Consider the following 57,671-nt stretch of genomic DNA (forward strand, 5'->3'; position numbering starts at 1 on the left):
CCCGACTGCAGCAGCGAGTAGGCGTCCTTCACGTAGTACGTCTCGTCGAACACGAGGGAGCCGGGGTCGCCGAGGCGGACGAAGCGCAGGATCCCGCCGAGCAGGGCCACCGCCAGGGGGAGGACCCAGCGCAGGGCACCGCCGGGGGACGCAGCGCCGAGGAGGCGGGCCAGCAGGGCGTCGCGCGTGAAGGCGAGGGAGGGAGCGAGGACCCAGGATCCGGCCTGCTGGGGGCTGTCCCGTCGGGGTCGGACGGCGGTGGGGCTCACCCTGCCATGCTACCGGCGGCGGCGGCGTGGGCTCCGCACCCGGCCGCGTGCCCGGCCGCGCGGAGCGCTAGGCTGGTGCGGTGAACCAGCCACTCGACGACGACGCCCCCGACTCCGACCGGGAGGACCCCTCGGCGCCCGAGGCGGACCGGCCCGAGGACGCGCCCGACGACGCGCCCGAGGACGCCGTCCGGGCCCCCCTCACGGCCTACCGCGGCACCGCGGGCGACGACAGCGGCCGGGGGCGGATCGTCCTCGCGGCGACGCCCATCGGCAACATGGGGGACGCGACCGAACGGCTGATCGGCCTCCTCCACACCGCCGACGTCGTCGCGGCCGAGGACACGCGGCGGCTCCACCGCCTGGTGCAGGCGCTCGGCGTCACGGTCACGGGTCGGGTCATCAGCTACCACGAGCACAACGAGGCCGAGCGCACGCCCGAGCTGCTGGACCTCGTCCGGGACGGCGCGACCCTGCTGATGGTGACCGACGCCGGTATGCCCTCGGTCTCGGATCCCGGTTACCGCCTGGTCGAGGCCGCGGTCGCCGAGGGCCTCGACCTGACGGCGGTGCCCGGCGCGTCCGCGGTGCTCGCGGCGCTCGCGCTGTCCGGGCTGCCCACCGACAGGTTCTGCTTCGAGGGGTTCCTGCCCCGCAAGCCGGGCGTGCGGGCAGGACGCCTCGCCGACCTCGCCGCGGAGCGCCGCACCATGGTGTTCTTCGAGGCCCCGCACCGCCTCGAGGCGATGCTGCGCTCGCTGCAGCAGGCGTTCGGCTCGGACCGGCAGGCGGCCGTGGCCCGCGAACTGACCAAGGTGCACGAGCAGGTCATCCGCGGCTCCGTCCTCGAACTCCTCCAGTGGGCGCAGGAGAACGAGGTGCGCGGCGAGATCGCCGTGGTCCTCGCCGGCGCCCCGGAGGCTCCGCCCTCCCGGCCCGAGGACCACGTGGCGGAGGTCAACGCCCTCATGGACGGCGGGATGCGGCTCAAGGACGCCGTGGCGGCGGTCGCCGCAGAGGCCCGCGTCAGCAAGCGCGAACTGTATGCCGCGGTGATCGCCGCGCGCTGACCGGAGCACCGGTGGCTGTGCACTCGTCCAAGGGGAAGCCCGTTCCGTGGTGCAGCCTCTACTGGACACCCGTTCATCGCCCGGTCTAGCGTGAGCGGGAATGCCCCGTCGGGGCGCGCCCCGAATCTTCGCGAAGGAGCTCACAATGGCTGTCACCGCCGACCAGGAGAAGGCAGTACTCGACAAGGTGCCCACCGGGCTCCTGATCGGTGGTCAGTGGCGGGCGTCGTCGTCCGGTGCCACCTTCGACGTCGAGGACCCGGCGACCGGCCGCACCCTGCTCACGCTGGCGGACGCGACCCCCGAGGACGGCATGGCCGCGCTCGACGCCGCCGTCGCCGCGCAGGCCGACTGGGCGCGCACCGCCCCGCGCGAGCGGGGGGAGATCCTGCGGCGTGCCTTCGACCTCGTCACCGCGCGCGCCGACGAGTTCGCCCTCCTGATGACGCTCGAGATGGGCAAGCCGCTGGCCGAGGCGCGCGGCGAGGTCACCTACGGCGCGGAGTTCCTGCGCTGGTTCTCCGAGGAGGCCGTGCGGACCTCGGGCCGGTACTCCGTCTCGCCCGACGGGAAGTCCCGCCTGCTCGTGAGCAAGAAGCCCGTGGGGCCGTGCCTGCTCATCACGCCGTGGAACTTCCCGCTGGCCATGGCGACGCGGAAGATCGCGCCCGCCATCGCCGCAGGCTGCACCATGGTGCTCAAGCCCGCGAACCTGACCCCGCTCACGTCCTCGCTGTTCGCCACCGTCCTGCAGGAGGCAGGCCTCCCCGCCGGCGTGCTGAACATCGTCAACACCACCACCGCCGGGGACGTCACCGGCCCGCTCATCGAGGATGCGCGCCTGCGCAAGCTCTCCTTCACCGGATCCACCCCCGTGGGCCGCAGCCTCCTTGCGGCCGCGTCGAAGAACGTCCTGCGGACCTCCATGGAGCTCGGCGGCAATGCGCCGTTCGTCGTGTTCGAGGACGCCGACCTCGACGCCGCGGTGACCGGCGCGATGCTGGCGAAGCTCCGGAACATGGGCGAGGCCTGCACGGCCGCCAACCGCTTCATCGTCCACGAATCGGTGGCCGACCGCTTCGCTGCCGCCCTGGCCGAGCGCATGGAGGGCATGACCCCGGCGCGCGGCACGGAGGACGCCTCGAAGCTGGGTCCGCTGATCGACCGGAAGAGCCGCGACAAGGTCCACGAGCTCGTGACCGCGGCCGTCGGTGACGGCGCGGTCACCGTCACCGGTGGCGCCCCCGTGGCCGGCGACGGCTACTTCTACCAGGCCACCGTGCTGAAGGACGTGCCCCGATCCTCGCGCATCATGCGGGAGGAGATCTTCGGCCCCGTGGCGCCGATCATCACGTTCAGCACCGAGGACGAAGCGGTGGAACTGGCGAACGACACCGAGTACGGCCTCGTCGCCTACGTCTTCACGCGCGACCTCAACCGCGGCCTGCGCATGGGCGAGCGGCTGGACACCGGCATGCTGGGCCTCAACGCCGGCGTGGTGTCCAACGCCGCAGCACCGTTCGGTGGGGTCAAGCAGTCGGGCCTCGGCCGCGAGGGCGGCGCGGAGGGCATCGAGGAGTACCTGTACACGCAGTACGTGGGCATCGCGGACCCCTACGCCTCCTAGGACCCCCGGGACGTCCCGGACGGCGCAGGGAGGCCGGCACCCGAGGGTGCCGGCCTCCGTGCGTCAGGGGGCCTCCGCCTCAGCGGCGCCCGCCGCCCCGGAACCGGTTGAGCAGTGACTGCGGGAACATCCGCGCCCTGACCCGGGTGGACCACGTGCTGCCCGCCCGCAGCGCCTGCGTGACGGTGTCGACGTCGTCCCAGCGCGGTGCGGCGACCGCTCGCGCACGGGTCGACGCCGGCGCGGGCCCGGAGCCGGAGCCGTGGTCCGCGTACTCCTCGAACTCGTAGGCCGCGCGCAGGCGGGAGAGGGACGTGGCGGGGTCGCCCTCGAACCCGGCGTCGCGGGCGAGCCGCCCGGCGAAGGTGCGGGGCGTGTCGGTGGGCTCCAGCCGGTGGCCGTAGTCACCGGCGATCTCCGTCGTCTCGGCCCAGGCCGCGGTCGCCGCCCCGTCGAGGTCCCTGCCGTTCGTGTCCTCCGTGCCTCCTGCGGCCTCGCGGACGACGACGGTGCGGCGTCGGGCGCGGGTCCTCGCCGTCCGCAGCAGGAACGGCAGCAGTGCGAGCAGCACGACGCCGAGGCCCACCAGGGTGCCGGTCACGGACCGGGCCTCGTCCTCGGCCGCCCCGCCTCCGGCCTGCCCCTCGTCCTGCGCGGGGTCCGTCGCGGACGCCGACCCGTCCGGGACGGGCGGATTGCCGCCCGGGTTGAGCGCGTCGGAATCGTCCGCCCGCGGACCCACCGGCGAGAACGCCTGCTGCGCGTAGGCGGGCACCACGCCGCGGGACGGCGTGGGCTCGAACTGGACCCAGCCCACGCCCTCGAAGTACAGCTCGGGCCACGCGTGCGCGTTGCGGGAATCGACCACGAACTCGCGGAGTTCCGTGCCCTCGGGGCCCTCATCGGTGTCGCCCGTGGGGCTGCCCGGGGTGTAGCCGATCGCCACGCGGCTGGGAATGCCCGCCGCCCGGGCCATGACCGCCATGGTGCCGGCGTAGTGCACGCAGTACCCGGACTTCGCCTCGAGGAAGCGGGCCATCACATCCATGCCGCTGCCGTCGTACCCGCCGTCCACGGGGGCCTCCACCGAATAGGAGAAGTCGGGACCGCGCAGGTAGCTCTGGATGGCGATGGCCTTGTCGTAGGGGTTCACGAACTCGTCGGTGACCTCCGCGGTCCTCGTCCTGACGATCTCCGGGGTGTCCTCCGGCAGCGCCGTGAAGACCTCGGCGACGGCGTCCGGGTCCGAGGGCCCGATCACGCCGAGCCCCTCGCGTGTCAGGTCCGCCGCGCGGCTCTGCACCAGGTATTCCTGGCGTGCGGTCGATCCGCCGTCGGTGGACAGGATGGAGAGGTTCGCCGGGTCCCAGGCCCACGCCCCGGCGAGGTTCGTGACGCCCGTGGGCGCATAGGGGGCCACGAGCCAGGGGCTCGCGTAGCTCTGCGTGGTGACCCGGGTGGACACGGGGCTGCTCCGGGGCAGGTCCTCCGGCGTGCCGTCCTCGGCCCCGATGTCGGCCACGCCCGTCTCGCGGTCGTTGATCCGCTGGTCCGGCTCCCAGCGCCGGCCGCTGAAGTCCTCGAGGGTGACCGCGCGGAGGTACAGGGGCACGTCCGAGTTGGTGGAGTAGGTGATGCGGCCGAAGCCGGTGGGGTTACGGAGGTCGTTGCCGAGGGTCACCGCAGGGTTCAGCCCGGTGGCGGTGCCCCACACGTTGAGCCGCGCGCCCTGCGGGAAGGTACCGGAGGTGAACCCCGGGATGGTCGTCGGCAGGGCCACCGTCACGGCGAGTGCCGCCGCGCCGATGATCGCGCTCCGGCCCGCGAAGCCGGTGGAGGCGCGCGCGCCGCCCGAGGCGAGGCGGTCCTCCCGCCGCTGCGCGAGCGCCAGGAGGAACAGGAACGCCAGCACGGTGGCCACGAACGCGGGCATCCCCACGCCGTCGGGCTTCACGACGGCGGGGGTCACCAGGATGGTGAAGAGCCCGAGGCCGCTCGCCGCCGGCATGCTGAGGGTCGTGGAGACGAGGTCGATGATGATGGCGATGAGCCCCAGGGCCGCGCACAGGACCAGGACGAGGCCGGCTCCCGGGAGCACGGGCGCCACCTGGGAGACGACGGTCTCCTCCGCCTGGTCGAGGAGGCGCTGCAGTTGCAGTGCGGTCCCCGGACCGGGGATGACGCCGAGGATGCTCTGCCGCGGGAAGAACCCCGCCGTCAGCGCCCCGACGAGCGCGAGCACGCCGACCAGCGCCGTGACGGCGCCGTTCAGGCGCAGGGTCCGGGTCAGCGCCATGGCGAGGAGCACGGGGACGAGCGTCCGGAGCACGGGACCGAGCCACGTCCACGGCTCGACGACGCCGTTGAGGCTGGTGGAGGCGGCGAGCACGGCGAGCAGCACGGCACCCGTGACGGCCCAGTGCCAGGGGTCGCCCGGAGGCGCCGGCGGCGGCGCCGGGGGAGCCTGGGTCGGCGCGGGGCGCGAGAGGGTGGCGGTCATTCCCGCCCCCCGGGGACGGCGCCGTGGGCGGACCGCCCGCGCGGCGTCGAGCCCGCGCTCGAGGAGGCGTGTGCGGATGCCCGGCCCACGGCGTGCTCGAGGCCGGCCCAGACGACGGGCAGCCTCGCCGAGGGCGAGGCCGCCGTGGCATGCCAGCCCGCCTCGCGCAGGATGTCCAGCTGGGGCTGCGACTCGGCGGGGCGGTCGGTGACGAGGATGGCGTAGGCCGGTGAGCCGTAGTCGGACGCCGAGGCCAGGGCCCGTGCATCCTCCGCGGTGATCAGGCCGAGGACGGCGATCAGCGGCCCGCGGTGCCCGGTCGCGGCGAGGCGGTCCAGCAGGTGGTCGCCGAAGGCGGCGTGCAGGGCCCTGGTGTGCGGGCCCTTCGCGGGTGCCTCGGCCGCCCGCCGGCGCACGCGGCGCATTCCGCTGCGTGCCGCCTCGCCCGCCTGCACGGCGGTACTGCCCGCGTGGTCGGTGTGGCCGTGCGAGCGGTGCCCGGCCTCGGGTGCGAGTTCGAGGGCCGCGAGTCCCTCGGCGATGCCCTCGATGGCGCCCTGCCCGTGGTGCTCCTCCTCGGACGGGAACGGCGCCGAGGGTGAGTGCAGGAGGGCGGGCACCCCCTGCTGGTCGAGGAACCGCAGGGCGTAGCCGCGTTCGAGCAGGTGCGCGCTGATCGACATGGCGGCGGTGACGGCCCACTCGAAGGTCGGCGACGTGGACAGCCCGTTGTCGGCGGACCCGTCACCGCCGAAGACCGCGCCGAACCCGGTACTGAAGCTGTGGTGCCGCTGGTCCAGCAGCAGGGTGGCCTGCGGTGTGGTGACCGATTCCTCCTGGCGCACCATGAGCTCGCTGTGGCGTGCCGTCGCGGCCCAGTGCACGCGCCGCAGGGAGTCGCCGTGCCGGTACTCGCGCGTCATGACGTCGTCGTCGCTCGGGTTGGCCTGGCGTCGTGTCGCGGCCATGCCGTCGTTCCCGCGGGACCCGGCGAGCGCGGAGACGAGCAGCTCGACCGGCGCGGGGGTGACGACCAGCGGGTCCGCCGTGCCGAGGACGTGGCGGGACCTCGCGAGGCCGAACGGGTCCGTGAACTCGGCCGTGACGGGCCCGATCTCGTAGACGCCGCGCGAGGCGGAGCGGATCCGGTACTCGTAGAGGGAGACGCCGTCGCGGGTGGGGTTGCGCGAGGGGTAGCTGAACCGGGGCGCCTGGCCGAACCGCGCAGGGAGCTGCTCCTCCATGGCGATGCTCGCCCCGCCCGCGACGCTCGCCGTCAGGGAGAGCGTGACGGTGGTCGTGGATCCGATCTCCATGGTCTGCGGCTGGAACCGGCGGCCCACCGTGAACCGCGGTTTGACGAGCCGGAGGACGATGACGGAGGCCAGCGGCAGGGCGAGCAGCAGGATCCCCACGTAGAGGAGGTCCCGGCGGCCGAGGACCTGCGCGGAGAGCAGCGCCACCACGGCGCTGAGGACGAACCCCCAGCCGCGCACGGTGAGGACATCCGAGGGGAGCTTCTCGATGAGGTTCATCAGGGGCCGCCGGACGCTAGGAGGTGGGGGTGCCGGGACGGGGGAGCGTCATCGCCGGGGCGCCTCCCGGGCCACGGGCACGCGGGAGAGCACGTCCGCCACGATGCTCGACGCCGTCTCCCCGGCGCTCGTGGCCTTGCGGTCGAGCAGCAGCCGGTGGGCGAGGACGGCGTCGGCGATGGCCGCGATGTCGTCGGGGAGCACGAAGTCGCGGCCCTCCAGGGCAGCGCCGGCCTTCGCGGCCCGCAGCAGCTGCAGCAGCGACCGCGGGCTCGCGCCGAGCCGCAGCCGCGGGTGCTCCCGGGTGGCCCGGCCGATGGCCACCGTGTAGTCCTTGACGGCCGGCGAGACGTACACCTCGCGGACCTGGCGCATCATCCCGGCGATGTCCTTCACGTCGGCCACCGGGCGGATGGCCGCGAGCGGTGACACGGACTGGTGGGTCTCCAGCATGTCGGCCTCCGCGCGGGCGTCCGGGTAGCCCATCGAGATCCGGGCCATGAAGCGGTCGCGCTGCGCCTCCGGGAGAGGGTAGGTGCCCTCCATCTCGATCGGGTTCTGCGTCGCGACCACCATGAACGGGTCACCCAGCGGGTGCGTGTGCCCGTCAACGGTCACCTGGTGCTCCTCCATGCATTCGAGCAGGGACGACTGCGTCTTGGCCGAGGCGCGGTTGATCTCGTCGCCGATGACGATGTTCGCGAAGACCGGGCCGGGCCGGAACTCGAACCGCCGGGAGTCCTGGTTGTAGATGGAGACCCCGGTGACGTCGGAGGGCAGCAGGTCCGGGGTGAACTGGATGCGGTTCACGGTGCAGTCGATCGTCCGGGCGAGGGTCTTCGCGAGCAGGGTCTTCCCGACCCCCGGCACGTCCTCGAGGAGCAGGTGGCCCTGGGCCAGGAGGACCGTCAGGGCGAGCCGCGCGGCTTCGGGCTTGCCGTCGATCACCGTCTGGATGGAGTCGAGGATGCGCGTGGCGATGTCGTAGAAGCCGGCGTCCGGATCCGGCGCCGTCACGAGCCGCGGGTCCGCAGCCACCTCGGCGATGTTGTGCTGGACGTCCATGGGTACCCTCCATGCGTGCGGCTGCCGCGCCGAGCGGCGCCGGAGGGCCGGGATCGCTCGACACGCAGGGAACGGCAGCGGCCGTTCCGGCGCGGGGCAGGACAGACCGAGCTGAATGATTCAACAGGTTACTAGCTCAACTTGCTTCCCGGGCGATTAGTTCCGTACCACAACTAGGCTGGGAACCATGTGTACCAGCACCCTGCCCGTCCGTCACCCCTACGCCGTGGGGGAGACACCGCCCGCCTACCGCGAACCGGAGCAGGCGGGGATGCCCGACGGCGGTGACGGCGCCGGGGACGACACCCCGGCTGCCCGACGGCGCCGCAAGGGGGCGTACCTGCCGCTGCCGGAGCCGTTGCCGGTGCCCGTCATCGACAACCACACACACTTCGACTTCCAGGAGGGGGCGGTGGAGGTGTCGATCGGCGGGGCCCTCGATGCCGCCGGGGCCGCCGGGGTGCGGGGCGCGGTGCAGGTCGGCACGGACCTGGCGTCCTCGCGCTTCACGGCCGCCGTCGTCGAGCAGGACCGCCGGCTCCTCGGGGCGGTGGCACTGCATCCCAACGAGGCGCCGCTGCTGGCCGCGGCGGGAACGCTCGACGACGCCCTCTCGGAGATCGAGCAGCTCGCGGCCGGCCCGCGCATCCGCGCCCTCGGCGAGACGGGCCTGGACTACTTCCGCACGGGCGAGGACGGCCGGGGCAGCCAGCTGGCATCCTTCCGCAGCCACATCGACATCGCCCGCCGCCTGGGCAGGGCGCTGCAGATCCACGACCGCGAGGCGCACGACGACGTCGTGGCGACGCTGCTCTCCGACACCGCGCCGGACCGCGTGGTGCTGCACTGCTTCTCGGGCGACGCCGATCTCGCACGGACCTGCAACGAGCACGGCTGGTACATGTCCTTCGCCGGCACCGTGACGTTCAAGAACGCCGCGAACCTGCGCGAGGCCCTCCTCGTGGCCGATCCCGCGCTCGTGCTGACCGAGACCGACGCCCCGTTCCTCACCCCGCACCCGTACCGCGGCCGGCCCAACGCCTCCTACGCCGTGCCGTACACCGTGCGGGCCATGGCAGGGATCCTCGACACCGACCTCGACGCCCTGTGCGCTCGGCTGACGGCGAACACCGAAGCCGTCTACGGCAGCTGGGACTGACCCGGCGGGCAGGACCGTACCGGGACGCCCGGAAAACGGGTGGCCCACGGACACCACCCGAGTGTCCGTCCGGACCACTCGGGTGGTCGGCACGCGTGCCGGGCCTCGGGCACCTCCGTAATGTTCAGGGAGGCAGAGCTGCCCGCCGCGTCGCACCGGCGCAGGCGATGCCCTCCCGCCGCCCTTCTCCTGAGACCGGAAGCCGGCGGCAGGCCGGTGGTCTCCCTCCCCAGCCGGGAGACCACCCAGCGGGTCGGCGGCGCCCGGAGTCCCCCTTGAGACCAGGGGCTCCACCAGGCGTCGCCGACCCCGGCACGGACGGACCGATACGATGGCAGGGTGACCACGCCCCCCGCCGCCGGCCCGCCCGCACCCCTCTTCGGAGCAGCGGACATCCGCCGCCTGGCAGCCGAGGTGGACATCCGCCCCACCAAGACCCTCGGCCAGAACTTCGTGATCGACGGCAACACCATCCGCCGGATCGTCGCCGCCGCGAACCTCGGCCCCGCCGAGACCGTCCTCGAGGTGGGGCCCGGCCTCGGGTCCCTCACCCTCGGCCTGCTCGACGCCGCGGAGCGCGTCGTCGCCGTCGAGATCGATCCCGTCCTCGCCGGGAAGCTGCCGGAGACCATCGCCCGGTGGCGGCCCGATCGCGCCGCGGCCCTCGACGTGGTCCTCGAGGACGCCCTGCGCGTGACCACCCTGCCGCACGCCCCCACCTCGCTCGTGGCCAACCTGCCTTACAACGTCGCGGTCCCCGTGGTCCTGAACCTGCTCGAGCGCTTCCCGTCCCTCGGCCACGGGCTCGTCATGGTGCAGGACGAGGTGGCGGACCGGCTGGCCGCGCCTCCCGGATCGAGGACCTACGGCGTCCCGTCCGTGAAGGCCGCCTGGTACTCGACCATGGCCAAGGCCGGGGTGATCGGCATGAACGTGTTCTGGCCGGCGCCGAAGATCGCCTCGGGCCTCGTCCGCTTCACCCGCCGGGACCCGCCCGTGACCACCGCGACCCGCGAGGAGGTCTTCGCCGTCATCGACGCCGCCTTCGCCCAGCGCCGGAAGACGCTCCGCGCGGCCCTCGCGGGCTGGGCCGGCAGCCCGGTCCTGGCGGAGCAGGCCCTCCGGGCGGCCGGGGTGGACCCGACCGCCCGCGGCGAGGTCCTCGACATCACGGCGTTCGCGCGCATCGCGGAGGCCCGCGCGGACGCCGCGGGCGCCGCCCCCACGCACTGACGCCGCAGGCCGGTCGCAGGGCAGGGACGGGAGAAGTCACAGGAGGATCCGCGGAACACGGGTGCGTTAGGTTGGTGGGTATGGCCTCGGGCAGAACCTTCGACATGCGCTCCGGCGCCCGGTCCGTGCGCGTCAGGGCGCCGGGGAAGATCAACGTGTCCCTCACGGTGGGCCCGCCCCGGGAGGACGGCTACCACGGGATCGCCAGTGTCTTCCTCGCGGTGTCCCTGTACGAGGAGGTCACGGCCACGGAGACGGCCGGGGACGCCATCAGCGTGGGCGTCAACGGCGAGGGCACTTTCAACCTCCCCGCCGCGTCCATCCCGCTGGACCGCACCAACCTCGCGGTGCGCGCCGCGGAACTCCTCGCCGAGGTCAGCCCCCGGCGCACCGGCGTGCACCTCGACATCACCAAGCGCGTGCCGATCGCCGGCGGCATGGGCGGCGGGTCGGCCGACGCCGCCGCGGCCCTGCTCGCCTGCGACGCCCTGTGGGGCAGCGGCTTCACCCGCGACGAGCTGGCGAGGATCGCCGTGGACCTCGGCGCCGACGTGCCGTTCGCGCTCGTCGGCGGGACCGCCGTCGGGCTCGGCGTGGGGGACCGGCTGACCCCCGCCATCTCGAAGACACCCCTGCACTGGGTGCTCGTGACCTCCGACTACGGACTCTCCACGCCCGAGGTGTACCGCACGCTGGACGCGATTCGCCTCCGCGAGGGCATCGAGCCGGACCCGCAGCCGGCCATCGATCCCGCGATCCTCGGCGCCATGCGGGCGGGCGACGCCCTCACACTGGCCCCGCTGCTGCACAACGACCTCCAGCGCGCCTCGATCGAGCTCGCCCCCGGGCTGGGCGATATCCTTGAGACGGGGGAGGCCGCTGGTGCGCTCGCCGGGATCGTGTCCGGATCGGGTCCCACCATCGCCTTCCTCACCCAGAGCTCGGGCCACGCGGCCGAACTGGAGTCGCTCCTCGGGGCCGAGGGGCTGCAGGCGATGACCGTCCACGGTCCGGCCCACGGGGCGCGGATCGCCACAGAATCCGCGGCCTGACCGCGCACCACCGTTCCAACCGAAAGCAGTATCTCCTTGGCACACCTTCTCGGCGCCGAAAGCCTCAGCGTCGCCTTCGTCACCCGCACCATCCTGGACAACGTGTCCCTCGGCCTCGAAGCCGGCGACCGCATCGGGGTGGTGGGCCGCAACGGTGACGGCAAGTCCACCCTCATGCGGCTCCTCGCGCAGCGCAGCACCCCGGACTCCGGGAGGGTGACCAAGCGGCGCGACGTCTCCGTGGGCTACCTCGACCAGTCGGACGTGCTCGACGGCGACCTCGAGGTGGGGCGCGCCATCGTCGGCGACCAGGCGGACCACGAGTGGGCGTCCAACCCGAAGATCCGCGACGTCATGGGAGGGCTCGTCTCCGAGGTGGACTGGCACGCGAAGGTGTCCTCCCTCTCCGGTGGGCAGAAGCGCCGCGTGGCCCTCGCGAAGCTGCTGATCGCGGACGACGACGTCATCATGCTCGACGAGCCCACCAACCACCTCGACGTCGAGGGCGTCGCCTGGCTGGCGCGGCACCTCCAGCAGCGCTGGCGCCCCACCGAGGGCGGCATGCTCGTGGTCACCCACGACCGCTGGTTCCTCGACGAGGTCTGCAACCACACGTGGGAGGTCCACGACGCCGTCGTCGACGACTTCGACGGCGGTTACGCGGCCTACGTCCTGGCACGCGCCGAGCGGGACCGCATGGAGTCCGTGATCGAATCCAAGCGCGTGCAGCTCGTGAAGAAGGAACTCGCGTGGCTGCGCCGCGGCGCCCCCGCCCGCACCGCGAAGCCGAAGTTCCGGATCGAGGCCGCGAACGAGCTCATCGCCGATGTCCCCGAGCCCCGCGACTCCCTGGCCCTCAGCAAGATGGCCATGTCACGGCTCGGCAAGGACGTCCTCGACCTCGAGGACGTCAGCCTGACCATCGACGACGGCGAGGGCGCCGAGCGCACACTGTTCGACAAGGTCACGCTGCGGCTCGCTCCCGGTCAGCGGCTCGGGCTCGTGGGCGTCAACGGTTCCGGCAAGACGACCCTGCTGCGGCTCCTGAACGGTGAGATCCAGCCCACCGCGGGCAAGCTCAAGCGGGGCAAGACGGTCCAGACCGCCGTGCTCTCGCAGGAGGTCAGGGAGCTCGACGACGTCAGCGACAGCCGCGTCATCGAGGTCATCGAGGCGGAGAAGCGCGTCTTCGCCGTCGGCGGCAAGGAGGTCTCGGCGAGCCAGCTCGTGGAGCAGCTCGGCTTCACCAACGAGAAGCAGTGGACGAGGGTCAGCGAGCTCTCCGGTGGCGAGCGACGTCGCCTCCAGCTCCTCCGGCTGCTCGTGGGGGAGCCCAACGTGCTGATGCTCGACGAGCCCACCAACGACCTCGACACGGACACCCTGTCCGCCATCGAGGACGTCCTGGACGGCTGGCCGGGCACCCTCGTGGTGGTCTCCCACGACCGCTACCTCCTGGAGCGCGTCACCGACACCCAGATGGCGCTGCTCGGCGACGGGAAACTGCGCGACCTGCCCGGCGGCGTGGACCAGTACCTCGAGCTGCGGAACGCCGCCGGCCCGCTCACGGCCACCGGGAGTGCCGCGTCCCCGGCCATCAGCGGCGGGTCCGCCGGCAGCACGTCCGAGGCCGAGCTGCGGCAGGCCCGCAAGGACCTCACGCGCATCGAGCGGCAGATCACCAAGGTGGACGCGCAGAAGGACAAGACGCAGAAGCAGATGAACGACGCCGGTGCACGGCCCGACGCCGACTTCGAGCACATCGCGGGCCTGAACGCCCGGCTGCAGGAGCTCCAGGCGGAGATCGGGGACCTCGAGGTGCAGTGGATGGAGACCGCAGAGATCCTCGGCGAATAGTCCAGCACGGATCGTCGGGGTTTTTCCCGGTGACGTTTCCCACGTCGCGGAACGCCCGGAGGAGCGTCCCGGGCCTGCCGGGCAGGGGTGATCCCCGCAGAAGCAGGTAGTGGCGCGTAACAGCCACGTAACCGCACCGTCGCCGGCCGGCAATACGGCGACGTGTCGAACGAGTAGGGCCGTGCGTCCTTTCCCGCCCCGTCGTGGCGCAGGAAGGGCGCACGGCCCTTTTTGCTGCGTGGAGACGATCGCCAGGAACGGGCGACGGGTGCGCCTGCGGCGCCACCTCCTTCCCCTCGCAGCCGAGTAGCCGTGCGTCTCATCACAGGTGGTCGGGCGGAGATAGACGAGTGTTCAGCTTCCTTACAGCCTGCCCTAGTGTCGGATCAGAAGGTGGCTGATGATCATTCAGCCGTCCCCGCCCGCCGCACCGCAGCCCGACTGCGAAGCTGCCTGGCGATCCAAGCCCGCTGATGTGCATCCCACCCAGCCGCTCCAGCCTGCCCAAGGACTCCCTTGCCTCCTCTTCCCCTTGCCGCCACCTCCGGCACGCCCGTCGACGTCGGCCCGGCCGGCCTCGGCTCCCAGTGGTCCGCCTGGACCGCCGGCCTCGACCAGGCGGATCTCAGCGCCTTCTGGGCGGAGGTCTCGCCGTACTTCCCCGTGGCCGTCGCGGGCACGATCGTCTGGGCCCTGTGGCTGTACCGGTTCATCCTGTCGCACCGGGCGCAGCCGATCGTCACCGACCATCGCACCACCACGTCCGTGGTGGTCCCGTCCTTCCACGAGGATCCGGAGATCCTGATGAGCGCGCTCGAGTCCTGGCGCGCCCAGGGTCCGGACGAGATCATCATCGTCCTCGACGTCAAGGACCTCGACGCCTACGCCCGGATCGAGGCCCTCAACGACCCGACGATCAAACCGATCCTCTTCCACCACGTGGGCAAGCGGTCCGCGCTCGGCGTCGGGATCCGCCTCGCGCAGTACGAGGTCCTGGTCCTCACGGACTCGGACACCTGGTGGCAGCCCGAGCTGCTGCGCAACGTCCAGATGCCCTTCATCGATCCGCTCGTCGGCGCGGTGGGGACACACCAGACCGTCTACATGCGGGAGACGAGCGTCTGGCGGCGCGTCGCCGACTGGCTCGTCAACCTGCGGTACCTCGACTACGTCCCGGCGATGGGTGCCGCCGGCGCCGTGCCGTGCATCTCCGGCAGGACCGCGGTCTACCGCCGGTCCGCCGTCCTGCCCGTCCTCGAGCACCTCGAGAACGAGTACTTCCTCGGCAAGCGCTGCATCTCCGGTGACGACGGCCGCCTGACCTGGCTCGTCCTGGCCTCCGGCTACAAGACCGTCCACCAGTCCACGGCCCGCGCCCTGTCCATGTTCCCCGCGAGCTTCAGCGCCTTCGTCAAGCAGCGCGTGCGGTGGAGCCGCAACTCCTACCGCTGCTACCTCACGGCCATCGGTACCGGCTGGCTCTGGCGCACGCCCTTCATCACGAAGGTCACCGTGCTGCAGATCCTGCTCACCCCCGTGACCATGGGCCTGACCATGTTCTACCTCATCTTCAACCGGCTGGACTTCACCGCGCTCGGCATCGCCGCGGCACTGTGCTGGCTGCTCCTCGGCCGTGGCATCCGCGGGGTCTCCCACCTGCGCCGCCACCCGCGGGACATCCTCATCCTGCCGGTGCTCGCCTTCGCGGTGATCCTCGTGGCACTGCCCATCAAGCTGTACGCCTTCGCGACCATGAACAAGCAGGGCTGGCTGACCCGGCACGCGGACCAGATCGGCGGCGACGGCCAGGACGCCGTGAGCCTCGAGTCCAGGACCGACGCCGCTCCGGCGACGTCCGACACCCGGCAGGCCGTCGCATGAGCGGCCGGAAACCGATCCTCCTCGGTCTCCTCGCGCTCGTGGTCATCGCCCTCGTGGGTGCCGGCTTCCTGGCCGCGGGGAAGGTCTGGGACACCTCCGAGGCGGACGCCGTCGGACGCAACGAGATCGCCGCCAACGGCAACGTCCAGGGCGAGCTGTACACGGGGGACCCCCGCAGCGAGGCCCGCATCGTGAAGAGCGAGGAGGAACGCCTCGTCTACGTGCGGACCATCGCCTCCGCCGCCCGGTGGCGCGTCGACGGGCTCGAAGGCCCGTACCGTCTCACCACGGGGGCCACGAACACGCTCGTCCTCCCGGCCCGCACCGAGCCGTACACGACGGCCGACCTCCTCGCGCTCGCCCCGGACACCTTCACGCAGCAGTCGCCGTCCACGTTCCTGCTGACCGAGAACATCGTGGTCCTGCCCGGCGCCACCCTCTCCCTCAGCGGGGACGACGGCGTGACCGTGCGCATGCGCAGCGACGAGGACGCCTTCGTCTCGATCGTCGCCCTCGGGGGCTCGCTCGCCATGGCCGGCACCGAGCAGGCCGACGTCACCGTGACCAGCTGGGACGGCACCGGAGCGGACACCGACACCTCGGACGGTCGCGCCTACGTCCGTGCCATCGGCGGGCACGCCTCGTTCTCCTACGCCACGGTGTCCTCGCTCGGGTTCTGGAGCGGGAACACGGGCGGCCTCGCCCTGACCGGCACCGACACACCCGGGACGTTCCAGGACGCCCCGGCCGCCGCGGACCCCGTGGCCCCGGCCGGCGCCCGCCTGCTGCCCGAGGCGGACCTGCAATCGCTCGCCGACCAGACGGAACTCGACTACAGCGTCGTCACCGCCGGCATCGACCACCTGACCGTCGAGGACAACGCCTACGGGCTCTTCATCACCAACGCCCGCGACATCGCGATCCGCGACACCGCGATCACCGGCAGCCTCGTGGACGGGCTGGTCCTGCACCGCTCCGTCACGGACGCCACCATCACCGGGACGACGTCGTCGGACAACGCGGTGGACGGCATCGCCGTCGGACGCTCCAGCGCCCGCGTGGAACTGCAGGACGTCACCGCCAGCGGCAACGGCCGCAACGGGCTCTCCCTCGACGGCCAGCCGCTCGCGGACGGCCCCAACGCCGTCGGGACCGCCGTGGTCACCTACGGCAGCAACCGTGTGGTCCGGAGCACGGTCGCGGACAACGGCCGCTACGGCATCGAACTCAGCGGCGGCGACAACCTCAGGGTCACGGGCAACACCATCCGCGGCAACGAGGTCGGCATCGTCGTGAACTACGCAGCAGAAGGAGTCAGCATCATCGACAACGAGATCCGCGACCAGCGGCAGCAGGGCATCGCCGTCCGGGACGCGGGTGCGCACGCCGACATCCGGGGCAACACCGTCTCCGGCACCGACACGGGCGTGTACGTGCGCGACGCCTCCGCCGTCGTCACCGGCAACACCCTGAGTGCCATCTCCAGCCACGGCGTGACCCTCGTGGGAAGCGTGCCGGACACCCGGGTCACCGGCAACGACGTCAGCGGGGACGGCACCATCGCGATCTGGGACGAGACCTCCACCGGGGCGCTGGTCGAGGAGAACGACGTCCTTGACTGGCACCCCGCCGCCACCGTCCAGAGCGTCGTGAACTCCGTCTTCCAGCCGCTGACCTTCATCTGGCTGCTGCTCGGCGCACTCCTCGTGGCCACCGCGTTCACCCGCAAACGGCACCTGCGCGTCCGCACCATCAGCAACCCCTACGAGGAGCGGGTGCCGCTGACGGCCCTGAGCCGCGGCATCGTGCGCATCGACGACGTCAGGAACGCCCGATGACGGGCCGCGGACGGATCATCGCGCTTCTCCTGGCCGTCGTGGCGCTCGCGGTGACCGCCGTCGTCGTGGTCGTCGGCCTCACCCGGGCGGACGACGACCCCGCAGCGCAGGACCCCCAGGAGTCGGCGCCCACGACCAGCCAGGACGCCGCCCCCACGCCCGCGCCCGCGCCGGCGGAGACGCCGGCCGCGTGCCCCGAACCGACGGTCGCCGTGGCCACCGCGACCGAGTTCGAGGACGCGCTCGACGCCGCGAAGCCGGGGGACGTCATCGACCTCGCCCCGGGCGTCTACGAGGGCAATTTCACGGCCTCGGCCGCCGGCACCGCCGAGCAGCCCGTCATGCTGTGCGGTTCCACGGAGAGCATCCTCGACGGCGGCACCACGGAGGACGGCTACGTCCTCCACCTGGAGGACTCCGCCCACTGGGTGCTGCAGGGCTTCACGGTCCGCAACGGCCAGAAGGGCGTCATGGTGGACCAGACCACCGACACCCTGATCACGGGCCTCACCGTCACCACCATCGGTGACGAGGCCATCCACCTGCGGAAGTTCAGCACGGACAACCGCGTCATCGGGAACACGATCAGCGACACCGGCCTGCGGAAGCCCAAGTTCGGCGAGGGTGTCTACATCGGCACGGCCGAGAGCAACTGGTGCGACATCAGCAACTGCGAGCCCGACCGCTCCGACCGCAACGAGATCGCCGGGAACACCATCTCGGGGACCACCTCGGAGAGCGTCGACATCAAGGAGGGCACCGCCGACGGCGTCCTGCGCGCCAACTCCTTCGACGGCTCCGCCATCGTGGAGGCCGATTCCTGGGTGGACGTGAAGGGCCGCGGCTGGCTGATCGACGGGAACACCGGGGCGAACTCGCCCCAGGACGGCTTCCAGACCCACGAGATCGTGGACGGCTGGGGCACCGAGAATGTCTTCCGCGACAACGAGGCGCAGGTCAACGGACCCGGCCTCGGCTATTCGCTGAAGCCCGTGCGCGACAACGTCGTCGAATGCAGCAACACGGCCTCCGATGCCGGAGAAGGCCTGTCGAACGAACCCTGCACCTCCGGCTGACCCACCGACGCGTTCCCCACCCCAGCTCCCCCCACTTCAGAAAGAGACCGACCATGAGCTTTTCCCCCGAGAACCACGGGCCCGCACCGCGGGTGACCGTCATCGGCACCGGCTACCTGGGCGCAACCCACGCCGTGTGCATGGCCATCATGGGCTTCGACGTCCTGGGCGTCGACGTGGACCAGCGCAAGATCGACATGCTGACCGCCGGCACGGTGCCCTTCTTCGAGCCGGGCCTGCCCGAGAAGCTCGAGGAGGCCCTCGCCTCCGGCCGCCTGCGCTTCAGCACGGACTTCGACGAGGCCGCGGCCTTCGGCGACGTGCACTTCGTCTGCGTCGGCACGCCCCAGGCCGCGGACTCCGCGGCGGCGGACCTGCGCTACGTGGAGTCCGCGTTCACGGCCCTGGCCACGCGGATCGACCGCAAGGCCCTGCTGGTCGGGAAGTCGACCGTCCCGATCGGCACCGCCGCGCGCATCACGGAGATGGTGCAGTCCATCTCCCCGCTCGGTGCGGACCTGGAACTCGCGTGGAACCCCGAGTTCCTCCGCGAAGGATTCGCCGTGCAGGACACCCTGTACCCCGACCGCCTCGTCTTCGGCGTCGAATCAGCCTGGGCCGAGCAGCAGCTCCGCAGGGTCTTCAAGCCGGTCCTCGACCTCGACACCCCGGTGATCGTCGCCGACCTCGCGACCTCCGAACTGGTGAAGGTCGCCGCGAACTCCTTCCTCGCCACCAAGATCTCGTTCATCAACGCCATGGCGGAGATCTGCGAGGCCACGGGCGCCGACGTCAACCACCTCGCGAAGGCGCTCAGCCTCGACGACCGCATCGGCGGCCGGTTCCTCAAGCCGGGCCTCGGCTTCGGCGGCGGCTGCCTCCCCAAGGACATCCGGGCCTTCAAGTACCGCGCCGAGGAGCTCGGCGTCGGGCAGGCCGTGAGCTTCCTCGGCGAGGTGGACTCGATCAACAACCGCCGCCGCGTGCGCACCGTCGATCTCATCCGCGAGCTGGCCGGCGGCAGCCTCGACGGCGTCCGGGTCGCCGCGCTGGGTGCCGCGTTCAAGCCCAACTCCGACGACGTCCGTGACGCCCCGGCGCTCGACGTGGCCCGCCTGCTGTACCTCGAGGGCGCGATCGTCAGCGTGTACGACCCCGAGGCGAACGCGAACGCCCACCGCCGCTATCCCGACCTCAACTACGTGGGATCCATGGCGGAGGCCGTGGACCAGGCCGACGTCGTCGCCCTCCTCACGGAGTGGTCCGAGTTCCGGAACGCGGACCCGGACGCGCTCGGCGCCCTCGTGAACCACCGCCGCATCGTGGACGGGCGCCACGCCCTGGACGCGAACGACTACACGTCGAAGGGCTGGCAGTACCGTGCGCTCGGGCGTCCCGCCCAGGCCGGCACGGTCGCGCTGGCCTCCGACGTCCGCGACGAGACGCCGACGCTCGTCGGCTAGCCAGGCACGACGGAAAGGGCCGGGTGGGATCGTTCTCCCACCCGGCCCTTTCCGCGTCCGGCTGACCAGCTGTCCGACTAGCGGCAGGCGATGTTGCTCAGTCCGCGGGCGGCCCCGCTGGGCTTGCAGGCGACGACCGTCCCGAGGGTGGCCGACTGCACCCAGACCTCGTATCCGGGGACCCCGCCCTGCACGGTGTTGCCCGCGAAGATGTTGCCCACGCCCCACCCGGCGAGGACCGCGTGCACCTGGAAGGCGTCCAGCTTCGTCCCGAAGCCCGTGTTGCCCTCGATCCGGTAGCCGTTGCCCTTGACGTCCACCCAGGAGTCCGCGAAGTTGGCGCCTGAGCCGCCCGCATTGGTGAAGGTGTTGCCGATGATCACACCGCCCGTGGTGCCCTCCTTCACGTCGACACCCTCCGCGGACGTGTTCGTGATGCGGTTGTTCCGCACCTCGATGCGGTCGGAGCGATCGGCCACACCCCTGGTCCAGTTGCTCTTCGCGCTGCCCAGGTAGATGCCTTCGCCGTACTTGGGCTGCTTGAGGCCGGTGTCGTGGATGAAGGAGTTGCGGATGGCGCCGTCGGAGCTCCCGGACCGGAAGTGCACCGCCTCGGCGCCGATGGTGCCCACGTCCACGCCGTCGATGATCGTGTTCGTGGACCCGTCCAGCACGATCCCCTTGGCCGAGGATGCCACGGAGACACCCGTGATGCGCCAGTGCGAGCCGGTGACGTGCAGTCCGTAGCCGGAGGACGTCGACCCGCTGGACAGCACCGCCTTGCGGGAGCCGCGGAGGGTGATCGGGGACGCCGCCGTACCCGAGGCCGACGCCTTGAAGGACCCGATGTAGCGGCCGTCCTGCAGCTCGATGACCTGCCCGGGCCGTGCCTCCGCGAGGGCGGTCCTGAGCCCGGCCGCCGTGGACACCTGGAGGACGTGCGCGGGTATGGGGACGGGCTTGGATGTCGGCGTGGAAATCGGTGCCGGTGCGGGCGCCGGTGTGGGGGCGGCGGGTGCGGGTGCGGCGGGGGGCTGGGCGCCGACGGAGAAGTACACGGTGCTCTCCTGTCGTCCGGCGGGCGTCTCCCACCGGACATTGAGCTTATGCGTCCCGGCACCGACGGTCACCGGCCACGCGTAGGGCGCGATGGTGTCCTGACCGAGATAGGTGCCGTCGACCTTCCACTTCACCTTCGACCCGGCCGGCGCGTCCACGGAGGCGGTGAAGGAACCGTCGCCCTGGACGGTGCCGGCGAGTGCCTGCCCGTCGGCATGGACGGTGGGGGACGACACCGGGGTGGGGGAGGCGACCGAGGCGGGGGAGACGGCGAGCGAGACGGAGACGACGGCGACGACGGCGACCGCCGCCCGGCGGTGGGCGGTCAGGCTGATGCAGGGGATCATGCGCTGCTTTCTGGAGAGACCATCCCGCTGCTGCGGGCCAGTTCGTCAGAGGCTAGCGACACTCCAGGGCTGCTCCCACAGGCTTCCCCCCAGCCTTGCAAGAAACTGTCGAACCTGAGGAAATGCTTGCCGATTCTTGTGGCGGAGCCGCACCCGCTCGCCAAGTAGTCGTGCCCGAAAGACAAGTACCGGGGGCAGGTGACTACTCTCGTCCTGGCGTACGCCGTCCTGTTAGCTGGGCTCGAGTGGTCAAGGACGAGCACGACATGGGGAGCTATGGGTTACGGTCTCAGCGTCGACGTAGGTACCAGTTTCACGGCAGCCGCCACCTTCCGGACGGACGGCGACGGCCCCGGCGTGCCGCAGGTCCTCTCCCTCGGCAGCCGGACTGCGGCCATCCCCACCGTCGTGTTCCTCGGGGCGGACGGTACCCGGCTGGTCGGCGACGCCGCCGAACGCCGGGGCGTCGCGCAGCCCGACCGCGTCGCGCGCGAGTTCAAACGGCGCATGGGCGACGACATCCCCCTCATGGTCGGCGGCGAACAGGTCCTCCCTCAGCAGCTCGTCGCCGCCGTCGTCCGCTGGGTCGTGGGTGTCGCCACCGAACGGGAGGGCGGAGCGCCCGACGCCGTCACCCTCACGCACCCCGTGGGCTGGGGCGGGCACCGCACCTCCCTGCTGCGGCAGGCCCTGGCCGAGGTCGGTATCGGCGACGTCGTCCTGCTGACCGAGCCCGAGGCGGCAGCGCTCGCATACGCCGCGCGGGAGAAGGTCCCCGCAGGCAGCACCCTCGCCGTCTACGACCTCGGCGGCGGGACCTTCGACGCGACGGTGCTCCGGAAGACCGACGCCGACACGTTCGCGGTCCTCGGCACGCCCCAGGGACTCGAGCGGCTCGGCGGGGCGGACTTCGACCAGGAGATCTTCGATCACGTCCTCGGGAGCACGGACCTCCCGCCGGCCGATCTCGAGCCGGCACCGGGGATCCTCGCCGCGCTGTCCCGCCTCCGGAAGGAGTGCACGGAGGCCAAGGAGGCCCTGTCCTCCGACTCCGAGGCCACGGTGTCCGTGATGATGCCCGGGGAGCATTCGCAGGTGCGTATCGTCCGGTCCGAATTCGAGGCGATGATCGAACCGGCCCTCGGCGACACGCTCGTGACCCTCCGCTCCGCCCTCGAGAGCGCCGGGGTGAGGGGCGAGGATCTCACCGCGATCCTGCTGATCGGCGGATCGTCACGCATCCCGCTCGTCGCCCAGCTCCTGTCCGAGGAGTTCGACCGCCCCCTGGCCGTCGACGTGGACCCCAAGGCATCGGTGGCCCTCGGCGCCGCCTTCGCCACCTCCGCCCTGGACGAGACGGCCGGCGGGCAGGAGCCCGGGACGGGGGAGGAGGCCGGCGGGCCGCAGGGTGGTGCGCCCGTCCCGCCCACCAACGCGGCAGGGTTCGCACGGACCGGCCCCCGCACCGCGCTGGTGGGCGCCCACGGTCCGGCAGCCATGGCGCCGACCCGGCGGCTGGGGGTGCGCATCGGGGCCGTCGCCGCCGCCGTGGCGCTGCTGGGGATCGCGACGGCGTCCGCCACGAATGCCCCGAATCCGTTCGCGGCACTGTCCGGTGACCAGCGGGCAGAGGCCGCCGAAGGGCCCCCGCCCACGGCAGAAGCCAGTTCCCAGGCCACCGCGCCGGACCGGACGGATGGCGGCGCGGGCGTCGGTCCGCTCCTGGAGCCGGACGACGACGGCCAGACCTTCCTGGACACGGCGGAGGAGAGCGTCGGCACGGGACCGGACGCCGGGCAGGCCACCGCGTCGGGCGAGGCCGAGGAGGAGGGCGCCGGTTCCTCCGCCCCCACGCAGCGGGCGGACCCGACGCGCGACGCCCCGAAGGACACCGCGTCGCAGAGCCCCGCGCCGAAGGGCGACACGAAACCCTCCCCGCCGCGCACCTCCGCGCCGTCCCCCTCCGCGCCGAAGCCCGGCACCGCCCCGGTCGACCCGACGCCGCCCACTCCCGCCCCCTCGCCGACGCCCGCGCCTCCCGTCACCGAGGCGCCGCCGGTGGCCCCTCCCACGACCCCGCCGGTCCCCGATCCCGTCACGCCGCCGCCGGTCCCGGATCCCACGCAGCCACCGGCGGACCCCGCACCCACCGACCCGCCTCCCGCCGATCCTGAACCGCAGCCCACCGTCACGCTCGAACCACCGGCGCCCGCCGATCCGCCGCCGAGCGACCCCGCGCCGTCGTCCGTCACCCCGGAGTCGTGAGGTGACCGCCCACGACGTGGAGACAGGCGAGCCCTCGCTCCACGGCCTGCCCCTCGACGCGGCGACCTACGAGGTGGTCCTCGCGCTGTGCCTCGGATTCTCGATCCCCGGACTCGTCCCGCCGCTGCTGTACAACGAGGGTGTGTCCGCCGAACGGCTGGCCGCCGAGGCGAGGGCCGCCGGCCTCGTGCGGCCGGACGGCCGTCCGGCGCCCGAGCTCAGGGCGTCCATGCTGCGCGACGCCGACCCCTACCAGGTGCGCCGGTTGCAGCGGGCCCTCGTGGACCTCTACTGCTCCGAATCGCTCCCCCTCGGCCCGCTTGCGCGCAGGCTCGCCGCGGACGGCCTCGTCGACGACCGCGTGGCCGGGGTGCTGGCCGAGGAGGGCACCTCGCTGCTGGGCACCGATCCCGCTGCGGCCCTCGACCTGCTCGAACGCGCGGTCGACGCCGGAGCCGACGCCGTGGGCACGGCTCCGCGCCGGGCCGAGGCAGCGCTCTGCGCCGGCGACCTCGACGCCGCCTCCCGCATCCTCGACACCTACTTCGGGCACGGGTGCGCCGACCCGGAACCGATGCTCCCCGATGCCGCGCGGGCCGTGCGCGTCGCCTCCGCGCTGTGGGCCCATCGGGGCATGATGTCCCGGGCGGCGGACGTGCACCGCTGGGCGGCGGGAGCAGGAGCAACCGGGGTGGATACCCTCGGCGCGCTGGCCCTGCTCGCCACGGGCGATGCGACGGGTGCCCGGGCGATGACCTCGGGCGGATCCCCGGCGGCGTCGCCGTCGCTGGTCGACGTCGCGCACCTCCTGCTTGCGGAGGGCGCCCTGCAGTCCCTCGGCCCCGACCCGTCCGGCGCCGTGCCCCTCCTCATCCGCTCGTCCGACACCCTCGACGCGACCGGGAGGGTGTCCCCGGCCCCCGAACTGCCCGCATGCCTCGCGGCGATCGTCGCGCTCCTCGCGGGAAACCACCAGACCGCGAGCGCCGTCATCCAGGCGGCGCTCGCGAGTGGGCAGGGCGGCCGGGTGTCGCGGCCCCGGCTCTGCCTCCTGGGTGGCTGGGCGGCCATGCTCATGGACCAGCCCGCCCTGGCACGGGACTTCTGCGACGAGGCCTGCGCACGGGATCAGCGCCTCACCCCGCGGGACCACCTCCTGCTGCAGGCGCTCGAGGTGGGACTGGCCCGGCGGGCCGGGGACAGTGCGGCACTCGTCCAGGCCTGGCAGCGTGCCCGTGAGTCGCTGCTGCACGTCTCCGTGGACCTCTTCACCCTCCTCCCCTTCACCGAACTGGTCATCGCAGCAGCCCGGCTCCGCGACTCCGACGCGCTCAGGCCCCATCTCGACGAGGCATGGGCGCTGCTCTCGACGCTCGGGAACCCGCCGCTGTGGTCCGTCCCCCTGCACTGGTCCGCAACCCAGGCCGCGCTCCTGCTCGAACGCCCGGGCGACCTCGCCCCGCACGCCGCGGCGCTGGTCCATCAGCCCTCCGCCTACCCCCTGGCGGCCACCTTCGCGCTCGCCGGCAAGGCCTGGGTCTCCGTCCTCGCCGGACGCTTCGACACCGGCACCGTCGAGGCGGCAGCGCAGGGCCTCGCAGGCGCGGGGTTCGCCTGGGAGGGGGCGCGCCTGGCCGGCCACGCGGCGGCACGGGCGGACGACCGTCGGGACATGACACGGCTGCTCTCCTGCGCGCGCGACCTGCGGCCTGCGCGCGAGCGGATCACGCGTCCCGACGTCGGGCCTTCCCCTGCAAGCACCGACCCGCCGGGGGGCCGGACCCCGGGGTCTGCCCGGACGGCACTCCCGCGCCGGACGGCCGGCGCCGGTCCCGCGACCCGCGGTCCCACGACGGATGGTGACGGGGCGCCGGGAGCCGACGCCGGGATGCGGGGTCCCGGGGGCCGGAGGGCAGGGGGCCCGGCGCTCAGCGGCCGTGAACGGGAGATCGCGCAGCTGGTCCTGCAGGGACGGACCTACCGCGAGATCAGCGAGGAGATCTTCATCTCCCCGCGGACCGTGGAGCACCATGTGGCGCGCATCCGGCGCCGCTTCGGCGCGTCGTCGCGCTCCGACCTGCTGGCACGGCTTCGGCTGTCGCTCGGGACCACCTCCGTGGAGGCCTCCACCGCCGCGCCTCCACCGCAGGGCAGGGGCCCGGACCCCCTGGGTTCCCCTGACCGGGGTCGACGAAACCCCTAACGCGCCGTGGGGATCAGGGGGGCAACTACCGATGTCCCTCCCCGCCCCCCGCTCCTACGTTTGACACACGCCGACAGAGCCGCCGGCGGATCCGACCTCACCGAAGGAACATCTCATGACTACTCTCGCCTCAGACCTCCTCGACTTCCTGATGAACCTCTTCAACGACGAGGAGGCGGCCCGTGAATTCATCAGCGACCCCGAAGCCGTCCTGGCCGGCGCCGGCCTCGGCGACGTCTGCAGCGACGACGTCGACGCCGTCCTGCCCGTGGTCCTGGACTATGCGCCGGTCAGCTTCGACCGCACCTACGACACCGGCGGGAACTCCTCCGGCGATGTCGCCCCCGGTGCTCCCGGCAAGGACGGCGACGACGGTTGGGACGGTGCTCCCGGCAGGGACGGCTGGGACGGTGCTCCCGGCAGGGACGGCGACGACGGCAGGGACGGCAAGGACGGCGACGACGGCAAGGACGGCGACGACGGCAAGGACGGCAAGGACGGCAAGGATGGCAAGGACGACCACGGTCACGGTCACGACGACGACAAGGACGACCACGGTCACGACGACAGCGATCACGGCCACGCGGTCCAGCAGCTGCTGCACATCGTCAACAACTACTCGTACACCACGTCCGTGGACGACCGCGACACCATCACCGACCAGTCCGTGAACCAGAACATCTGGGCCGACGGCGACGTCACCCAGTGGTTCGACAACGAGGCCATCGTTGCCTCCGGCGACCGGGCGGTCGCGGCGGACGGCGACGCCAAGGTCGACAACTCGGTGGACAACTCCGACGACCACTCGCAGGACCACTCCACCAACGTCCACGCCGGCGGCTCCTCGAATGTCGCCATCGGCAACACCAACGACTCCTACAACGACAATTCGGACAACTCGGACCGCTCCGACAACTCGATCGAGGACTCGTACAACGACAACTCCGACAACTCCCTGGAGGACTCGTACAACGACAACTCCGACAACTCCGACCGCTCGGACAACTCGGTGGACACCGACATCGACGTCGACATCGAGGACTCCCTCAACACCGACAACTCCGACCGCTCGGACAACTCGGTCGAGGATTCGTACAACGACAACTCCGACAACACCGACGTCGATGTGAGGATCGAGGACTCGTTCACGGCGGAGCAGACGACGACCACGACGGACAACTCCCTGACGGACTCGTACAACGACAACTCGGACACCACCGAGGTCGAGGTGGAGATCGAGGACTCGTTCACCCAGGACGAGTCGATCAACACCGACGTGGAGATCGAGGACTCCTTCACCGCGACCGACAACTCGAGGGACGACTTCACGTCCATCGACGACTCCGCGTTCTTCGTCGACAACGAGGTGGATGTCGAGCTGGAGACCGAGATCGAGGTCGAGGATTCCTCGCTCTGATCGCAGCACGGCCTGGGCGAGCCCGACGGGAACTGTTCCCGTCGGGCTTGCCCGTGGTCCCATGGAACAACTCATAGGGGAATATCACGTGGATGATCTCATTCCGCTCGTGAAGAGCGGCCTCGCGCTGGTCGTCACCGGCGACCGCGCGGACCTGCGCCACCGGCTGCAGCAGACGCTCGGACGCCTGGCCAATCCGGACATCCGCGTGATCGTGGTGGGGGAGTTCAAACAGGGCAAGAGCAAGCTCATCAATGCGCTCGTGAACGCCCCGGTCTGTCCTGTCGACGACGACATCGCCACCTCCGTGCCCACCGTGGTGGGCTTCGGGGATCCCGCCAGCGCCGCGGTGCTGATACCCCGCACGGACGGCGGTTCGGACCAGGACGCCGTCGAGCGCCGCGCGATCGCCCTCGAGGACATCGCCGGGTTCGTCTCCGAACGGGGCAACCCGTCCAACCGGCAGGGCCTCGCCTCGGCGGAGGTCCTCCTCCCGCGACGGCTCCTGGCCGACGGGCTGTCGATCATCGACTCCCCGGGGGTGGGCGGCCTCGAGTCGGCCCATGCCCTGACCACCCTCACCGCCCTGCCCACGGCCGATGCCATGCTCCTCGTCTCCGATGCCTCCCAGGAGTACACGGAGCCCGAGCTCCGCTTCCTCAGGCAGGCCACGCGGATCGTCCCGAACGTCGGCTGCGTGCTCTCCAAGACGGACCTGTACCCGCAGTGGCGTGCCGTCGCCGACCTCGACCGCGGCCATCTCTCGGAGGCGGGGATCCCGGCCCCGCTGATCCCGGTCTCCTCCGACCTCCGCCTGTTCGCATCGCAGACCAGGGACGTGGAGCTGAACCGGGAGTCGGGGTTCCCGGAGCTCATCGGCTACCTCCGCAACGAGGTGGTGGGCAAGGCGCAGGCCCTGCGCCGGAAGTCGGTGGCACAGGACCTGCTCTCCACGGCCGATCACCTGCGCCTGTCCGTCACGGCCGAGCTGCAGGCACTCCAGGACCCCGAGGGCGTGCCCCTCCTCCTCGCCGACCTCGAGGAGGCCAAGGAGCGGGCGGACCAGCAGCGGAAGCGATCCTCCCGCTGGCAGACCACCCTCAACGACGGCGCGTCCGACCTCATCAGCGACATGGAGCACGATCTCCGCGACCGGCTCCGGTCCATCCAGCGTGAAGCCGAGGCCGCCATCGACGAGGGGGATCCCGGGCTCGTCTGGGACCAGTTCGCCGAGTGGCTCGAGCAGCGCGTGGCCTCCGCCGTGTCCGACACCTTCGTGTGGACGAACGAGCGCTCGCAGTGGCTCGCCGAGCAGGTGGCCGAGCTGTTCACGCTCGACGAGGTCCCGCTGCCGCTGCTGGAGGTCTCCAGTACGGACGGCGTCCTCGCCCCCGTGGAGGAGGTGCCGTTCCTCGACCCCGGGCACGTGAGCGCCGCGGGCAAGGTCCTGATCGGCATGCGGGGGTCCTACGGCGGTGTGCTGATGTTCGGCCTGCTCACCGGCATCATCGGCATGTCCCTCATCAATCCGCTCTCGGTCGGCGCCGGGCTCCTGCTCGGCCGCAAGGCGTACCGCGAGGACAAGGACGCCCGGCTGAAGCGTCGCCAGGGCGAGGCGAAGAGCCTGGTGCGGCGCCAGATGGACGACGTCGTGTTCCAGGTGGGCAAGCAGCTCAAGGACCGGTTGCGGCTCGTCCAGCGCGAGATCCGCGACCACTTCGGCGCCCTCGCCGAGGAGCATCACCGCTCCCTGGCGGACTCCGTCGCCGCGGCGCAGCGGTCGGCGTCCACCTTCCGGCAGGAACGCGAGTCGCGCATCACCGAATTGAAGGCCCAGCTCGCCGCGATCGACCGCCTGCACGCGCAGGCCGGGCGCCTCCTGCCGGAGCCCGCGCAGCCCGACGGCGACCCCACCGGCGTCGTGGGAGCGCCCGCGTGAGGGACAGCGGCGCCGTCGAAGCCCTCCTCGCGGACGCACTTCGGATCTACGACGACGACCCCGCGGTGCGTGCCGAGCTCGAGGGGTACGCGCGGCGCCTGCGCGAGCCGCTGCGCGTGGCCGTCGCCGGCATGGTCAAGGCCGGCAAGTCCACGCTCCTCAACGCGATCATCGGCGAGGAGATCGCCCCCACCGACACCGGGGAGTGCACGCGCATCATCACCTGGTACCGCTACGCGGCGACGCCCCGGATCACCCTGCATCCGGTGGAGGGCGAGCCGCGACTGCTGCCCCTCACCCGGGTGGGCGGGCGGCTCGTGTTCGACCTCGGCGGGCAGCGGGCGGAGGAGGTGGCGCGCCTCGTGGTCGACTGGCCGGCCGAGAACCTGCGCGCCCTGACGCTCATCGACACCCCGGGCATCGCCTCACTCTCCACGGACGTCTCCGCGCGCAGCACGCGGTTCCTCACCCCGGAGGACGCACCGTCCGAGGCCGACGCCGTCATCTACCTCATGCGGCACCTGCACGCCTCGGACCTGCTGTTCCTCGAGGCGTTCCACGACACCAGCGCCGCCCGCTCGGGCACCGTGAACGCGCTCGCCATCCTCTCGCGCGCGGACGAGGTGGGGGCGGGGCGGCTCGATTCGCTGATCGCCGCCTCCCGCATCGCCGACCGCTACCGGGCCGATCCGTCCCTCAGATCCCTGGTGCTCGACGTCCTCCCCATGGCCGGCCTGCTCGCCCAGAGCGCGCGGACCCTCCGGCAGGCGGAGTACCAGGTGTTCGTGGCGCTGGCTGCGCTGGACAGGACGGAGAGGGACCGCACCCTGATCTCCGCCGACCGCTTCGTCGCGGGCAGCGCCGCCCTCGGCATCTCGACGGAGGACGCGGCGCACCTGCTGGACCGGTTCGGGATGTTCGGGCTCCGTCTGGGCGCCGCGCTGGTGCGCGGCGGCGCCGGCGGTGCGACGGCGCTGGCCCACGAGCTGGCGCGTCGCAGCGGGCTCGACCAGCTGATGACGCTCGTGACGCGGCAGTTCGACGCGCGGGCCACCGCCCTGCGGGCCCGGACGGCGCTGACCGGGCTCGAGGTGATCCTCGCCGCGCACCCCCGCGACGGAGCCGCGCGGCTCCAGGCCGGCGTCGAGAGGATCACGGCCACCGCCCACGAGATGACCGAGCTGAAACTGCTGTCCGCGCTGCGTGCCGGCCGCGTCCCGCTGCCCGCACCTGCGGTGGCGGAGGCCGAGCGGCTCGTCGGAGGCTCCGGCACGGCCGCTGCGGACCGCCTCGGGCTGGACGCGGCCGCCGACCCCGGGGAGGTGCGGTCCGCCGCGCTCGGGCGGCTGCACCGGTGGCGCCTGCTGGCCGAGAACCCGCTCACCGGCCGAGGGGCACAGGAGGCGTGCCAGATCGTGGTGCGCACCTGCGAGGAACTGGCGGTCCGTGCGGGCGCCGCCCCCCGGGTGGGCGGACCGGACCCTGCGGTGGCGCCCGTCAGCGTCGGGAGTGCGCGTCCCTGATCCACCGCGACGCCGGCGGGAGCAGACCCAGGAGGAACGCGAGGGCAGCGACCGCCAGCTGGAGACCCGCCAGATGGACCGTGGGCTGGAACCCCGCGGAGCCGTCGCCGAGGAGGGCGAACACCAGCAGTACCGCACCCGCATCGAGCGCGAGCATCACGAGGAGCACCCACCGCACGCCGCCGACACCGCGCAGCAGCGGGCGGACGAGCAGGCCCTCGACCACCAGCACCACCGCGAACAGCGCGAGCGTGCCCCAGAGGGCGATCGCGGCGACCTGGTCCAGCCGGGCGGGGTCCGCTGCGCCGTCGATGCCTGCGGCGGTCTCCCGGAGGCCGGCCAGATGCGCGTCGCGGTCCAGGTAGCCGGTCACGAGCGCCGCGCCGCCGACGACGACTCCCATGAGCCACAGCGCGCCCACGGACCGGACCAGCGGGGGAGGAGACTCCACCCTGAGCGCGGGAGGCGGGACGGCGTTGGACATCTCTGGCCGGGGAGGACGCATGCTCGTAATCTAGCCCCGCCGCGCGAGGGCTTCAATGGTCGTCCGGCGACCGCCCGGCCGGCGGCAGCGCGAGTGGTCGGGGTCGGCATTCGAGTACCGGGCACGCTGCCGGACCGGCCCGGCCGGCTTCTACCGTTGCTGCATGTCCAACACACCGTCGCCCGAGCACGACCGCCGGCGCGAGGACGGAGGGCAGTCCCGCAGCTGGACCGTCGTCGGGACCCTCGTCCTGGTGTTCGTCGTCGTCGTCGTCCTGTTCCTGCTGCTCTGACCCCGGCCGCCCCGCCCCACCCGGTCCCGGTGCACGTGTGCCGGGGCCGTCCACTGGGTGCGTCGTGGCAAAGTCCCGCGGGCATGGCAAACTAGATAACCGTGCGCACATGCCCCGGCCCACCGGGGTACGTCGCGGTCCGCCCTGGTGTAATGGCAGCACCCCAGCCTTTGGAGCTGTGGAGTATAGGTTCGAATCCTATGGGCGGAACGGGGAAGGCCGGGGTCGGCCGGCCCGCCGCACACGCCGGTCACCTACAGGTAGGAGCGCTTCTTCGTGAGCAACCAGGACGAAACCACGCACCTCGGGGACGGCGACGTCCCGGCAGCCGTCATCGTCCTCGCCGCCGGCGCGGGCACCCGCATGAAGTCGCGGACCCCCAAGATCCTGCACCCCATCGGCGGGATCTCCATGATCGGCCACGCGCTGCGGGCCGCGCGCGCCATCGGGCCGCGGGAGCTCGCCGTCGTCGTCCGCCATGAGCGGGACCGCGTGGCGGAGCACGTGGGCAGCGTGGATCCCGAGGCCGTCCTGATCGACCAGGACGAGCTGCCGGGCACCGGGCGCGCCGTCCAGGTGGCGCTCGAGGGCCTCGACGCCCGGACCGGGAGCCCGCTGAGCGGCACCGTCGTGGTCACCTACGGCGATGTCCCGCTGCTCACACCCGAGACCCTGCAGGAGCTCGTGGCCGTCCACCACGGCGAGGCCAACGCCGTCTCCGTCCTCACCGCGGTCCTCGAGGACCCCACCGGGTACGGGCGCATCCAGCGCCACGAGGACGGCACCGTCCTCGCGATCGTGGAGCACAAGGATGCCTCGCCCGAGCAGCGGGCCATCCGTGAGGTCAACTCCGGCATCTACGCCTTCGACGCCGACGTCCTGCGGCGGGCCCTGACGCAAGTCGATGCGTCGAACGCGCAGGGCGAGATGTACCTGACGGACGTCCTCGCCATCGCGCGGGCCGACGGCGGCCGCGTCGCCGCCGTGGTGCAGGAGGACCGCTGGCAGGTCGAGGGCGCCAATGACCGCGTGCAGCTCGCCGCGCTCGGCGCCGAACTCAACCGCCGCGTCGTCGGGCAGTGGATGCTGGCCGGGGTCACGGTCGTGGACCCGGCCACCACCTGGATCGATTCCACCGTGGTCCTCGAGGAGGACGTCACCATCCTGCCCGGCACGCAGCTCCACGGGGAGACCTCCGTGGCGCGCGACGCCGTGGTGGGCCCGGACACCACGCTGACCGACGTCGTCGTCTGCGAGGGCGCGCATGTGGTGCGCACGCACGGCAGCGGCGCGCGCATCGGCGCCGGCGCGAGCGTGGGCCCCTTCACCTACCTGCGCCCCGGCACGGTCCTGGGTGAGGACGGCAAGATCGGGGCGTTCTACGAGACGAAGAACGTGACGATCGGGCGCGGTTCCAAGCTGTCCCACCTCGGGTACGCCGGTGACGCCGAGATCGGCGAGTACACGAACATCGGCTGCGGCAACATCACCGCCAACTACGACGGCGTGAACAAGCACCGCACGGTCATCGGCTCCCACGTCCGCACCAGCTCCAACACGGTCTTCGTGGCCCCGGTGAGCGTGGGCGACGGCGCCTACACCGGCGCCGGAGCCGTGGTCCGCCAGGACATCCCGTCGGGCTCCCTCGCCGTGAACGTCGCACCCCAGCGGAACATCGCCGACTGGGTGGCCAAGAAGCGGCCCGGCACCGCCTCCGCCGATGCCGCGGGCGTCGCCGGCACGCCGCCCACAGAACCCCCCACGAGTACCCCCACCGAAGAGAAGAGCACTCAGGCATGAGCGAGATCACCGCACACGGCGAGAAGAAGCTGGTCCTGGCCTCGGGGCGCGCGCACCCGGAGCTGGCGGAGGAGATCGCTTCCTGGCTGGGCACCGAGCTGCTGCCGGTCTCGGCCTACGACTTCGCCAACGGCGAGATCTACGTGCGGTCGGGGGAGAGTGTCCGAGGCACGGACGTCTTCGTGATCCAGGCGCACCCCGCCCCCCTGAACAACTGGCTGATGGAACAGCTCATCATGATCGACTCCCTGAAGCGGGCCTCGGCCAAGCGGATCACCGTGGTCTCGCCGTTCTACCCCTACGCCCGCCAGGACAAGAAGGGCAGGGGGCGCGAGCCCATCTCGGCCCGCCTCGTCGCGGACCTCTACAAGACGGCCGGCGCCAACCGGCTCATGTCCGTGGACCTGCACACCTCCCAGATCCAGGGCTTCTTCGATGGGCCCGTGGACCACCTCATGGCCATCCCGCTGCTGGCGGACTACATCCGTTCGCGCGTCGACGCCGACAACGTCACCGTCGTCTCGCCGGACACCGGCCGGGTCCGCGTGGCCGAGCAGTGGGCGGAGCGCCTCGGCGGAGCCCCCCTCGCCTTCGTGCACAAGAGCCGCGACCTCACCGTCCCCAACCAGGCCGTCTCCAAGCAGGTCGTGGGGCAGGTGGAGGGTCGCACCTGCGTGCTGATCGACGACATGATCGACACCGGGGGCACCATCTCCGGCGCCGTGCAGGTGCTCAAGAACGCGGGCGCCAAGGATGTCATCATCGCCGCCACGCATGCGGTATTCTCGGAGCCGGCATCACGCCGGCTCGCCGAATCCGGTGCCCGTGAGGTCGTGGTCACCAACACGCTGCCCATTCCCTCGGAGAAGCGGTTCCCGCAGTTGACGGTGCTGTCCATCGCCCCGCTGATCGCGCGGGCCATCCGCGAGGTGTTCGACGACGGCTCGGTCACCAGCCTGTTCGACGGCAACGCCTGAGCGGCAGCCGGGGTCAACACGCAACTACTTGATGTAGCAAGTAGTTTTTTGAGGGATTTGAGGTAGTCGCACGGTAGTTCGTGGGTCAACAATCGAGTAGGTGGAGTGCAACTCCCGTAAGTGCTACTCGTGTAGCCCGTCGCGACTCTACCTAGGCTCGGAGGCGAACGACCCCTCGAACCTAGGATGTGGTCTTATGGCTGCGAACGGCCAGGGCGTGTCAGTTGCTCGCTCCATTCCGCCCGAGGGCCCCGGTCTGACACCTGCTCCGGACGAGGCCCCCTCCTTCGTGGGGCGCGCGGACATCCTCGCGGCGGTCGAGGAGGCCCTGACCGCCCCGGGATCGGTCGGCGCCGTGCTCGTGGGGGAGGCCGGGGTCGGCAAGACCGCCGTGGTGCAGCAGGTGCTCTCCTCCAGTGCGACAGCCCTGTACGTGCTCCGCATCCGGGGGGCCCGGGGCTTCCGGGACCAGGCCTACCGGCCCGTCAACTTCCTCCTCACGGAGCTCGAGGCGGACGTCGTCGAGCATCCCGTGATGGTGCTCCGCGCCGTGGCGGACTTCCTCAACCAGCAGGCGCGCGGGCGCCGCGTGGTCCTCGCCGTGGACAACGTCGAGTACCTCGATGCGTCCTCGGCAGCCCTGATCGGGCAGCTCGTGCTCGGCGGGACCGCCAGTGTGCTGCTGACGGCCCAGGACTTCGCCGCGGCGGACCCCCAGTTCGCGGGCCTCTGGCGGGACGGCTCCCTGCGCCGGCTGGATCTCGCGCCGTTCGACGCCCTGGAGGCGCGGGCCTTCGCGGCGGCCGAGCTGCACGGGGCGGTGAGCGCCGAGGCCGCGGCGCTGCTGTACCGCATGAGCGGTGGCAACGCGCGCTTCCTCCAGGCCTCGATCCGGGCGGTCCGCGGGCGCAGCGTGGTGCGGCACGGGGAGACCTGGGTGCTCCTGCCGGGCAGCATCCCCGTCCCCACGGAGATCGCCGAGGCGGTCCAGCTCATCCTCGAGGAACTGCCTCCCGGGCAGCAGGAGATCGCCCACGTCGTCGCACTGGCCGGGTGTCTACCCCTCTCCGTCACGCAGTCCATCACCGGCAGCGCGGACCTGGATGCACTCCAGACCGCCGGCCTGGTCGCGGTGAGGCACGGCGAGCAGGAGTGCGTCGAGTTCCGGGACCCCGTGATCGGCGCGGGTACGGCTGCGTCCCTGTCGGCCCTGCACGCCGGCGAGCTATACGACAAGTGGGTCGAGGGCGCCGTGCTCGGTGACCTGCTCGATCCCGAGCGACATACCCAGTGGCTGCTGAAGTGCCAGCGGCCGGTCCCGGCAGGGCTCTCGCTCGCCGCCGCGCGCTCGGCGAAGCGCGCCGGCAGGTACAGCACCGCCGTCGAGTACGCCGAGCTCGGCGATGCCCACCGCTCCTCGGCGGCCGCCGCCGTCGAGCGCCTCCGCGCCCTCACCTTCACCGGCCGTTTCCAGGACGCCGGCAACGCGCTGCTGCTCGCCGCTCCGCTGCTCGACGACGCGCCGGCAGCGGAGGCCGTGCCGCTGCTCCTCGCCGGCGTCTTCCTGCGCCACCGCCTCGGGCTGGGCGGGGTGGACGAGGCACTCGACGAAGCCGCGGAGCGCCTGGAGTCCGACGCCACCGTCGACCCGGGGGAGCGCGCCCGGCTCCGGGCCGACATCGTGATCGCCCGCGCAGAGGTCGCCTCGCTGGAGGGCCGGTTCGTCGAGGCGCGGGATCTGGTGCTGTCCCTCCGCTCGGACGGCGCCCCGCTGGGCCGGGACCAGGGCATCGCCGGCGACGTCCTGCTGGCCGAGGCGTGGGCCATGCTGGAGGACCAGCTGGACGCGCTCCAGCTCGCCGATGCCCTCGCGGACCGCCTGCAGGAGCCCGACGTCGCCTCGCGTACCCGGGAACTCGCCTACCTGCGCCTGATCGCCGTCTACAGCGCCACCGGCTCCTGGGAGCAGGGCTCCCGCAAGCTCCGCCTCGCGGAGGGCGACAGCGGCACGGTGCTCCACAGTTCGGCCGTGCAGATGGCCCTGGGGCTCGTCCGTGGCCGGTACGGGACGCCGGAGGACGCCCTGGCGGTCCTGACACCGGCCTTCGATCAGCTGCGGGTCGGCGACCCGCAGCGCGTGCTGCCCCTCGCCGCCACGGCCATCGCCTACTGCCATGCCATGAGCGACAACATCAAGGCCGCGATCCCACTCCTGGTGCACGCGGAGCCGACGGCGGGTGATCCCTGGCTGGTGCGCCGGGTCGCGTCCCAGCTGCAGCTGCTCAGTGTGGGGCTGCGCGAGGCGAAGCCCGATGCCGCGCGGCAGCTGCAGGCCATGGGGCGCAGCGACAGGGAACGCGGCGCATCCCTGTTCGCGCTGTCCGCGTTCACGAGTGCTGTGCGGCTCGGCAGCACCGGGTCCCTGACGGAGCTCTCCGAGGTCGCCGCCCGCGTGCAGGGACCCTACGCCCACCTGTGCGAGACGTTCGCGAAGGGCGTGAGCCACCGTGATGCAGAGGTGCTCCTGCAGGCCATGGATCTCGCCGCCGCGGGTGGGGACCAGAACTTCGGGCGGGATGCCGCCCGCTCGGCCCTCCACGCGGCGCGGGCCCTGGGGGACAAGTCGACGGTGCGCGAGGTCCAGCATCGGGCCCGGCGCGTCCTGGCCGACCTCGACGCCGGCGGGCCCACCTCCCAGCTCGACTGCCTCACCCCGCGGGAGGCGGAGATCGCCCAGCTGGCGGTGAGCGGCCTCATGAACCGGGAGATCGCCGAGGCCATGTGCGTGTCCGTGCGGACCATCGAGGGGCACCTGTACCAGATCTACTCGAAACTGCACGTGTCCTCACGCTCCCAGCTCGCAGAGCTGTTCCCGGCACCGCTCGGATGACCGTCGACGGCGGGCGGGTTCCTCTGGTAGGGGTGCAACGCCCCATCGATGCGATCGCCCAGACGCTGTCCCACCCCAATCTGCACGGGGCACTCGTGGTGGGCGAGTTCGGGACGGGCAAGAGCGCGATCGCCCGGCGGCTCGTGACCACCGGGGACCCGCTCCAGACGCGGTTCTTCCTCGTCCGGGCCACGGAGACCCTCGCGCAGGTCCCGTACGGAGCGCTCGGCCCGTACCTCTCCCACGCCACACCCCAGGCCCTGGATTCCTCCCTCTCCGCGCTCCGCGCCCTCGTGGCCTACTTCCGGGCGGCGTCCGAAGGCCGGAACGCGGTCGTGGTGGTCGACGACGCCCAGTACCTCGACGACGACAGCAGCCACATCCTCACCCAGCTGGTGATCTCCCGCGTCATCAAGGTGGTCCTCTTCTCCGACGGCCTGCCGCCGCGGGCCGGGGACCTGTTCTCCCTCTACACGGACGGTTTCATCAGCAGGGTGGACCTTCCCGGCCTCGCCGATGCGGACGCCCTCGCACTGTGTGAGGCGATCCAGGGCGGGCGGCTGTCCCAGGGGGCCGGCCACTACCTCGCCCGGCAGAGCGCCGGGAACCCCCTGATGCTGCGCGCGCTGCTGGACCACGCCGCCGCCACCGGCGAGCTCGTGGAGCACGACGGCGTGTGGTGCCTCTCCGGCCGGTTCCACCCTCCCGCCCCGCCCCTGATGGACCTCGCGAAGACCCTGCTGCAGGAGCTCACGGAGCAGGAGCGCACCGCCTACGAGGTGGTGGCCCTCAGCGGCGGCCTCCCGCAGGCGCGCCTGGCGGCGATCGAGGAGGACGCCGTGGCCCAACAGCTCGTGCGCCGCGGACTCCTGCGCACGATCGGCTCGTCCACCAGTGCGTTCAGGGTGGCCCACCCGATGATGGCCCGCGTGGTCCGGGCGCTGGTCCCCGCCGGGCGCAGCGCGGACCTGCGCCGCCGCGTGTTCGACGACGAGGTGGTGCCGCCGGCCGTGGACGAAGGCATGATCGACTACCTCGACTGGGCCCTCGACTGCGGTGCGGCCGTGCCGCCGGCCGTCCTTCTGGCGGCGGCCCGCACCGCGGCGCACGTCTCCAGCCCGGAGTCCGCCCTGCGGTTCGCGAGAGCCGCGCGGGCGGCGGGGGAGGAGCCCGCCGGGGTGGTCGAGGAAGCGCGGGTGCGGCTCGGCCTCGGAGAGTACGCGGTCGCCGTCGAACTGCTCGACCAGGTCCTGGCGGACACGACCCGGCCCGTCACCGCCGCCGATGCCGCCGTGCTGAAGGCACTGGCGTGCGTGCAGCGGGGGGATGACCCGAGCCGCATCCACGCGATCGCCGACACGTGTGCGGAGCGGCTGGCCACGGTGGCGGGAAATGCTCCGGCGCAGGAGCCGGACCAGATCGAGCAGGCCGGGCACGCACTGCGGCTGCTCCATCTGCTCGGGTGGATCCTGGAGGGCGAGTTCGGGACCGCACGCGCCGAGGCGGACGCTCTCGATGTCGCACTCGCTCCTCCGGGAACGGAATCCGGGTCCTCGTTGCCGGTCCTCCTGCTGCTCTTCCGCGGTGAGACCGACGCGGCGCTCGGCCAGTGCGACACGGCGCTGGCGGGCATCCGGGCGGCCGTCGATGCCGTGGACCGGTCAGGCGGAGACCTCGAGCACCTGCGTCCGCGCGTCGTCGGCCGGTACGTCAGCGCACTGATCCACGCCGGCGAGTTCGCCACCGCCCGGGAGGCGCTCGAGGAGTACCGGCAGCGGCCCGTGGTGAGCTTCGAGTACGTCGGCGGCCCGCTGGCGGCGCTCGAGGCCGTCCTCGAAGCGCGCCGTGGGAAGTTCCGTGCCGCACTGCACCTCCTCGAGCCGGCTCTCGCGTCCCTCCGGCAGGTGGACTCCGAGATGCTGCTGCCCTACGCGCTCGGCGTCGCAGCCTGGGCCGCGCACTCCCTGGGGGAGTACGGGACCGCCGCGGCCTTCGAGAAGGAGTTCGCCGGGGTGGCGCCGATCGGCAGCCGCCCGCTGCTCCTCCTCGGGCGGGCGTTCCTCGCCGCGGCCGGCACGGGCGGGCCCGACGGCACGGGAGACCTCAGCGGGCTCCGGGAGCTGGCCGAGGCCGCGCGGGACGCCTCCTTCCTCTCGTGCGAGAAGGACATACTGGAACTCCTGACGGTCCTCGGGGACACGGAACGGACCTGGCGCCTCGCCGAGCTCGCCGACCAGTTCGAGGGCTCGGAGGCACAGGTGCTCTCCGGGTACGCGCACGCCATGGTGGACCACGATGCCAACGCCCTGCTCGTGGCCGCGGACCGTGCGGAGAGTCTGCAGAAGATCCCGCTCGCGGCGGAGGCCTCGGCGAGGGCGATGCGCCTGTTCGAGAAGGAGGGCGATGGCAGGGCCCGGCGCATGGCGTTGCGGACCGTGCGCCACCGGCAGTCGCTGCTCGAGGGCGTGCTCACGCACGACGACGGGGACCCGCGCGGATCCCATGAGCTGACGTCCAGGGAACGCGAGATCGCGAGGCTCGCCGCGAACGGAGCCTCGAACCGTGCCATCGCGGAGACACTCGTCCTGTCGACGCGGACCGTGGAGGGCCACCTCTACCGTATCTACGGGAAGCTCGGCATCACCACGCGCGAGGAGCTCGAGGGCGAGATGCGGGCGTACGACGACGAGCATTGACCTGCGCCGCGGACCCCGCGTAGGCGGACGGGTGGAAGCGAGTAGTCAAAAAAGACATGCTACGTAGTCGGCCGGAAAAACTGGAGTGGTGCGTACTGGTGAGTGGTTCCGGCGACCTGCGTAGGGTTGCATTTGTTGAACCGATGAAGCTTCAACTGCAGGGCTTCGGCCCTTACCCGTATGAAGAGCGGGTCCCGGATCGGGGCCAGCGGCAAAGGAGTCTTCCTGAGACCAAGACTCCGTCCCCAGCTGCCGCTGGCCTCTTCCCGTTTAACCAGTGGTACCCATCCGCGAGGTCGAACACTTCCTATCTGAAACGGCGGACACCGAAAAGCCGGGTCGGAGCGACTGCTCCGGCCCGGCTTTCCGGTGTCCGATCCTGCGGGGTCTACGCCTCGGCGGCTCTGCGGCGCGTCACCACGATGTTGCCGGCGCCCAGGCCGAGTGCAACGATGCCGGAGGCGCCCCAGAGGATCACGGCCGAGTCGAGGCCGGTGGTGGCCGGTCCCTCCGATGCGGAAGTGGAGGCGTCGGTGGTTCCGGTGGCGCCTCCGGCAGCATCGACGGAGTCGACGACCACGCGGGAGCTGACGACCGGGGAGCGGTCCAGCGCAGCAGCGGTCAGCGTATAGACGCCGTCCTCGGTGCGCTGTACGTCGTAGCAGAAGTCACCGTCGGCCCCGATGGCCTCGTCCAGGACGGTCTGGTCGAGCACGACCAGACCGCTACGGGTCGAGGTGCCATCGTTGACGGTGACGGTCTTGCCGGTGACGTAGGAATCGGTGAGGGGAGCGGCCTGCGCTGCGCCGGCTCCGAGGAGTGCAATGGTTCCGACAACGGCCAGGACTGAGGCGGTTCTGTTCATCATGAGGGTCCCCATAAACGTGATTGAGACGAGAAAGAACGTGACGTGACCGGGCCTTCCCCGTCTGAACGCTGATGCTCAGACAGGGAAGGCCCGATCTCCTGGCTAGGGGTTGCGGATCACCTCGATCGCGGAGATCTTCGGCTGATCCACGGTGGACGCGAAGTCGATGTCGAGGTTCCCGTCCGTGACACCGAGGGTCTGGCTCACGATGTGGGCCGTCATGGGGCTGACCACCGCGTTGAGATCGAGGTTGCTGATCTCCTGCGGTCCCCCCTCGAGGTTGACGCCGAAGACACGCTTGCCGGTTCCGCCGGCTCCACCGCCGGTTGCACCGTGGTAGATCTCCGCGAAGTGCAGCCTGACCGTGTAATTCCCCGCAGGCACCGGGATGTTGTACCCGAACGTTCCCGGGCCGGTGGTTGCGCTGCGCTCGGAGAAGTAGAGCGCATCACTGTCGGTTCCCGCGATCTGCGTGACCGCCGGGTTCGTGTAGGTCTTGCCGCCCGCGAAATACGTGTCGGCCAGCCAGTTCACGCCGCCGGTCGTCACCGCTCCGCCGCCCGCGTTGATACGGATGGCTTGACCCGCCGATGCCGGGATTGCCGCGCTGGCCGTGGCGGACACCGGGGAGGTGTTCCCCGATGCGTCCACCGCCTGCACCCGGTAGAAGGCCTGGGCAGCGAACGGGAGGTTCGTGTCCGTCATCTTCAGGCCACGGACAGGCGTGTTCCCACTGATGCGAGTCCACGGTCCCGCCGCGGAGGTTGCGCGCTCGACGTAGTAGCCGGCAAGGTCCGCTTCCGGTCCTGCAGCCCACGTGACGTCGATCGCGGACCCGGACGCCGCTGCAGCGACGCCGGTGACCGTACTCGGCGCAGTGGTGTCGGAGGAGGCGACCGGGACCATGTTCGTGACGAGGTACATGTTGTCCTGGAAGTCACAGTTCGTCGGACCAGTACCGCACTGGTTCGGTGAACTGATGTAGTCGTGACCCACGATCCACGCCCCCGGGACGATCTTCCTGTCCCTGTCCCTGACAGGCCAGGTCTTGACGGCCATGTAGTTGGGGTTGTTGGTGGACTGCCCTGATACGACGATCCCGATGTTTCCGGTGGGATTCGTCGTGAGCTGCGTGGGTCCGGTCAACGCGTTGTTCAGGGGAAGCAGTGATTGCCCGTACGCCGCGTTGTGTGTCGCCGTCGTCCCGTTGATGTTGACCGTCTCGATTTGTGTACAGCAACCGTGGAAGGCCGCGATCTGCCGCGCCGTGACCGGGATGGAAGAGTCGAGGCGTTTCCACTGCAGGGACCGGACTTCCTCCCCGTTCAGGGCAGAGGTACGCATCTCGTCGCCGTTGGAGGGGCTGCCGAGGTCCGTGGTCCACCCGAAGGCCAGGGCGATCTCATTGACGGAGAGCTCGCTGTTGCCTTCCGGTTGCGTCATGTAGGCGCCCCGGAGCTGCACCGGCATCAACGCAGCGGATGGGTCGCTCGACCTGACGTTCAGCTGTGCGACCCTGACGCCCTTGCCACCGGACGCGGCCGTGAACTGCACCGTGACCGGGACCGATGCGTTGGGCTGCACCGTGAAGGGCAGTTCAGGTGCGTCGGTCACCGTGAACTGCCCGGCGTTGGGGCCGCCGAGGGCAAGCTCGGTGATGCGGAGACCCTTGCTGCCGGTGTTGGACAGCGTCACCGTGGCCTCGTCCACGACCTCGTGGGTCGAGACGCCACCATTGATGCGGTGCATCACCAGCCAGTCCTCGGACAGACCGGGGATGGGAGCTCCACCCTGCCGCGTGACCTGCTCGTTCCGGAGAGTCAGCGTCCCCCCGATATCGAGGACCTCGAACTGGACGGTCCTGGTGGTGGACGCCCCGGTGGTGTCGGTGGCGGTCACCTCGAGCACGTAGTTGCCGGCCGTGTCGAAGACGAACGGTGCCGTGTATGCCACGGGATCCGCTCCGTTCACCGAGTAGGTGAGCGATTCGATCGTCGTCCCGGTCGGCGCCGTGGCTGCAAGGGACACGTTGGCCGTGCCGCCGCTGAAGCTGGAGCCGATCTCCGTCCCGTTGACCGTGACGGCGACCGATGGGGCGGTGAGGGCCTTGCCTGCGATCGTGATCCAGTTGATCTTGGTGTTGGTCCCGGTGGGAACCACCGTGAGCTGTCCGTCGGTCACCGTCACCTGGGCCGTGCCCGTCTTGAACGGGGCGCTCCCGGTAGGAACGAAGGGATCGATGACGGGGGTGCCTTCGACCTCGATCGCGTGTGTCGAATCGAGGAAGCCGGCATCACCGACGGAGACGCTCACGGTGTACGTTCCGTCCGCGACGTCCGCCACCCAGGTGCCGTCCGACAACCCGGTGACCGTTCCGCTCTGCATGATGTTGAGCGTCTGGAGCAGCGGGTCGTTCGCCGGGTAGGTGATCCCGGATGCCGCGGCCGTGCGGTACCGACCGCTGAGCACGCGGTCTGCAGGCTCTCCACCGACCAGCCAGCCGAAGCCGGCGCCCGCCGAGTACCCCAGGCCGTAGTCCTTGATCCATCCTGCCGGCGTAGGAGCGGCCTCCGTCTGGAAGTTGTACTTCACGAGGGTGGTCTCCGCCGGCGGACCGTCGAGTCCGTCTCCCTTGATGGAGATCCAGTTGATCTTGCTGTTGGTGCCCGTCGAGGTCACGGTCAGCTTGCCGTCCGCGACAGCTACATCGCGGGTTCCGGTCTGGAACGGGGTTGCTCCGGTCGGAACGAAGGAGTTCACCAGGGGCTGCCCTTCGACAGCTACCCCGTGGGTCGAATCCAGGAACCCGGAATCACCGACGGAGAGGGCCACCTTGTAGGTCCCGTTGGGCAGTTCGTACTCCCACACCCCGGTGCTGACGTTGGACGCCGGCCCCATCAGGTTGGTCGTCTGCAGCAACGGGTCCGAGGGGTAGTTGATGCCCGGCGTGGCCGTGGTGCGGTACCTCGCGGCACTGCTGCGGTCCGTCGGGGCCCCGTCGACGAGCCAGCCGAACTTGCGTTCGGCATCGAAGGCCATGCCCGTATCGGCGGTCCATCCTGCCGGCGTCGGTGCGGCCGGAGTCTGGAAGTTCACCTTCACCTGGGCGCCGTCCGTGGGATCATCCCCCGGCACCTCGGTGTCGGCCAGCGGGACGATGTCCAGGTAGTTGATCTTGCTGTTGGTGCCGCCATTGGCATCGACGGTCAGGAAACCGTCGGTGACAGCGACGTCAGCGGTCGCCGTGGCGTGGCGGCTGTTCGCACCGGCCGCACCGGTCGGGACGAACCTGCTGATGACCGGCTGGTTCTCGAAGTTGATGCTGTGTGCCTCGAGATCCGAGTTGATCGTCGCGTCTCCCGCGGCGACGGTGACACGGTATTCGCCGTCGGGCAGCGCGATCTCCCAGTACGCATAGGTTGCGACGCCGTTGAACGTCCCCGAGACGTCGCCGGACTGCATGTGCATCAGCGACTCGAGGCGCTGGTCCGTCTGCGCCGTGACCCGCGTCCGCCCGTTGCCCGGGGTGGTGCCGCCGGTCGAGATGTCCAGCGGGTTCTCCGTGGCCTGGCTCTTCCAGCCGTAGCTCAGTCCGGTGCCCTGATCGGGCGCCGTCCGGGTGCCGAAGGCCTGCCCGTGGTCCCGGAGGTATCCGGCGGGCAGGGGCCCGGCGAGGTCGGAGAAGTTGACGCGGATCGCTTCCGTCGACGGCGGTGTCACTTCGCCTGCCGGCTTCACCCCCTGCACCAGGAACACGTAATCCTGGTAGTCACCGTTGGAAGCGTCCTCGAAGGCCACGATGTAGCTGTTGGCCATCGCCGCCCCGGAGCGGTCCTTCGCCGGGTAGACGCGCGCCCGGTGGGCGATCCCGGTGTTGAGCCGGTCCTCGGTGAAGCCGACCCGCTGGAAGACGTTCGAGTAGAAGTAGAACCCGAACTGCTCGTCGCCGGGGTCGAAGCTGCTCGCCGATCCCGGGCTGGCGGGCGGAAGCAGCGACTGGTAGCCGTTGATGTCGATGGAGCCCACCTTGTTGCGCTCGCTCTCCGTCCCGTCGCCGGTGTACCACCCGAAGGGCAGGTCCTCGCGGGGGGCGTACTGCGCCAGGGGCTTCATGCTCACCGGCGCGCTGCCCGACTTCACGAACAGCGGTTCCAGGACCTCGTCACCCTTCGCCGCGGGGTCGACCCCGCCTGCGAGATTGGTCCACCCGACGTCGACCTTGTAGCCGAGCGTGCCCAGGACGTCTGCGAAGGTGGGTTCGTTCCCGCCCTCGATGCCGTTCATGGACAGCCCGTACAGGCCGATCTCGAGCGTGGTGTCGCCGGCGGTGACCTCCAGCGTTGCACTTCGTTGCCCTACTGCGGATCCGGGCTTGAAGGCCACCTGCAGGGTGGTGCTGGCTCCTGGAGCAAGCGAGGTCGATCCACCGGTGATGGTGAATTCGCCGGCCTGCGCGCCCTGGACCGCCCGTGAGAGCGTCACGGCCTCAGGACCGGTGTTGGTGACCGTGACTGCTTTGGTGCTGCTGGTGGTGTTCTTCACGGTCGAGAAGACGAGCTCTTCCGCGGAGGCATCCAGCGTGGCCGCCTGCTGGTCTGCAGGCACGCGCAGGAGGAACATCTTCTGTGCGCCGCCGCTTCGGTCGTACTGATTGACGTAGAGGTTACCCGTCCCCGGATCCTCGACGACCTCCAGCGGATCGTTGAAGCCGTCCGCACCACTGATGGTGGTGTTGGGGACACCCGGTACGCCGGTGGGTACCTGCGCACCGAGGATCTCACCGGTCGCGGGATCCGGCTGCAGGAAGATGAGGTCGTTGTTGTTGGAGAAGCGCGTGACCAGCAGGCGGCCCTTCAGCTGACCGCCGAAGGTGTCGCTCTGGTACTCGAGCGCCCCGTTCGGGGACTTGTTGAACTCGAAGTCATAGGCGATTCCGCGGTAGTTCGGATCCGCCTTCACCCCGGAGGCGTACTTGCTGCCTCCCTGTCCTGGCGACTCCGGCAGGTTCGCCGGGTCGTTGCCCTCGTTCAGCACCCATTCACAACGCTCGGGGTTGGGATGGCCGTAGTAGCCGCCCTCGACGACGTCGAACAGGAGGTCGCGCTGGGTCGGGTGGTTGGCGATTGCAGGAACCGATCCTCCGGTGTAGTTGCGTCGCTGGCACTGTGCGGTGACGTCCCGGCCGTTGACGGTGGAGGCACCCGGGATGCCCGGTGCTGCGACACGCGTGAACGTGCCGTCGGCGTTGGCCGTGACGCCAGGTGAGTTGCCTCCGCCTGCCGTGCCGTTGGTGGGGACGTACAGGTGTCCGTTGGAGTGCCAGACGAGGTCGTAGGCATTGCGGATGCCGGTCGCGTAGATCTTCAGCGGAGCGTTCGAGGCGTAGGGATCGTAGGATCCGCCGTCGGCCGTCTGCACGTTGATCGAGCCGGCACCGCTCGCCGCGGCCTGCACCTGCGGGTTCGCGGGGTCGAAGACCAGGGTCGCGGCGGTGAGAAGCTTCTCTCCGCGCTGACCCCAGGAGTTGTCGAGGTCACCTGCTGCCTGGTTGGAGCCCTGCTGGAAGTACAGACGTCCGTCCGGACCGTAGACCATGGAGTTGGTCAGGTGGTCCGACTGGGAGCGCGGGAGGCCTTCGAAGATCTTGGCCTCGTTCTGCAGGTTCGCGCCGGTGAGCCGGCTGATGCCGGAGATCCACTGCCCCTGCTCGTTGCCGACATTGGCGCTGGTGGAGGTGATCCACAGCTTCAGATCACTGGCTGTGGAGGACTTGTCGAAGACGAGGCCCACCATGGCCCGGCCCTGATAGCCGAGGTTCTCCTTGTTGGAGAGCGTCCCGTCGTCGTTCACGGTGAAGCGGAACAGGCCCTGGCCGATCGTCGCTCCATACAGCTTGTCGTCGGGCCCGAAGGTGAAGGTCGACCAGTAGGTTCCCGCCCCGATGGGCAGTTCCACCTTCTCGAATCCGACGCCGCTGAGGGGTGTGAACTCCTCGGGTGTCTCGACCGTGCCGGCACCCGTGGTGAAGATGGAGGAGAAGGGCACGAACGGCGCACCGAAGTTGTCCTTCACCTCGTCCGTCACGACGAAGCGGTAGCTGGTGTTGGGCTTCAGGGGAGAATCCGGCTGGGTGGAGATGACGTCATTGCCGCCGGAGGTCCCGGTGGACGACGGCACTTCCACACCGGAGGCTGCCTCGTAGATGTGGACATTGCCCGGCAGCGTCTGAGGATCCACGCCCACGCCGGCGTACGGTACGCGGATGGTCGCGGAGACGCCGTCGTTGGGATCGTGCCCGGAGGCACGGTTGTCCGGCCGCATCGTGTCCACGTGCGGTGCCTGCTCCAGGCCGAGGACCTCGACGTAGGCGATCTTCGTGTTCGTTCCGCCTGTCGCCGTGAGCGTGAGTGCGCCGTCCCACACACCGACTGTGGTGGTGGAGGTGCGGTACTCCTCGCCGGCAGTGGCCTGGAAGCTCTCGATGCCCAGCCCGGCCTCGATGTTGATGACGTGGTTGGAGTCGTAGACGTTCGATGCGCCCGGCTCGTCACCCACTGCGACCTCGACCTCATAGAGGCCGTTCGGTACCGCGAGCTCCCAGACACCCTCGGTGTTGACACCATTGGTCCCGTTCACGTCGCCGTACTGCATGTGGAGGATGCTGTTGAGCCGTCCGTCGATGCCCGTGCGGACGCGCTCCCGGCCGTTGCCGACCAGGCTTACGGGGGTCCCGTCTTCGGAGAGCCACCCGTAGGAGAGCCCGGTTCCCTGGTTGGGGCTGGTCCGAGATCCGTAGGACTGGCCCCAGTCGGCGAGGTAACCCGCAGCAGGAACGGCGTTGGTCGCGGTGAAGTCCACCTTCACATCGGTGGTGTTGGGAACGGTCGGAACGGCGAACACCTCGTTCGAGACCTCCGACTCGTTGCCGGCGGTGTCGACCGCGGTCACCACGTAGAAGTAGGTGGTGCCATTGCTGACCGTGTCGTCCGTGTAGGCGGTGCCGCTCACCAGGGCTTCCCCGGAAACGGCGTCCTCCTCGCCGGTGTCCGCAACGACGGGCTGCAGCGAGCGGTAGACCCGGTAGCCGGCAGTGTCGGTGGACGCCGATGCCGTCCAGGTCAGTTCGACCGAGGCGTCACCGGCGACGGCCGCGAGTTCGAGCGGTGCGTCAGGTGCTTCGGTGTCCTCGACGGTGGCCACCACGGCCATCGCCTCGTTCGACACCTCGGACTCGTTGCCTGCGGCGTCCACCGCTGTGACCACGTAGTAGTAGGTCACATCGGGAGCTGCGCTGACATCCCGGTAGCTGGCATTCTCGACCAGTGGGGAGCCTGACAGCGGAGTCTCGGAGGCTTCGACTCCGGCTTCGGTTCCCCGGTATACCCGGTAGCCGACCGTGTCCGTCGAGGCGCTGACCTCCCAGCTGAGGGCCACTGCGGAATCCTCAGCGGCGGCTACGAGCTGGCTCGGAGCTGACGGAGCCTCGGTATCGGCGCCGACGCGGGTGTAGGAGACGTCGGCGGAGGCGCTGCCCCATCCCTGGTAGTACTCCACTTCGACCTTCGCGGACTCGTCCAGCGTCACCGACGCCGTGTGAGTCTCCGTGGCGCTCTGATCGACCCACTGGTCAAGGACCAGCTCGTCGTCGACCTTGATCCGGACACCGTCATCGGTGCGCGCCCGGAACTCGTAGGTGCCTGCACCCTCGGTCACGGTCTTCGTCCAACGAATCGAGTAGTTGGTCGAACCCACACCCTCGGGCCCGGATCCCACACCGAAGGCCTGATCGATGTCGTCAGCACATTCGATCGTCACCGGAGCACCGGCGAGATCCCGCCCCTGGAAGAACTCAGCCGTCCACTGACCCACAGCACAAGCCTCGCCGACGCGGGTGTAGGAGACGTCGGCGGAGGCGCTGCCCCATCCCTGGTAGTACTCCACTTCGACCTTCGCGGACTCGTCCAGCGTCACCGACGCCGTGTGAGTCTCCGTGGCGCTCTGATCGACCCACTGGTCAAGGACCAGCTCGTCGTCGACCTTGATCCGGACACCGTCATCGGTGCGCGCCCGGAACTCGTAGGTGCCTGCACCCTCGGTCACGGTCTTCGTCCAACGAATCGAGTAGTTGGTCGAACCCACACCCTCGGGCCCGGATCCCACACCGAAGGCCTGATCGATGTCGTCAGCACATTCGATCGTCACCGGAGCACCGGCGAGATCCCGCCCCTGGAAGAACTCAGCCGTCCACTGACCCACAGCACAAGCCTCGCCGACGCGGGTGTAGGAGACGTCGGCGGAGGCGCTGCCCCATCCCTGGTAGTACTCCACTTCGACCTTCGCGGACTCGTCCAGCGTCACCGACGCCGTGTGAGTCTCCGTGGCGCTCTGATCGACCCACTGGTCAAGGACCAGCTCGTCGTCGACCTTGATCCGGACACCGTCATCGGTGCGCGCCCGGAACTCGTAGGTGCCTGCACCCTCGGTCACGGTCTTCGTCCAACGAATCGAGTAGTTGGTCGAACCCACACCCTCGGGCCCGGATCCCACACCGAAGGCCTGATCGATGTCGTCAGCACATTCGATCGTCACCGGAGCACCGGCGAGATCCCGCCCCTGGAAGAACTCAGCCGTCCACTGACCCACAGCACAAGCCTCGCCGACGCGGGTGTAGGAGACGTCGGCGGAGGCGCTGCCCCATCCCTGGTAGTACTCCACTTCGACCTTCGCGGACTCGTCCAGCGTCACCGACGCCGTGTGAGTCTCCGTGGCGCTCTGATCGACCCACTGGTCAAGGACCAGCTCGTCGTCGACCTTGATCCGGACACCGTCATCGGTGCGCGCCCGGAACTCGTAGGTGCCTGCACCCTCGGTCACGGTCTTCGTCCAACGAATCGAGTAGTTGGTCGAACCCACACCCTCGGGCCCGGATCCCACACCGAAGGCCTGATCGATGTCGTCAGCACATTCGATCGTCACCGGAGCACCGGCGAGATCCCGCCCCTGGAAGAACTCAGCCGTCCACTGACCCACAGCACAAGCCCCGGGTTCCGGTCCACCTTCTGGTGGGACCGTGACCTCGACTGCCTGTGATGGATCCGATGCAGCGCGTTCTTCATTCACGGCGGTCACCACGTAGTAGTAGGTGGTGTCGGCAGCGGCACTCTCATCGGTGAACGTCACGCCCGACACCGGTGTGTCCCCGTTCAATGCGGGGCCGTCCACGGCAACCTCGGCCGTGGTGCCGCGGTACACGTTGTACCCGGCGGCACCCTGGGACGCCGTCCACTCCAGGACCACACCCGTCTCACCGGCAGCACCCTTCACCCCCACGGGAGCAGCAGGAACCGGAGTTTCCTCGGCGGGCACCTGAACCTCCACCGCGGACGACGGGTCCGATGCGGCGCCGTCTTCGTTGACGGCGACGACCACGTAGTAGTAGGTGGTGTCGGCAGCGGCACTCTCGTCCGTGAACGTCACGCCCGACACCGGTGTGTCCCCGTTCAATGCGGGGCCGTCCACGGCGACCTCGGCCGTCGTGCCGCGGTACACGTTGTACCCGGCAGCGCCCTCGGACGCCGTCCACTCCAGCACCACGCCGGACGCGCCGGCCTCACCCTGGAGCCCGGCAGGAGCAGCAGGAACCGGCGCTTCCTGGGTCACGGAATAGATGTCGATGTAGGCGAGCTTGGTGTTGGAGCCGCCGATGGCGTCGATCGTCAGTTTGCCGTCGGTCACCTCGACGGTTCCCACGGCTTCATCGAACTGTCGAGGAGCCGATCCTACGAATTCCTCGAGAACCACCGTTCCTTCGGCCCTGACCAGGTGCTTGCTGTCGTAATTGTTGGTGACGCCGGCGCCCGTGTCGCCCACTGCGGTGACGACGTTGTAGGTTCCGTTCGGCACGTCGTATTCCCAGACGCCCTTCTCGGCGGTGACTCCGGTCGTGGGCGATGCGGAAGCGATGTCCCCGTACTGCATGTGGATGATCGAGGAGAGCCTCGGATCGGGGTTTCCCGTCCGTGACCGCGTGTTCAGGGAGAAGTCGAACGGGGTGCGGTCGTCCTCGGTGATCCAACCGGACCCGCGTGCTGCGTCATAGGCGGCGCCGGTGTCAGCCGAATAGCCGTCGGGCACGTTGGCCGCCGACGGCTGGAAGTTGATCTTGTCCACAAGCGTGCCGGGTGGTGCCGGCGGTACGGCGGCCCCGGATTCTGCTGCCGCCGAGGTGTTTCCCGACGTGTCCACAGCGATCACCGAGTAGTGATAGGTGCCGCCGACGAAAGCCGATTCGTCGACGAAGGACGGATCGGTGATCAGTTCTGCGCCGGAAACGGGGGTTCCGGTGGTGGCCACCGGAGTGGTTCCGGAGCGGTAGACACGGTAGCCCGCGACGTCGGCGTCTGCCGGAGCAGCCCAGGTCAGCTCGACGGAATCGGGAGTTGCCCCTGCCGTCACGGCGCCGGGTGCCGCCGGCGCCATGGCGTCCAGCTCGCTGACCGAGAAGTCCTGGAACGAATATGTCAGGGGATTTGTCGCGGCCATGTTGCGCTTGGTGGCGAAGAGGCCCCCGAACGAATCGACGTTCGGGACGTCGGCGGAAAGCAGGGTTCCGTCGAAGAAATTGGTGGGCAGCGGCAGGGTGCCGAGGGACGTCACCGCTCCAGCGCCGATCTTGTAGCTCGCGATGGCGCTCTTGGTGACGCTGTTGACGTCGAGGATCAGCTGCACGTCCTGGTCGCCGAGCGCGGCCTTCGAGATGTCGAAATTGCGCTGATCGCCGTTCACAGCCTGGTTCGTCACTCCGGCCACTTCACGCGACAGCTGGATCTGGCGCCCCGTATCCGAGGGAGAAGCCAGGACGAGCTTCACGTAGTCGTCATCGGTCGGCCCGAACCAGATGCCGGCCTGGGCGGAGGACGTGGAGGTCGACGGGCTTTTCAGCGTCGTGGTGAAGCGCAGAACGTTGTCACTGGCGGTGAGTCCCACTCCGAGTGTGTTGTCCTGTTTGTTCTTGTCGATGTCGCTGGCAGCGGTGCCGTTCTTGAGATAGGCGATCCCCTTGGTCGCAGCAATATTCAGGCTGCCGTTGGCGACCTGAAGATTCTGGGGGACGTAATAGGTCGGGTCCGAGGACGAGGGTTGGACCATGGTGAACCCGGTTCCCACGTCCCCGGCGGCGTTCAGCCCGCCGGCATCGTCGTCGAAGGTGAGCTGCAGATCGTTGCCCGACGCCGCCACCTCCACGGGCTCGAGGGGCGAGTAGGGCGTCGTTGCCCAATCCGCCGTATTTGCTGGAACCTCAGCTATGGGTAACGCGATAGCTGGAGTAGCCATGAGCAAGGAAGCCATGAGGGCGCCAGCGGTGGCCGATGCTGCTGACCGCTGAATCACCGTCCGCAATTTGTTCTCTGTGGTGCCGTATCGACGTGCCATTGTTCGCCCTATCCCCTGTTGAGGACTTTCCGCGCGCGCTGGAAGCACGCACGGGTCCTCGAATTGAGTGACATTCCCGGGTACCCGGCCCGGGGGGAAGGCCATACCTTGGACAGGGAGTACACGAGTCGGAGACGTATCGCCCGAATCAGATCCCCAGCAGTTGTAGGTCTTCTTCCCACAACCTAGAGATGACCTAGGCAACCAACACGAGTAGGAATTACTTACGTTTTCGCGCGGACTACTTGGTCTGCTTGCGTAGGTAGCGAAAGAAGCGGGTTGAAAGGCACCCGGTGCAACCAGCCGACCGTCTGAATGCACGTGGATCACGATTGCACTGGATTCGGCTGTCTCGTGGACCGATTGCCCATTTGTGCTTGGGAACGCACCCGACCAGGTACTTCTGTAAGTAGACTGGCCGCACCTGTACTCATTCCTGGGGGAACTCCGTGGCATCGAGAAAGAAGCGCCGCTCGCCGGTTTCACGCCGGCTGAAGATCGCAGCCGCTACCTGCCTGAGTCTTGCCGTTGCGCTTGTACCCGGGGTTCTGTTCGTGCAGCAACAGGAGAAGATGGCGCAAGCGGCGGCGGAAGCGGCGAGCTACACCCCACGACCCGTTGCAAGGTCGACGTCCACTGCCACGCCCCCTGCAGTTCAGGTCGTGGCGTTCGTGGGTGACTCGTACTCTGCCGGAGCTGGTGCGTCCTCCAGCGTCAACAGTTGGACCTCTCTGCTGTCGCAAGAATTGGAATGGGAAGAGGTCAATCTGGCTCGTGGGGGCACTGGCTATTCGGTAGCGGCCACTGATGGGCAGGGCGCTTGTGGTCTCGATTATTGCCCGTCGTATTTGGAGATGATCGAATCGGTCGTCCAGGCGAAGCCCGCAGGAGTCTTGGTCGCAGGAGGCCGTAACGACCTCCGCGTGGAGTCCTCGGAGGAGATGCACGATGCTGTGCGCAGCTTCTATTTGCGCCTCCGCGCAGCCCTACCGGATGCGACGATCTGGGCGGTGAACCCCCTCTGGGACGATGGCGCGCCGCCGCCGGCGATCGAAGAATTGTCCGTGGTAGTCCGTGAATCCGTCGAGTCGGTAGGCGGAGTCTACGTGGACGTCGGACAACCGCTGCGTGGTGCTCCTGAATTGGTCGCGTCCGACAGCGTCCATCCGTCCGACCGGGGCCATGCGGCAATCTCCACAGCAGTAGCCGCTGAGTTGGAGACCACTCGCTAGATGTATATCGCGCGCAAGGTCACGCTGGTTGGGAGCGGACGGGGAGCGGAACGCGTTCCTGACAGGGGTGTTCCGCTCGAGCCTTCGTCGACCGTCCCCGACCGTGCCGGATTCATCCGGGACGGTGGGCGTGTTCCCCCTTATCGCTCCGCCACAACCCGACGACAGCGAGCCCGACACGCGAAGAGGTCGGGAGAGGTTGAGAGCTCGATGAATTCCAGATCGTCGGGTGGTGTTCCGGGGGGGAGCGTGGTGGCGGCGGGATTGATTCTCGCTGCTGCGCTCTTCGTTCGCCCGAACGTGCTGAGCGTCAACTATGCAATCGTCGGGACGGCGCTTTGCGCGGCTGCCGCCGTCATTGCTGCGCTCGCAGATCTGAAATCCCGCAGACGTGTACCGGGCCGTTATGCCCTCCTCGTCATCGTCCTGGGTCTCGCCTATCTGTGGCTCGCCATCAACGCGTCGATCTTCTCGGTCGACACGATAACGGTTATAGCTCAAGGCTTCGTCACCACGGTTCTTACCACTGCATTGGTCGGAGTCGTACTCGCCGACCCCAGGCGTAGACGACTGGTTGCCCGCTGCTTCATCGGCCTTGTCCTGGCGGTCTGCGGGTCCTACGCTGTGACGCTTGCATCATGGTTGGTGGCTGGTTTCGGTGCTCTCGATCTTCTGTCCTTCGAGATCTCGCGGAACGGCGGAACGGCCACCGTCTACTTCCCCTTCACGGTGACTTTCGGAGTGCAGCCTGTCGGCGCGATCATGATTCCAAGGCTGACCGGGATCGGGCGTGAACCCGGTTGGATGTCTTTCTATGCCGGTATGGCTCTTCTGATCTGGCGCCGAGTAGGCACGCCTCGTCCAGCCGGGCAGGCACTGCTTATCCTTGGCTTGCTCGGACCGCTGTCCACCGCTGGGTTCGGCGCATTCGCGGTCGTCCTGGCAATCGTACTGTTCGCCAAGAAACCCCGGACCAAGGACGTGTTCGTCCACTACATCGTATTCATCATCAAGTGTGGAGTGCTGGCCGGGGCAGTCTACTGCGCCGTTTTCGCGCCGATATTGGGATTCGCTGCCAAGGCCGATTTCAATGAGGTATCCCTCAATGAACGCTCGTCGGCGATCAGGAACGGGGTCGAGGCGATGACCTCGAGCCCCCTGGGTGGCGCGGGAGAGGGCGCACAGACATCCATCACGCTGATCGCTGCCATCGCACCTTTCGGTATCCCGTACTTCCTGCTGATACTCGCGGCACTGCTCCTTCCGCGCATCGGCCATCCCGCGAAACACCGCACAACAGGACCGATCGCGCTCGTCCTGATTACCCTCCTGCTCTCACAACCACCGGGCGACTCGACGTTCGTGTTCATCCTGGCGGGCTTGACCTATGTCATTGCGTTGCCCGACATGGAAGGAGCCGATGAATTTTCCCGGCCACGGACTGTGCCTCTTCGAGGGCACGCGCAGGTCAGGCGGCGCGAACCGGGGCGTACCCGGGTGGGAGGCACCGACCCTTTCGAATGAACAGGGATCCCGTGGCTTCCCTGCTGGAGGGGAGGGAGCGGGAAGGGCCGGATCCGATGCCCCCTGATGGCGGCCCCTATTGCCCGCGACCCCGTTCCCGCCGCACAGCGTCGGCGAAGATCATCGCGAATGATTCCGGGGTCTTGTCGAGCATTTCCGGTGCGGAGATCGGGCCCTCCCAGTCACTACGGCTCATGGACATCCGCGTGGCCAGGTCCTCGGCGTCGATGCCGCTGATGTACACCCCTCGCATTCCCTGCACCGATGCGGCCACACCGCAGCGATTCCCCACGACGCAATGCAGGCCCGCCGCTAGCGCCTCATTGACGACAAGACCCCAGACCTCCGTCAGGGACGCGAGTACGAGTGTGTCGTACTGCACCATGACCCCGGGAAGATCGGAGTATGGGACCGGACCTACGAAGAAGACGCGGTCCTCCAGACCCAGGCTCCTCACCTGCCGCAGGAGTTCCGCCCGCAACTCGCCCGTCCCGATCAGGGTCAGGGTGTCACCCTCGAAAGCGATGAGCGCGAAAGCTGCAACGATGTTGGGGATGTTCTTGAGTTCGATCAGCCGCCCGACGTAAACGTATCTGTGCCCGCCATTGTTGCCCGGATTCGCGTTCGCCCGACGGGCGCTATCGAAGGCCGCGACATCGACGGCGTTGAAGCCCTCGAAGATCTTCGATTCACGGACACCCATCTCGCGGACTGCCGCTGCTGCGGCAGGTCCTGGTACCACGACGGCGTCGAGCGACCTAAAGAATGTCTTCCGCGCGCTCGCGATGACTCCGCTCCTGTAGGTCTGCGACTGCATCGTGGATTCGTAGAATCCCACCGTCCTCGTACCCTTGAGTTTCGCAAGAACCAGGGCTTGCCAGTATGCGGGCTCTTCCCACCCCCCCAGCAGAACACTCCCGCCGGCAGGGAAGCGCCGCTGTTCCCGAACGGCTCGCAAGAAGTAGAATGGACGGGCGATTCGCGGCAATCGGTAGGCGCTCAGCACTCCGAAGGAGAATGTGCTCTCCGACTGTCCGCTGGGAGACCATTCCTTACCGCGGTCCTTACCGTCCCGATGAAAGTTGTCCGCGTCGACCAGTACGGCCACCTCGAGCTCATAGTGGTCGGCCAGCTTTCGCCAGACGGGTAGACGATACGGTGCGGCGAAGTTCGTTATCCACAGCACTCGCATTGCTTGCCGTCCCTCGACCCCGTCTTGGGTCTTCTTCTCCATGAATTTCACAGTTGACCTCCAAGGTCGGATAAGGGCCGGCGAGATCACACCGTCGTGTCCCCGACATGAGGAGTTGTGGACACTCTTCCCGTCCTCCGCACCTCGTGCACCGTCAGGATGACGAACGCCGTGAGCTGCAGCAACTGCGCTGCGAGAATTGCCACCGCACAGGACAGAGCACCCAGGGCCGGGGCCAGCGCGGCGACGAGGACGAGCTGCAGGACGATCGACGCGGAGAGGACGATCGCGACAGGTCGGTCACTCCCCAGATACTGGAGAGCGATGAAGAGCGGCTGGTTCAGCACTCCTGGTACGGCGGCGACAGCGAGGACGGTCAGAACTTTCGCCGCATCCCGGTACTCGTCCCCTAACAGCGCCTCGACCAGCCAGGGCGCCGACAATGCGAGGGAGCAGGCGACGAGTACCGCGATGACCGGCATCCAGACCGCATGCCGCAGGATATTCCAGGAATCGCGGACTGTTCCGGCGCGGGCAATGAACGGCGCGGATGCCGAGGCGAATGCTCCCGCCAGAATGGTGACCGGTTGCACCCACTTGTTGACGGCTCCATAGATGCCGGCGCTGAGGGATCCCGCTACCGCACCGAGGATTGTCACGTCCATGTTCTGCAGGGACAGGAAGCCCGCAGAGATGCCGAAATTGCCCGCACGGTCCCAGGGGGACCGGAACCGGAATCTCCGATAGTCGGGCGCGTCTTTGGACGGCGTCAGGAATGCGGCCAGGAAAGCCGACGCGATCGGACCGGCTACGAGAGCGCCGACGAGCGCCGACGCTTCGGGAACTCCTAGTGAAGTAAGAGTGAAGTAGGCAAGAACGGCCACGAATCGATCGAACACGACTGCCAGGGATGCGATGTGGCCGAGTGCGGCTCCGCGTAGAGGTGTTTGAGCCGATTGTCCGATGAGTGTGGCAAGACCCAGAGGTCCCGCAGCCCAGAGGAGGCTCGGAGGTCCAAGAGCGGCCAGCACCACTGTGACGAGCCCGGCCACTCCTGAGCCGATGATCAGTTTGGAGACGAGTTTTTGCCCCAGTTCCGCGAGGGACATGACGCCTCGGGCGATCTCGCGGACCCAGAAGGCGTTGCTACCGAAATCGACCAGGCCCGCGAGCGTGACACCGAGCGCCATTGCGGAGGCTACGATGCCCAGCGAGGCGGGATCAGTTCCCCGTGCAGCGAAAACGAATATCGCAGCGATGCCCAACTGGGACACGCCGGTCGACATTGCCAGAAGAACGGCCTGACTGCCCACAGCGTTCATCTGCGCTGGCTTCAAATCCGGCCTTCCTGATCGTCCAGCAGCGGACTCGTGAATGATGCTGCTCCTGGCGACCTCGTGCGGCGGACCGAGTCATCCGACAACGATCTCGCCAGGGCGGCACCGAGGTCTTCTTCGTCAAGACGCGACCATTCGCCCAACTCGGGGAAATCCGCGATGTCCTTTCGTAGGGTCCTGGACCCGGCTGCGACGATCCGTGTGCCTGCTGCTGCGGCCTTCCCGAACAGTCCACTGGATCCATCGTTGCTATGCGCCATCACGACTGTGTCCACGGCCCCGACCGCCGAGTCGAGATCGAGGTCGCTGAGCATCCTGTCGAGTACCACGACCCTCACCCCGGCTGAGCGGAGCGAGTCGAGGAAGGGCCGCGCCGAGGCGAGCGCAGCTGCTGAGCATCGGCCCGCAACCAGCAGACCGATACGCTGCCCCTCGAGCGCGGCGAGACTGCGCGCGACCAACGGGAGATTCTTCCTCTCGTCCACGACCCCGAGAACCGCGAACCAGTGCCTCGCGGCATCGAGCCCCATCTCCTCCTTGAAGCGCCTGATCGAACTCTTTGTCGCGA

Annotated in this window: 33 protein-coding genes and 1 tRNA gene (2 of these 34 cut by a window edge); 23 read left to right on the forward strand and 11 right to left on the reverse strand. The window is 69.8% G+C overall.

Going from position 1 to position 57,671, the window contains the following annotated elements; genetic code table 11:
- Window positions 1–269, reverse strand: the beginning of a protein-coding gene (locus MWM45_RS04805; RefSeq protein ID WP_247828468.1) for a dolichyl-phosphate-mannose--protein mannosyltransferase. The gene continues 1,354 nt to the left of window position 1, outside the view; only the first 269 of its 1,623 coding nucleotides appear in the window; it begins with the start codon at window positions 267–269; the stop codon falls past the left edge of the window.
- Window positions 270–547: 278 nt separating this feature from the next.
- Here MWM45_RS04805 and rsmI point away from each other — a divergent pair, with 278 nt between their 5' ends.
- On the forward strand, window positions 548–1,339 hold the full coding sequence (gene rsmI / locus MWM45_RS04810) for a 16S rRNA (cytidine(1402)-2'-O)-methyltransferase (protein ID WP_247829137.1): 792 nt from the start codon (window positions 548–550) through the stop codon (window positions 1,337–1,339).
- Between the two features lie 145 nt (window positions 1,340–1,484).
- Window positions 1,485–2,966 carry an NAD-dependent succinate-semialdehyde dehydrogenase gene (locus tag MWM45_RS04815; RefSeq protein WP_247828469.1) on the forward strand — a complete coding sequence of 494 codons (1,482 nt, stop codon included), beginning with the start codon at window positions 1,485–1,487 and terminating at the stop codon, window positions 2,964–2,966.
- 79 nt (window positions 2,967–3,045) lie between these two features.
- Here the strand turns inward: MWM45_RS04815 and MWM45_RS04820 are convergent, their stop codons facing one another.
- Genes MWM45_RS04820 through MWM45_RS04830 form a run of 3 tightly spaced genes read right to left on the reverse strand, consistent with a single transcriptional unit; the run spans window position 3,046 to window position 8,066 of the window.
- Entirely contained in the window at window positions 3,046–5,466 is a 2,421-nt protein-coding gene (locus MWM45_RS04820; RefSeq protein ID WP_247828470.1) for a transglutaminase TgpA family protein, read from the reverse strand.
- Window positions 5,463–7,001: a DUF58 domain-containing protein gene (locus tag MWM45_RS04825; RefSeq protein WP_247828471.1), complete on the reverse strand. Its 1,539-nt coding sequence runs from the start codon at window positions 6,999–7,001 to the stop codon at window positions 5,463–5,465. The genes MWM45_RS04820 and MWM45_RS04825 overlap by 4 nt, the downstream gene beginning before the upstream one ends.
- 48 nt (window positions 7,002–7,049) lie before the next feature.
- On the reverse strand, window positions 7,050–8,066 hold the full coding sequence (locus MWM45_RS04830) for an AAA family ATPase (RefSeq protein ID WP_247828472.1): 1,017 nt from the start codon (window positions 8,064–8,066) through the stop codon (window positions 7,050–7,052).
- A gap of 187 nt (window positions 8,067–8,253) precedes the next feature.
- Here MWM45_RS04830 and MWM45_RS04835 point away from each other — a divergent pair, with 187 nt between their 5' ends.
- The 8 genes from MWM45_RS04835 (at window position 8,254) to MWM45_RS04870 (ending at window position 19,625) form a co-directional block, all read left to right on the forward strand.
- A complete protein-coding gene (locus tag MWM45_RS04835) occupies window positions 8,254–9,225 on the forward strand; it encodes a TatD family hydrolase (RefSeq protein ID WP_247828473.1) in 972 nt (323 codons plus the stop codon).
- 339 nt (window positions 9,226–9,564) lie between these two features.
- A complete protein-coding gene (gene rsmA, locus MWM45_RS04840; RefSeq protein WP_247828474.1) occupies window positions 9,565–10,458 on the forward strand; it encodes a 16S rRNA (adenine(1518)-N(6)/adenine(1519)-N(6))-dimethyltransferase RsmA in 894 nt (297 codons plus the stop codon).
- A gap of 80 nt (window positions 10,459–10,538) precedes the next feature.
- The gene (locus tag MWM45_RS04845) at window positions 10,539–11,510 is read left to right on the forward strand and encodes a 4-(cytidine 5'-diphospho)-2-C-methyl-D-erythritol kinase (protein ID WP_247828475.1); all 972 of its coding nucleotides are present in this window, start codon (window positions 10,539–10,541) and stop codon (window positions 11,508–11,510) included.
- A gap of 36 nt (window positions 11,511–11,546) precedes the next feature.
- Window positions 11,547–13,367: an ABC-F family ATP-binding cassette domain-containing protein gene (locus tag MWM45_RS04850; RefSeq protein ID WP_247828476.1), complete on the forward strand. Its 1,821-nt coding sequence runs from the start codon at window positions 11,547–11,549 to the stop codon at window positions 13,365–13,367.
- 516 nt (window positions 13,368–13,883) lie between these two features.
- Window positions 13,884–15,248, forward strand: a complete 1,365-nt coding sequence (locus tag MWM45_RS04855; RefSeq protein WP_247828477.1) for a glycosyltransferase — start codon at window positions 13,884–13,886, stop codon at window positions 15,246–15,248.
- Window positions 15,245–17,086: a right-handed parallel beta-helix repeat-containing protein gene (locus MWM45_RS04860; protein WP_247828478.1), complete on the forward strand. Its 1,842-nt coding sequence runs from the start codon at window positions 15,245–15,247 to the stop codon at window positions 17,084–17,086. Before MWM45_RS04855 ends, MWM45_RS04860 begins: the two co-directional genes overlap by 4 nt.
- Window positions 17,083–18,162, forward strand: coding sequence for a right-handed parallel beta-helix repeat-containing protein (locus MWM45_RS04865; protein ID WP_247828479.1), 1,080 nt, complete (start codon window positions 17,083–17,085; stop codon window positions 18,160–18,162). Before MWM45_RS04860 ends, MWM45_RS04865 begins: the two co-directional genes overlap by 4 nt.
- Before the next feature lie 53 nt (window positions 18,163–18,215).
- A complete protein-coding gene (locus MWM45_RS04870; protein ID WP_052274466.1) occupies window positions 18,216–19,625 on the forward strand; it encodes a UDP-glucose dehydrogenase family protein in 1,410 nt (469 codons plus the stop codon).
- Window positions 19,626–19,702: 77 nt separating this feature from the next.
- Here MWM45_RS04870 and MWM45_RS04875 read toward each other — a convergent pair whose 3' ends face one another.
- Window positions 19,703–21,031 (reverse strand): right-handed parallel beta-helix repeat-containing protein, encoded by a 1,329-nt coding sequence (locus MWM45_RS04875; protein ID WP_247828480.1) that lies wholly within the window; start codon window positions 21,029–21,031, stop codon window positions 19,703–19,705.
- A 276-nt stretch (window positions 21,032–21,307) separates the two neighbouring features.
- Here MWM45_RS04875 and MWM45_RS04880 point away from each other — a divergent pair, with 276 nt between their 5' ends.
- From MWM45_RS04880 to MWM45_RS04900, 5 genes are all read left to right on the forward strand, one after another.
- Window positions 21,308–23,296, forward strand: a complete 1,989-nt coding sequence (locus tag MWM45_RS04880) for an Hsp70 family protein (RefSeq protein WP_247828481.1) — start codon at window positions 21,308–21,310, stop codon at window positions 23,294–23,296.
- A 1-nt stretch (window position 23,297) separates the two neighbouring features.
- Window positions 23,298–25,499, forward strand: a complete 2,202-nt coding sequence (locus tag MWM45_RS04885; protein WP_247828482.1) for a LuxR C-terminal-related transcriptional regulator — start codon at window positions 23,298–23,300, stop codon at window positions 25,497–25,499.
- 115 nt (window positions 25,500–25,614) lie between these two features.
- Entirely contained in the window at window positions 25,615–26,916 is a 1,302-nt protein-coding gene (locus MWM45_RS04890) for an IniB N-terminal domain-containing protein (protein ID WP_247828483.1), read from the forward strand.
- Window positions 26,917–26,977: 61 nt separating this feature from the next.
- Window positions 26,978–28,855 carry a dynamin family protein gene (locus MWM45_RS04895; RefSeq protein WP_418909733.1) on the forward strand — a complete coding sequence of 626 codons (1,878 nt, stop codon included), beginning with the start codon at window positions 26,978–26,980 and terminating at the stop codon, window positions 28,853–28,855.
- Entirely contained in the window at window positions 28,852–30,378 is a 1,527-nt protein-coding gene (locus MWM45_RS04900; protein WP_247828485.1) for a dynamin family protein, read from the forward strand. The genes MWM45_RS04895 and MWM45_RS04900 overlap by 4 nt, the downstream gene beginning before the upstream one ends.
- On the opposite strand, the gene MWM45_RS04905 is transcribed toward MWM45_RS04900, so the two are convergent.
- On the reverse strand, window positions 30,353–30,883 hold the full coding sequence (locus tag MWM45_RS04905) for a hypothetical protein (protein ID WP_247828486.1): 531 nt from the start codon (window positions 30,881–30,883) through the stop codon (window positions 30,353–30,355). The two genes, MWM45_RS04900 and MWM45_RS04905, sit on opposite strands and share 26 nt — an antisense overlap.
- A gap of 142 nt (window positions 30,884–31,025) precedes the next feature.
- On the opposite strand from MWM45_RS04905, the gene MWM45_RS17640 reads away from it, so the two are divergent.
- The 6 genes from MWM45_RS17640 to MWM45_RS04930 all read left to right on the forward strand — a co-directional run bounded on the left by MWM45_RS17640 (window position 31,026) and on the right by MWM45_RS04930 (window position 39,517).
- On the forward strand, window positions 31,026–31,154 hold the full coding sequence (locus MWM45_RS17640) for a hypothetical protein (RefSeq protein WP_269076573.1): 129 nt from the start codon (window positions 31,026–31,028) through the stop codon (window positions 31,152–31,154).
- Window positions 31,155–31,292: 138 nt separating this feature from the next.
- Window positions 31,293–31,364 (forward strand) — tRNA-Gln (locus MWM45_RS04910).
- Window positions 31,365–31,430: 66 nt separating this feature from the next.
- On the forward strand, window positions 31,431–32,954 hold the full coding sequence (glmU, locus tag MWM45_RS04915; protein WP_269076574.1) for a bifunctional UDP-N-acetylglucosamine diphosphorylase/glucosamine-1-phosphate N-acetyltransferase GlmU: 1,524 nt from the start codon (window positions 31,431–31,433) through the stop codon (window positions 32,952–32,954).
- On the forward strand, window positions 32,951–33,931 hold the full coding sequence (locus MWM45_RS04920) for a ribose-phosphate diphosphokinase (protein WP_043447171.1): 981 nt from the start codon (window positions 32,951–32,953) through the stop codon (window positions 33,929–33,931). The genes glmU and MWM45_RS04920 overlap by 4 nt, the downstream gene beginning before the upstream one ends.
- Window positions 33,932–34,127: 196 nt before the next feature.
- Window positions 34,128–36,821 (forward strand): LuxR C-terminal-related transcriptional regulator, encoded by a 2,694-nt coding sequence (locus MWM45_RS04925; RefSeq protein ID WP_247828487.1) that lies wholly within the window; start codon window positions 34,128–34,130, stop codon window positions 36,819–36,821.
- A gap of 32 nt (window positions 36,822–36,853) precedes the next feature.
- Window positions 36,854–39,517: a LuxR C-terminal-related transcriptional regulator gene (locus MWM45_RS04930; RefSeq protein ID WP_247828488.1), complete on the forward strand. Its 2,664-nt coding sequence runs from the start codon at window positions 36,854–36,856 to the stop codon at window positions 39,515–39,517.
- Window positions 39,518–39,905: 388 nt separating this feature from the next.
- Here MWM45_RS04930 and MWM45_RS04935 read toward each other — a convergent pair whose 3' ends face one another.
- On the reverse strand, window positions 39,906–40,385 hold the full coding sequence (locus MWM45_RS04935) for a hypothetical protein (protein WP_247828489.1): 480 nt from the start codon (window positions 40,383–40,385) through the stop codon (window positions 39,906–39,908).
- A 102-nt stretch (window positions 40,386–40,487) separates the two neighbouring features.
- Entirely contained in the window at window positions 40,488–51,719 is an 11,232-nt protein-coding gene (locus MWM45_RS04940) for a PA14 domain-containing protein (protein WP_247828490.1), read from the reverse strand.
- Window positions 51,720–52,267: 548 nt separating this feature from the next.
- Between MWM45_RS04940 and MWM45_RS04945 the strand changes: the two genes are divergently transcribed.
- On the forward strand, window positions 52,268–53,050 hold the full coding sequence (locus tag MWM45_RS04945) for an SGNH/GDSL hydrolase family protein (protein WP_247828491.1): 783 nt from the start codon (window positions 52,268–52,270) through the stop codon (window positions 53,048–53,050).
- Window positions 53,051–53,260: 210 nt separating this feature from the next.
- On the forward strand, window positions 53,261–54,574 hold the full coding sequence (locus MWM45_RS04950) for a hypothetical protein (protein ID WP_247828492.1): 1,314 nt from the start codon (window positions 53,261–53,263) through the stop codon (window positions 54,572–54,574).
- A 76-nt stretch (window positions 54,575–54,650) separates the two neighbouring features.
- Here MWM45_RS04950 and MWM45_RS04955 read toward each other — a convergent pair whose 3' ends face one another.
- The 3 genes in view from MWM45_RS04955 to MWM45_RS04965 are tightly spaced (at most 44 nt apart) and all read right to left on the reverse strand, a layout consistent with a single transcriptional unit that may run on beyond the window.
- The gene (locus MWM45_RS04955; RefSeq protein WP_247828493.1) at window positions 54,651–55,808 is read right to left on the reverse strand and encodes a glycosyltransferase; all 1,158 of its coding nucleotides are present in this window, start codon (window positions 55,806–55,808) and stop codon (window positions 54,651–54,653) included.
- 44 nt (window positions 55,809–55,852) lie between these two features.
- A complete protein-coding gene (locus MWM45_RS04960) occupies window positions 55,853–57,088 on the reverse strand; it encodes a lipopolysaccharide biosynthesis protein (RefSeq protein ID WP_247828494.1) in 1,236 nt (411 codons plus the stop codon).
- An 11-nt stretch (window positions 57,089–57,099) separates the two neighbouring features.
- Window positions 57,100–57,671: the 3' portion of a glycosyltransferase family protein gene (locus MWM45_RS04965; RefSeq protein WP_247828495.1), read on the reverse strand. The gene runs 553 nt beyond the window's last position; the window shows 572 of its 1,125 coding nt (coding positions 554–1,125); the start codon falls outside the window, past its right edge; its stop codon occupies window positions 57,100–57,102.

The sequence above is a fragment of the Arthrobacter antioxidans genome (assembly GCF_023100725.1).
GTDB classification, from domain to species: Bacteria; Actinomycetota; Actinomycetes; order Actinomycetales; family Micrococcaceae; genus Arthrobacter_D; species Arthrobacter_D antioxidans.

Excerpts from the sequence above, each read along its gene's own strand:
- rsmI (WP_247829137.1), top strand. The coding sequence starts at position 548 with ATGGGGGACGCGACCGAACGGCTGATCGGCCTCCTCCACACCGCCGAC.
- MWM45_RS04890 (WP_247828483.1), top strand. The coding sequence starts at position 25,615 with ATGACTACTCTCGCCTCAGACCTCCTCGACTTCCTGATGAACCTCTTC.
- MWM45_RS04955 (WP_247828493.1), bottom strand. The coding sequence starts at position 55,808 with ATGGAGAAGAAGACCCAAGACGGGGTCGAGGGACGGCAAGCAATGCGA.
- MWM45_RS04875 (WP_247828480.1), bottom strand. The coding sequence starts at position 21,031 with ATGATCCCCTGCATCAGCCTGACCGCCCACCGCCGGGCGGCGGTCGCC.
- MWM45_RS04830 (WP_247828472.1), bottom strand. The coding sequence starts at position 8,066 with ATGGACGTCCAGCACAACATCGCCGAGGTGGCTGCGGACCCGCGGCTC.
- MWM45_RS04870 (WP_052274466.1), top strand. The coding sequence starts at position 18,216 with ATGAGCTTTTCCCCCGAGAACCACGGGCCCGCACCGCGGGTGACCGTC.
- MWM45_RS04845 (WP_247828475.1), top strand. The coding sequence starts at position 10,539 with ATGGCCTCGGGCAGAACCTTCGACATGCGCTCCGGCGCCCGGTCCGTG.
- MWM45_RS04905 (WP_247828486.1), bottom strand. The coding sequence starts at position 30,883 with ATGCGTCCTCCCCGGCCAGAGATGTCCAACGCCGTCCCGCCTCCCGCG.
- MWM45_RS17640 (WP_269076573.1), top strand. The coding sequence starts at position 31,026 with ATGTCCAACACACCGTCGCCCGAGCACGACCGCCGGCGCGAGGACGGA.
- MWM45_RS04920 (WP_043447171.1), top strand. The coding sequence starts at position 32,951 with ATGAGCGAGATCACCGCACACGGCGAGAAGAAGCTGGTCCTGGCCTCG.
- MWM45_RS04860 (WP_247828478.1), top strand. The coding sequence starts at position 15,245 with ATGAGCGGCCGGAAACCGATCCTCCTCGGTCTCCTCGCGCTCGTGGTC.
- MWM45_RS04940 (WP_247828490.1), bottom strand. The coding sequence starts at position 51,719 with ATGGCTACTCCAGCTATCGCGTTACCCATAGCTGAGGTTCCAGCAAAT.
- MWM45_RS04960 (WP_247828494.1), bottom strand. The coding sequence starts at position 57,088 with ATGAACGCTGTGGGCAGTCAGGCCGTTCTTCTGGCAATGTCGACCGGC.
- MWM45_RS04865 (WP_247828479.1), top strand. The coding sequence starts at position 17,083 with ATGACGGGCCGCGGACGGATCATCGCGCTTCTCCTGGCCGTCGTGGCG.
- MWM45_RS04880 (WP_247828481.1), top strand. The coding sequence starts at position 21,308 with ATGGGTTACGGTCTCAGCGTCGACGTAGGTACCAGTTTCACGGCAGCC.
- MWM45_RS04825 (WP_247828471.1), bottom strand. The coding sequence starts at position 7,001 with ATGAACCTCATCGAGAAGCTCCCCTCGGATGTCCTCACCGTGCGCGGC.
- MWM45_RS04935 (WP_247828489.1), bottom strand. The coding sequence starts at position 40,385 with ATGATGAACAGAACCGCCTCAGTCCTGGCCGTTGTCGGAACCATTGCA.
- MWM45_RS04815 (WP_247828469.1), top strand. The coding sequence starts at position 1,485 with ATGGCTGTCACCGCCGACCAGGAGAAGGCAGTACTCGACAAGGTGCCC.
- MWM45_RS04895 (WP_418909733.1), top strand. The coding sequence starts at position 26,978 with ATGGAACAACTCATAGGGGAATATCACGTGGATGATCTCATTCCGCTC.
- MWM45_RS04925 (WP_247828487.1), top strand. The coding sequence starts at position 34,128 with ATGGCTGCGAACGGCCAGGGCGTGTCAGTTGCTCGCTCCATTCCGCCC.
- MWM45_RS04835 (WP_247828473.1), top strand. The coding sequence starts at position 8,254 with ATGTGTACCAGCACCCTGCCCGTCCGTCACCCCTACGCCGTGGGGGAG.
- MWM45_RS04950 (WP_247828492.1), top strand. The coding sequence starts at position 53,261 with ATGAATTCCAGATCGTCGGGTGGTGTTCCGGGGGGGAGCGTGGTGGCG.
- MWM45_RS04820 (WP_247828470.1), bottom strand. The coding sequence starts at position 5,466 with ATGACCGCCACCCTCTCGCGCCCCGCGCCGACCCAGGCTCCCCCGGCG.